Genomic DNA, 54999 nt, shown 5'->3' with positions numbered 1-54999 from the left:
GTCGTCCGGATCAGCGTGGGCGCGAGTTGAGCCGGGCGGCCTGGCGCGTGAGGTGGTCGCGTTCGGGGATGGTCGGCGCCGATCGGGCGGCCCGCGCGTAGAGCCGTGCCGCGGTGGCCGGATCGCCGTCGCGCTCGTGCAGGTAGGCCTCGACGGCGGTGTACCGCGGCAGTGACGGATCGAGCGCCGCCAGGGCGGCGAGACCCGCCCGCGGGCCGTCGGCCTCGCCCACCGCGACGGCACGGTTGAGGCGGGCCACCGGGCTGTCGCTGAGGCGCACCAGTTCGTCGTACCACTCGACGATCTGCACCCAGTCGGTCTCCTCGGCCGTCCGGGCGTCGGCGTGCAGCGCGGCGACGGCCGCCTGGGCCTGGAACTCACCGAGGCGGTCGCGGGCGAGCGCGGCCTGCAGGATGTCGACGCCCTCGGCGATCAGCCGGGTGTCCCAGAGTCCGCGGTCCTGTTCGGCGAGCGGTACGAGACTGCCGTCGCGGCCGGTCCGTGCCGGGCGCCGTGCGTGGTGGAGGAGCATGAGCGCGAGCAGGCCCGCGACTTCCTCGTGGCTGATCCCGGCCGCCAGTTGGCGGGTGAGCCGGATCGCCTCGGCGGCCAGGTCGACATCGCCGGAGTAGCCCTCGTTGAAGACCAGATAGAGCACGCGCAGCACCGTGGCGACGTCGCCGGGCTGCTCGAGGCGGACTCCGGAGACGATGCGCTTGGCCCTGCTGATCCGCTGCGCCATGGTCGGCTCCGGCACCAGGTAGGCCTGAGCGATCTGCCGTGTGGTCAGGCCGCCGACCGCGCGCAGCGTGAGCGCGACGGCCGAGGCCGGTGTCAGGGAGGGGTGGGCGCACAGGAAGTACAGCTGCAGGGTGTCGTCCGCGGCCTCGCCCGGCTCCGGCACCGGCTCGGCGTCCACCAGCTCCTCGCGCCGCCGCCGGGAGGCGTCGGCGCGGACGGCGTCGAGGTACTTGCGCCAGGCCACCGTGATCAGCCAGCCCTTGGGGTCCCGGAGGGCAGGCGCGCCGCTCGGCAAGGAGTCGTCCGGCCACTCGCGCACGGCCTGGACCAAGGCCTCCTGTACGGCGTCCTCGGCCGCCGCGAAGTCGGCTCCGCGGCGGACGAGGACCCCGATCACCGCGGGCACCAGCTCGCGGAGCAGCGCCTCGTTCACTCGGTGGCCGCGGGCTGCACGCCGTAGAACGGCCGCACCTCGAGCCACTCGTGGATGGGCTTGCCGCCCGCTCCCGGAGCGGCGGAGAGCTCGCCGGCCAACTCGAGCGCCCGCTGGTAGGTCTCGACGTCGATCACCATCCAGCCGGCGATGAGGTCCTTGGTCTCGGCGAACGGACCGTCGGTGACCGGCGGCCGCCCCTCGCCGTCGTAGCGGACGAACGTGCCCTCGGAGGACAGCGCCTGGCTGTCGACGTACTCGCCGGTGCCCTCGAGCCGGGCGGCGAAGTCGTTCATGTACTTCAGGTGAGCGGTGACCTCCTCCGGCGTCCACCGGTCCATCGGGACATCGTTGACCGCAGCCGGGGCGCCTCGGTAGTGCTTCAGCAGCAGGTACTTCGCCATGGTCTTCTCCTTGGTGAGATGCGGCCATTGTGGCCGCGTTCGCACCTGGGACGGAGCAGCGCGCCCGTTCTCGACATCGTGCGGCGACTTTCCTGCGGAGAACTCCGAAGAGGCCCGTCAGCGGCTCGCCGTCCGGCGCTCAGTCGAGGAGGCGGATCGTCGGGGCCTGCTCGCTGGTGACCACCTTGCCGCCGCACTGGCCGCAGGACTCGCTGGCCGGACGCACCATATTGGTCTGGATCGAGGCCGTGCCCGGTTCGTCGGCGTCCTCGGGGCACTCGTACCCGATGTGCAGACGGACCCAGGGGTGCAGGGTCGGGGCCGCGTTGCGGTGGCCGCTGCGGGAGTCGTGGAACGGCGCCCACCAGAAGCTCACCACGGCGCGCAGCGCGAGCCGGTCCTCGCCCGAGGTGACGTCGAAGGCGGCGATCCGGGCGGCCGTGTAGTGCCCGGGGATGCCGGACCGGCTGCCGGAGCACAGTGCCCGCTCGGCACCGACCTCGAGGACCGTTGTGCGGTTGGTGCGTTCGCAGACGAAGCAGTCGATGCTCAGCTCGAGCTTGGACCGCCAGTGCAGGTAGTGGAATCCCTTGCCGCCGCCCGTCCGGCCGGCGACTTCCGCGTTGATCTCGACGCTGCGTTGCATGACGCTCCGGTCAGTCCTTGGCCGTGGACAGGACGGTGCCCTGCGCCACCGCGCAGAGCGTCTCGTCGCCGGCGTCGTCGCCGCCCGTCATCACCAGATCGCAGCGGACGACGGCCTGCCGCCGGCCGGCGTGCACCACCTCGGCGCGGGCGGTCAGGGTGGTGCCGCGGGCCGGGCGCACGTACTGGATGGAGTACCCGGCGGTGAGGACCGCGGCGCCGATGGCGGCTCCGGCGGCGAAGGTCAGGGCGTTGTCGGCCGCGTAGGACAGGACCCCGCCGTGCACGAAGCCGTTCTGCTGGAGCAGCTCGTCCCGGATGTCGAGCTCGAGGACGGCGGCGCCGTCGCCGAATGCGGTGATCCTGGCCTTCAGCAGACGACTGAACGGCTGGGCGTCGAGGACCTGTTCGGCCACGGAGAGGTCGAATCCTGTCATGGTGCTGTGCTCCTCCTGGGGCAGGCGGCTGGCTCAAGGGTGGTCAGCGGCCGTACGCAGGTCAACACGGCGGGGCCGGAGGCGACGGGGATCACGTCGCGCCGACCAGGAACGGCGGCAGTCATTCCGGCAAGTGCTCGTTCCGACAGGTGCTCGTTCCGGCAAGTGCTCGTTCCGACAGGTGCTCGTCGCGGCCGGTGCTGATCGCGGCCGCCGGCCACGGGGACCGCGCGCACCGCGATCCGGTCCGCCGGGGTGCGCCACCGGGCACACCCCGGCAGGATCGCCCCATGCCGAACCAACCGCGCATCGAGGAGCGCGCCCCCGTGCCGTTCGTGGGTGCCCGGAGCCGCGTCACCTGGGACAGCTTCGGACTGCTCGCCGACCGGCTGCCCGAGATCGTCGGCCGGCTGAGCGAGCGCGGCGTCACGCCGTCGGGCGGGCCCTTCTTCCGGTACGAGGTGATCGATCCGTCGGATCTCTCGCGGGAGCTGCAGGTGGTGGCGGGTGTTCCGGTCGGCGAGCGGGTGCGGGTGCCCGGCGACGACCTGTTCGCCGGCACGCTGCCCGGCGGCAGGTATGTGACGGTCACTCACATCGGGCACCCGGACGAGCTGTTCGCGGTCGCGGACTCGCTCCAGAAGTGGGCACGCGCCAAGCGCCTCGACCTGGACCTGACCCGCACGGACGAGGGCGAGGCCTGGGGCTGCCGACTGGAGAGCTACCGCTCCGATCCCCGCATGGAGCCCGACCTGAACCGCTGGGAGGCGGAGCTGTCCCTGCGCCTGCGCGATTGACCGAACCGCCTTACGCACAAGGGGAGTCGACACCCTGCTCCCGGCGGTCAGGCTTCGCCCGGATCCGTCGGTTCGTCGTCGAGGAGCCCCGCGTCGTGGGCGAGCAGGGCGATCTGGACACGGTTGTTGAGGTCGAGCTTGGTCAGGATGCGGGAGACATGAGCCTTCGTCGTGGCCACGCTCATGTACAGGTCGCGGGCGATCGCCGCGTTCGGCAGACCGCGACCGACGGCCACCGCCACCTCCCGCTCACGGTCACCCAGGGCAGCGAGCCGCTCCAGGGCCGCGGCCTTGCGCGGGTCGGCCGCGCTGGCCGCGGTGTGGTCCATCAGGCGGCGGGTGACGGCGGGCGAGAGCACCGGGTCACCGGCGGCGACGCGTCGTACGGCGTCGACGATCTCGGCCGGTGCGGTGTCCTTGAGGACGAATCCGGCGGCACCGGCCCGCAGCGCGCGCAGCACCTGGGCGTCCGCGTGGAAGGTGGTGAGCACCACCACCTCGGGGGCGTCGGGCCTGGCGCGCAGCTGCTCGGTGGCCTCCAGGCCGTCGACGACCGGCATCCGGATGTCCATCAGGACGACGTCGGGGCGGGCACTGTCGACCAGGGCTGCGACCTCCTCGCCGTCGGCCGCCTCACCGACGATCTCGATGTCCTCGGCGCCGCCCAGCATCAGGGCGAGCCCTGCCCGTACGAGAGGGTCGTCGTCGACGAGGAGCAGCCGGATCGCAGTCATGCGGATCACGGTATCCACCGGCGCGGCCGCCCCGACAGGACGGTCCCCGGCCGGGGTGGTTCCGGATCCGGCGAACGGCCCGTGCGGTGCCGGTCCGGAGGTGCCATCGGCATCCAACGGGCCTCGATCGTCTGTGCGGTGGCATAATCCGCGTGTTCGCGGAGAGCCACCGCTGTGGCTCTCCGGTACCGGCCAGAAACGCACGGGAGCCAGGTATGACCGGCGAAGACGCCAAGCTCGTGATCGACACCACCAGGCCGCACCCCGCGCGCATCTACGACTGGCTCTTGGGCGGCAAGGACAATTACCTGGTCGATCAGGAGATGGCCCAGAAGCTGCCGCCGGAGGCCCGTGACAACGCCCGGCGCAACCGCGCGTTCATGCACCGCGCCGCCGCCTGGCTGGCCGACCGGGGCATCGACCAGTACCTGGACATCGGCACCGGAATCCCGACCCAGCCGAATCTGCACCAGATCGTCCAGCGGATCGCGCCGGCCTCCCGCGTGGTCTACGCGGACAACGACCCGATCGTGCTCCGGCACGCCGAGGCACTCCTGGTGAGCACGCCGGAGGGCGCCACGGACTACATCCAGGCGGACGTCCGGGAGCCGGAGGCGATCCTCGAACGGGCCCGGGAGTTCATGGACTTCGACCGTCCCGTCGCCCTGTCCCTGATCGCGCTGCTGCACTTCATCACCGACGACGAGGACCCGTACGGCCTCACGCGCACCCTGGTGGACGCTCTTCCGCCGGGCAGCTATCTGGTCCTCACGCACGGCACGACGGACGAGCACCCGGAGCTGGCGAAGGGCGTGCAGAACACCTACAAGGAGGGCCAGGTCCCCCTGCGGATGCGCAGCCGCGAGGAAGTGCTGCCGTTCTTCGAGGGTCTCGAGCTCGCCGATCCGGGACTGGTGACGGCCACCCACTGGTACCGCGACGAGCCCGCTCCCCAGGCCGAGTTGAGCGGGTTCTACGTGGGTGTGGCGCGCGTTCCGTAGTCCGCTCACCGGTCGCTCGCGGAGTTCCGCGGCTTCGACTGTTCCGCCCAGGGCAGCCAGGCCGTGACGGTGAACCCGCCGTCGGGTCCGCGGCCGTGAGTCAGGCGGCCGCCGGCCAGGCCGGCACGTTCGGTGAGGCCGATCAGGCCCTGTCCGGAGCCCGGCACGACCGGGACGTCACCGGGCGGCGGCGGATTGGACACCCGCACGCTGAGCCCGTGTCCCGCGGATCCCTCGACGGTGACGGTGACTGCGGCGCCGGGTGCGTGCTTGCGGGCGTTGGTCAGCCCCTCCTGCACGATGCGGTAGACGTTGCGGCCCGCGCCGGTCGGGGCGTCGCCGGGTGACTCCACGTGGTTGTCAAGGGTGACCTTCATACCGGCCGCGCGTGACTCGGCGACCAGGGTCGGCAGGCCGGAGAGCGTCGGCTGCGGGCGCCCCGATTCCTCGGAGCCGTCACCGGCCCGCAGGACGCCGATGATCTCGCGCAGGTCCTGCAGCGCGTCGTGCGAGCTGTCCCGGATCACGCCGGCCGCCCGCGCGATCTCGTCGGTCGGGGCGTCGGGGCGGAACTCCAGGGCGCCGGCGTGCACGCTGAGCAGCGTGAGCCGGTGGGCGAGGACGTCGTGCATCTCGCGGGCGATGGCCTCACGGGCCTGACGCTGTGCCTGTTCGGCGCGGAGGGCGGCCTCGGACTCCGCACGGCGGGCGCGGTCGCGGAGCGAGAGCAGCAGCTGGCGGCGGGAGCGGACGAGCAGTCCGGTGCAGATGATCGTCACGTTGACCATCACGCCGAACACGGTCGACACCAGGTAGGACGCCTCACCGTCGGGCCGCAGCCAGTAGAAGAACCCGGTGGTGACGGTCGAGAAGCCGCCGATCCACGCGACATAGCGGAACGGGCGGTGCACGGCCAGGGTGAACAGGGCGACCGCCCCGGCCCCTCCGGACGACTCGGAGACCAGACCGAGCAGCACGAGGCAGGCGGCGAGCTGCACCGGCCAGCGCCGGCGCAGCCAGAGGGAGGCGCAGGCGAGCGCCCCGAGGATCTCGTCGGCGTCGGCGAGGCCGGTCGAGACGTGCGGGTTCGTCCTCAGCGCGTCGGCGGTGATCATTCCGATGCCGACGGCGAGCAGGAAGCAGATGAAGTCGACGATCCAGTCCCGCACCGTGCGGCGGGTGCGGCCGCGCTGCCGGTCCGGGTCGAGATCGTCGGCGAGGGCCGAGGGCAGCAGCCACGGCCATCCGTGGCCGTGCGCGTACGCGGGGCCGCCGGGCTCGGTCGATGCGGCGGCCTGCTCACTGTCCCTCATGGTCGACAAATCTACGCAGCCGTGGCCGGGCCGGCGCAGTACTGCGCCGGATCATCGACCTTGGTGAGGCAGGCACCGACTTTCGGACCGGCTCCGCGGCGCAGGTCCGCTACTCCCGGCACCGCAGCGGTCATCCGGTGGCCGATGCGCCGACCGGTGCCCGGCCGGGACGATCGTCGCCATGAAGAAGCTTCTCGAGTTCCTCGGCGCCGTTCTGCTGTTCCAGGGCACCGGCGGTCTGACGTACGAGCTGTTCGGCTGGATCAAGTGGGGGTTCATCCAGCGCCTGTCGTTCTTCGACGGCTACGAGCTGTACGCGAGCATCGCCACGATCGTCCTCGCGATCGCCGTCTTCGTCGCGGCCGACAGCGCGAAGTCCTGACGCCCGGCTCGTACCGCCGTCGGGGAGTGGCGGTGCGAGCCGGGCGCCGGTGTGCGGGTGGGTGTCAGCAGGCGTAGTCGACCAGGTCGAAGGACTCGTAGTGGTCGGCCGTGTAGTAGTCCTCCTGCTCGGACTCGCCGGTCACGATGCGGCGGGCGCCGCGGTCCGGGGAGCCGGGGGTCTCGACGGTGAACTCGTGGTAGTAGTCGGAGCTCTGGTCGGGCAGCAGTCCCTCGCGGTTCTGGAAGACCGTGCCGTCCTGGGGGTACGGGTAGGGGCCGCCGGCCTCGATCAGCTCGAGGGTGTCGTGCGCTTCGGCGGGCAGCTCGGACTGGCAGATGTCACCGACCGCGGCGACGGCACCGGCCGACACCGTGGCCGACACGGGAGCGGCGGAGGTCGGGGCAGCCTGCGCGGCGACGGGGCCGCCGACGACGAGGGCTGCGGCGAGTGCGATACCTGTGGCGATTCGTGGGGGGATTCGCATGGCCCTAGCATGACGCGCGTAGAGCGGGGCGTGTCAACGCCAAGTGCCCGCCGTTCTACGGAAGTTCACCGTTGCGGACGGCGAGTGTGGAGGTCCGGCGACGTACGCGTGGAGGTGTGCCGGAGGCGGGTGTGAACGCGTTTCGGGCGTGCCCGGCCGCCACTCCGCCGCAGCCGGACCCGCCTCACCGGTCACCCGTGACCGGTCACGCGTCGGGGCCGAACGTCCCGTACTCGGGCTTGCCGGCGGTGTCGTAGGTGGAGATGACGACGCCGGTGCCGGTGGTCTCCGACCGGGTGAGGCGGAAGGCCGTGGGCAGTCCGCCCTCGGCGAAGAGGCGCCGGCCGGAGCCGAGGGCGACCGGGTAGGTGAGCAGGTGGACGGTGTCCACCAGGCCGTGCGCGAGGAGGGTCTGGGCGAGTCCGCCGCTGCCGTGCATCTGGAGCTCCCGGCCTGGGCGTTGCTTCAGATCCGTGACGTCCTTGAGCAGGTCGGTACCGCCGATGACCGTGGTGCCGGCCCACTCGGGGTCGGTCAGGGTGGCACTGGCGACGTACTTGGGCAGGGAGTTGAAGCGGGAGGCGACCGGGTCGCCGGGGTCGGTGACGGTCGGCCAGTACCCGGCGAAGATGTCGTACGTGCGGCGGCCGAAGAGGAAGGCGTCCGCCTGCTCGAAGACTCCCGAGATGAACCGGCCGAAGTCCTCGTCGTCGTACGGCACCGCCCAGCCGCCGTGCTCGAAGCCGCCGCTGGCGTCCTCGTCCACGCCACCGGGCGCCTGGTAGACGCTGTCCAGGGTGACGAACTGGGTGAGGGTGATCTTCATGGCGCTCTCCGCTCCGGAAGGTACTCGTCGCTTCACCCTTTACGACCGTCGCGCCGGCCCGAACTCATCGTTCCCGCGGGGCACGGACCGCTCGCAGGGGCCGGTGTGGGCGTCCGATCCCCGCCAGCGTCAGCGCCCGCCGACCGGTTCTCTGGTGTGCATGACGACAGCACACAGCGCGTCGACGGCAACGGACCCACACAGGACGGGAAACGCGATGAACGGCATGGACGGCAAGGTGGCCCTGGTGACCGGCGGCAGCCGCGGGATGGGAGCGGCGATCGCCCTCAGGCTCGCCGGCGAGGGCGCCGACGTGGCGATCACCTACGTCAGCAACCGGGCGGACGCCGAGGAGGTCGTGACGAAGGTGGAGGCGGCGGGGCGGCGCGGTGTCGCGATCCGCTCGGACGCGGCGGACGCCGAGGCCGCGGCCGGGGTGGTGGACCGGGTCGTGGAGCATTTCGGACGGCTCGACATCCTGGTCAACAACGCGGGCATCGCCATGCTCGGCCCGATGACCGGCCTGTCCGGCGGGGACGTGAACCGGGTACTCGACACCAATGTGCGCGGGGTCTTCCTCACCACGCAGGCCGCGGCGGGCCGCTTGGAGCACGGCGGCCGGATCATCTCCACGGGCACCGCGCTCGCACGCTACGCGGGCGGGCCGGGCGGCACGCTCTACGCGTTGAGCAAGTCGGCCCTGACGGGCATGACGAAGGCGCTGGCGCGGGAGCTGGGTGAGCGTGCCGTCACGGTGAATCTGATCCACCCCGGTCCGGTGGACACCGCGATGAACCCGGCCGACGGGCCCTTCGCGGAGTCTCAGCGCACGGCCACCGCGCTCGGCCGGTTCGGTACGGCGGACGAGGTGGCATCCCTGGTGGCCTATCTGGCCGGGGACGACGCCGCGTACATCACCGGCGCCGAACTCGTCGTGGACGGCGGGCACTCGGCGTAGTACGCAGGCGGCCCGGGCCCGCCTCTCGAGTGAGAGGCGGGCCCGGGGCGCGTGCCGTGTCAGGCAGCCGGTCCGGCGTCCCCGTTGCGGGACAGCAGCAGGCCGGACGGCTCGGCGAACTCGCCCTCGTGGTGGACCCGACGGCCGCGCAGCCAGGTCGACTTGACCACGCCGTGCAGGGTCTTGCCCGCGTAGGCGGTGACCCGGTTGCGGTGCTGCAGCTCGGCCGGGTCGACGGTGAAGGTCTCGTCCGGTGCGAGGACCGCGAAGTCGGCGTCGCGGCCGGGAGCGATCGCACCCTTGCGGTCGAGGCCGACGAGGGCGGAGGTGCGCTCGGACATCCAGCGGACGACGTCCTCGATGCCGTGGCCGCGCTTGCGGGCCTCGGTCCACACGGCGGGCAGGCTGAGCTGCAGACCGGAGATGCCGCCCCAGGCGGTGGCGAAGTCGTCGGTCTTGAGGTCCGCGGTGGACGGCGAGTGGTCGGTGACGATGCAGTCGACGGTGCCGTCGGCCAAGGCCTCCCAGAGTGCGTCCTGGTTGGCGCTCTCCCTGATCGGCGGGCAGCACTTGAACTCGCTCGCGCCGTCCGGGACTTCCTCGGCGGTGAGGGTGAGGTAGTGCGGGCAGGTCTCGACGGTCAGGCGTACGCCCTCGCGCTTGGCGGCGGCGATCAGCGGCAGCGCGTCGGACGAGGACAGGTGCAGGACGTGGATGCGGGCGCCGATGCGCTTGGCGGTGGCGATCAGGCCCTCGATCGCGGCGTTCTCCGAGATACGGGGACGGGTCTGCAGGTAGTCCGCGTAACTGGGGCCGCTCAGGTGCGGGGCGGAGTCGAGCTCGTGCGGGTCCTCGGCGTGCACGATGAGCAGGCCGTCGAAGCCGGCGATCTCAGCCATGGACGTGGCGAGTTGCTCCTGGTCGAGCTCCGGGAACTCGTCGACGCCGGACGGCGAGAGGAAGCACTTGAAGCCGTAGACGCCGGCCTCGTGCAGGGGCGCGAGGTCCTTGACGTTGTCCGGCAGGGCGCCGCCCCAGAAACCGATGTCGATGTGCGCCTTGGCCGCGGCGACCTCCTGCTTGATCCGCAGGTGGTCGACGGTGGTGGTGGGCGGCAGGGAGTTGAGCGGCATGTCGACCAGGGTGGTGATGCCACCGGCTGCCGCGGCGCGGGTGGCGGTCCAAAAGCCCTCCCAGTCGCTGCGGCCCGGGTCGTTCACATGCACATGGGTGTCGACGAGGCCGGGCAGCAGCACGTGGTCGCCCAGGTCCTCGAGCCGTGCACCGTCGGGCACCGGGGCGTCGTGCGGGAGCACGGAGACGATGCGGCCGTCGGCGACGGCGACCGATGCGGCCCGCGCGCCCTCGGGGGTGATGACTCGCGTCGAGCGCAGGACCAGTTCCACGTCGGACAACCCGTTCTCCTTCAGCTTCCGCAAAGTGAAATTCAACGTTCTGTTGAATGAGTTTTCATCCGGCGCCCGAGTCCGTCAAGACCCTGCGCCCCGACCCGGCCGAACCGTCGGAGCCGATTACGGCGGACATGCGCACCGCCGGACCACGACTTGGATGTTTCCATGAAGTGGAACTGGAATTTCGCACAACAGAACGGCGATCCCCACCATACTCAACCCACCGGAACCCGCCAGTCCGCCCCTGACACCGGGACAAAGGGGCCCTGACCGGCCACGACCGCCCCGCTCGGTCCTCGCCCTGCCCCGGGAAGCGCCGGGTAGGCTGCTGCCAGCCCGCACCAGCTCGCCCAGCCGACATGACCCGCATCCCGGGCCGCGCATCCGATCCGAAGCACCGAACCGAAGCACCGAAAGGACCGCTCCGTGCCGACGTCAAGGGACAGCTCCGCCGACGCCTCCAAGCCCGCCGCCAGCGGAGGGGTTCAGTCCCTGGAACGCGCCTTCGACCTGCTCGAGCGCATGGCGGACGCCGGCGGCGAGGTGGGGCTCAGCGAACTGTCGGCCAGCAGCGGCCTGCCGCTGCCGACCATCCACCGCCTGATGCGCACCCTGGTCTCCACCGGTTACGTCCGCCAGCAGCCCAACCGCCGCTACGCACTGGGCCCCCGCCTGATCCGGCTCGGCGAGTCCGCCTCCCGACTGCTCGGCACCTGGGCCCGCCCGTACTTGGCGCGTCTCGTCGAGGAGACCGGCGAGACCGCGAACATGGCACTGCTCGACGGCGACGAGATCGTGTACGTGGCGCAGGTGCCGTCCAAGCACTCGATGCGTATGTTCACCGAGGTCGGCCGCCGGGTCCTGCCGCACTCGACCGGCGTGGGCAAGGCCCTGCTCGCCGACACCCCGCCGGACGAGGTGCGGGCCCTGCTCGCCCGTACCGGCATGCCGGCGGCCACCGAGAAGACGATCACCACGCCCGAGGGCTTCCTCGACGCCCTGGAGCAGGTACGGGTCGCGGGCTACGCGGTGGACGACAACGAGCAGGAGATCGGGGTCCGCTGCCTCGCCGTGCCGGTGCCCAACTCACCCACCTCCGCGGCGATTTCGATCTCCGGCCCGGCGGGCCGGGTGACCGAGGCGGCCACCGACAAGATCGTCCCGATCCTGCGCGAGGTGGCCGAGGAGCTGTCGGAAGCGCTGGCCGAAAGCAACGGATCGTAGGCCGAGGCCTGCCGGCCGCCCGTCAGGCCTCACCACCCCGCCGCGAGCCGTCAGGCAGGCGCTCCGGCCGCGAGCCGACCGTCCGTCATCGTCGACACCGCGTCGGCCTCGGTGAGATGCGTTCGGTCGTGGGTCACCAGAACCGTCGCCGTGCCGCGTTCGCGGGTCAGCCGGGCGATCAGGTCGAGCACCGCGGCACCGCGTTCGTGATCGAGGGAGCTGGTCGGCTCGTCGACCAGCAGGACGGCCGGTTCGTTCATCAACGCCCGGGCGATATTGATGCGTTGACGCTGTCCGCCGGAGAGCTGGTGCGGCCGCCGGCCGGCCTGCGCGGCGAGGCCCACCGCGTCGAGCAGCTCCGACGCCCGCCGCCGCGCCGTACGCGGGCTGCGCCCGTCGAGGTGCGCCATGACCTGCAGTTGCTCGAGCGCGGTGAGCGACGGCAGCAGACTGGGCTGCTGGAACACGATGCCGACCCGTTCGCGCCGCAGCCGCGAACGCTCCGCCGCACTCAGCCCGTCGACGGCGGTCCCGGCCAGGACGACACTGCCGCTGTCCGGCGTCACCAGCGTCGCCGCGACGGCGAGCAGGCTGGACTTGCCCGATCCGGACGGACCGACGACGGCCGTGATCGTCCCGGCCGGCACGTCGAGGTGTACGTGGTCGAGTGCGGTGAGCCGCCCGTCGCCGTCCGGATAGGTCAGCGTGACGTCGTCGAGCCGGAGATTCGGGGCGTCCGACGTCGCGGCGGATGTGAGGACATGGTCGTTCGTGGTGGTCATCGGGCACTTCCCAGAGCGGTGAGGGGGTCTACGGAGGTCACGCGACGTACGGCCAGTGCCGCACCGATCACACCGAGGGCGATCAGAACTCCGGCCGGTACCAGGACAGTTGCCGGGTCGAGGACGAACGGCACGTCTCCCCCACCGATCAGACCGCCCGCACCGGCGGCGATCAGGGTGCCGAATCCGGTACCGGCGACCAGCAGCACCACGGCCTGACCGAGCGCGTCCTTCAGGAGGTACGGGGTGGCGGCGCCGAGCGCCTTGAGCACGGCGATGTCACCGCTGCGCTGGATCGTCCACACGGTGAAGAACGCCCCGATCACCAGCGCCGAGATGACGAACAGGAACCCGCGCATCAGCTGCAGCGACCCGTTCTCCGCCTGATAGGAGCCGATCGCCGAGAGCGCCTCGTCGGGGGTGGTGGTCGACGTACCGGCCGCCTTGTCCCCGGCGGCGAGATCGGCGTCGCCGTCGAGCCGCAGCGCGATCACGGTCGCCTGCTCCCCCGCGTCCGTACCGCTGTGTCCGATGCGCTGCCAGTCGTCGAGCGTCGTCCACACCACCGGCGTATGGCTGTACGAGGCGTCGCCGGAGACCGCGGCCACCTGCTGGTCGAGGCCGCTCAGGCGCACGGTGTCGCCCTCGGCGACGCCCAGGTCGTCGGCCGCTTGCTCGGAGAGCACGATCCGCCCGGGGGCGAGCCCCGCGGGTGCCGCCTCGGACTTCGGGTCCACACCGAAGGCCGAGGTGGCGGCGGTGCGCTCGCCCGCGGCGGCGTTCAGGGTGCGGATGCCGACCGGGTCCGCGGCGGCCACCCCGGGCTGCTCGGCCCAGTTGGTCCACGCCTTCTCCGGGACCGTGGAATCGGTGAACGAGACCGACTGGCCGTCCGGTGGCGCGGCAAAGGCGATGCGGTCGGCGGGCAGCGAGGTGATGGCCGAGACGTTCTCGCGGGCCAGCCCCGCGGTCAGTCCGGACAGCAGTCCCACGAGCAGGGTGATGAGCACGACGACCGTGCCCATCAGGGCGAAGCGGCCCTTGGCGAATCTGAGATCTCTCCATGCGACGAACATGCTCCCCACCCTGCGGAGAGCGGCACCACGGATGCATCGAGCTCCGGCACGCTTTCGCGGGACCGAAGGACGCAGCCGGGAATCAACCTTTCGATTGACCGTCCCGGCGCCTGACCTGCCTACTCTTGACAGGTCATGGATGTCCGATCCCTCACCCCCGTCCTGCGCGCCCTGCGCGGCTGTCTGCATCTGCTGATGGCCGGGCTGCTCGCACTCGTCGCCGTACGCGCGGCGGCCGACGGCGAGCCGCACGCCCCTGCCGTCATCGCCGTCAGCGCGGTGCTCGCCGCGGTCTACGCGGGCGGCCTGTGCGTCCCGGCCGCCCGGCGCTCACAGCGGGCCGCGCTCGGGTGGCTCGCACTGCTCTGCGTGCTGTGGGCGGTGCTCCTGGTCCTGACGGCGGACGCTCTGTGGATCGCGTTCCCGCTGTTCTTCCTGCAGTTGCACGTCCTGCCGCTGCGCTGGGGCCTGCTCCTGGTGGCCGTCAGTACGGCGGCGGCCACCGCGAGCTTCGTCGGGCACGGCGGGCCTGCGACGCCCGGAGCGGTGATCGGGCCGTTCCTCGGCGCGGCCGTCGCCGTCGGCACCGTCCTGGGGCACCGGGCCCTCTACCGCGAGAGCGAGCGCCGACGCGAACTCATCGAGGAACTGCTCGCCACCCGCGCGGAGCTGGCCGACGCCGAACGGGCGGCCGGCACGCTGGCCGAGCGTGAACGGCTGGCGCGCGAGATCCACGACACCCTGGCCCAGGGCCTGTCCAGCATTCAGCTGCTGCTGCGGGCCGCCGAACGCGCACTGCCCGCCGGAGCCCCGGCCCTCACCCATGTCCGCGAGGCGCGGGTGGCCGCGCAGGACAACCTGGCGGAGGCCCGCCGCTTCGTACGCGAACTGACCCCGCCGGACCTGGAGAACGGTTCGCTGACCGGTGCCCTCGAGCGGCTCTGCGCCGCGGCACCGGGGCCCGAGGTGCGCTTCGACATCAGCGGCGAGCCGGTCGAGCTGCCGACGCCGTACGAAGTGGCGCTGCTGCGGATCGCGCAGTCGGCGCTGGCGAACACGGTGCGCCACGCGCGCGCCGCCCGCGCCTCGATCACGCTGAGTTTCATGGACACCTCGGTCGCCCTGGACGTCGTGGACGACGGCGTGGGCTTCGACCCCGCCGCCCCACCGGCCGGGGACGGCCCGCGCGGTGCGGGTGCACGCGGTGCGGGACCCCGCACCGAGGGCGGCTTCGGGCTGCCGGCGATGCGCTCCCGTGCCCAGTCCCTCGGCGGCACCCTGACGATCGAGTCGGCACCCGGCGAGGGCACCGCCGTCGCCATCACCCTGCCCCTGCCGGGGGCCACCCGGCCCGGAGGCCCCCATGAGTGACCCGGTACGGCTGCTGCTCGCCGACGATCACCCGGTCGTACGGGCCGGACTGCGCGCCGTACTGGACACCGAGCCCGGCTTCCGGGTGGTCGCGGAGGCCGCGCGGGCCGAGGACGCCGTGCGGATCGCCGCCACCGAACCGCTCGACGTGGTCCTGATGGACCTGCAGTTCGGCCCCGGCCGTATGCACGGCGCCGAGGCGACGGCGGCGATCGCCGGCCGTGAGGGCGCCCCGCGCGTCCTGGTGCTCACCACCTACGACTCCGAGGCCGACATCCTCGCCGCCGTCGAGGCCGGAGCCAGCGGCTACCTCCTCAAGGACGCGCCGCCCGAGGAACTGGCGGCCGCGGTACGGACCGCGGCGGCGGGACGTTCCGCACTGGCACCGGCCGTGGCACACCGCCTGATGGGCCGGATGCGCGCTCCCGGAGAGGCACTCAGCCGCCGGGAACTCGAAGTACTGCGCCTGGTCGGCGACGGCCTGTCGAACCTGCAGATCAGCAAGGAGCTCTTCCTCAGCCAGGCCACGGTGAAGTCCCATCTGGTGCACATCTACGCCAAGTTGGGCGTCGACTCCCGCACGTCCGCGGTCGCGGCGGCGACGGCCCGCGGCATGCTCCGCCGCTGATTCCCGGCGCGGTCATTCCCCGCTCGGCAGGGCTTCGCCGGTTGCGTGGTCCGGGTCGGCTTCGCGGTCTGCGTCGGCTTCGCCGTAGACCACCAGCGTCAGCTCGGGCTGTTCCGCCAAGTGGAAGGCGGTGTAGGTGAAGTCGGCCGCTTCCCGCCCCGGCGGCCGCAGCCGTTTACGTCCACCGTGGCGGGCCTGCACGTCGTACTGCGGCCACCAGGTGCGCATGTGTGCGCTGCCCGCCTTGAGTTCGTCGATCAGGCGCTCGTACCGGAGGTCGCCCGGCCGGCGTCCGGCCAGCAGCCGGAGTCGGGCCAGCAGGCCGCGCGCCTCCGGCTCCCAGTCGACGATCACCTCTCGCGCCGCGGGTTCCAGGAACGTCCACCGAGCGAAGTTCGCGGGCCGGTCCGCGGTGGCGGTGAGGTGCGTGAACAGTTCGCGGGCCGCCCGATTGCAGCTCAACACGTCGTAGGTGCCGTCGATGATGTACGCCGGCTGCGGCTGGAGCAGGTGCGGGACCGCCGCCACCTCCGCGGCGAGCGGCTCGGCCTGCTCGCCGCGGACCGCAGGTGCGTGACCGGCGAGCCGGAAGAGGTGCTCACGCTCGAAGGGGTCGAGCCGCAGCGTCGAGGCGATGGCACCCAGTACCTGGTCCGAGGCGCGAATGTCCCGGCCCTGCTCGAGGTACGTGTACCAGGTGGCGCTGATCCCCGCGAGCAGCGCGAGCTCCTCCCGGCGCAGCCCCGGGGTACGGCGCCGGCCGGTGTGCGGCAGCCCCACCTGCTCGGGGGTGATCCGGCCTCTTCGACTCCGCAGGAAAGTGCCCAGCTCACGGCGTTGATCTTCATCGTTCTGCATGGTGGGTAACACCCTCAGTTCCAGAATAAACAGGCTCTGTATACCAGGCTAAATCCATTGCAGACTGAGGGCAGGCCCCGGGAGCTCAGCACTCCTCCCGACGCAGACGGGCACCTCGGCAGCCGGTAACCACCGCTGCGGCCCGGATCTTCTCAGCGACGACCGATCGGACCGTCGCCCACCACTGACCGGACGGCCCAGATCCGCCGAGGCCTCCCCTCGCTCGCCCCACGGCCGTCGACGGACAGCCTGCGACAGACAAGGAAGAGCCATGAACAAGACCGCACTCGTCACCGGCGCCACCTCCGGCATCGGCTACGCCATCGCCGAGGAACTGATCTCCCGCGGGCGGCAGGTGGTTATCACCGGCCGCGATCAGGAGCGTGTCGAGGAGGCAGCTGCCAAGCTCGGCGCGCAGGCCTTCGGCATCCGCGCCGACGTGGCCGGTTCCGCCGACATGGACGCACTGTACGACCGCATCGCCGAGCGTCACGGTCACCTCGACGCGGTGATCGCCAACGCGGCCAGCGGCCACCACTCCGTCCTGGGATCCATCACGGAGGAGGAGTTCGACCTGACCTTCTCGGTGAACGTCAAGGGCGTCCTGCACACCGTGCAGAAGGCACTGCCTCTGATGCGTCCCGGCGGCAGCATCACCGTGATCGGGTCGACCGCGTCGATCCACCCGCCCTATGGAATGGGCCTGTACGGCGGAGCGAAGGCCGCCATCCGGAACTTCCTGCGCTCCTGGATCCAGGACACCAAGGGGTCCGGTATCCGGATGAACGTACTCAGTCCCGGCGCGGTCGACACCGAGTCCCTGCGGGGAGCCCTGGCCAAGGCGTTCGGGGCCGACGGCGTCGCCGCACAACTGGAGGCCATGGGCGCAGGCAGCCCGATCGGCCGTATCGCCGACCCACGAGAGATCGCCACGGTCGCCGCGTTCCTCGCAGGCGACGACGCCGCCTTCGTCCACGGTGTCGAGCTGTTCGTCGACGGCGGAATGGCGCAGGTGTGACCTGCCCGCGCTGAACCCGCGGAGGCCCAGCCCTCCCCGTCCCCCCACCGAAGCCCCTGCCAGGCCGACCGCACCCCCGAGCGTGCGGGACCGGCGAAGTACCCAGACCGATGAAGGAGAAGAGAGAGATGACGATCACGGACAAGACACGGACCGACGGCAAGGTGATAGCTGTCACCGGCGCCAGCAGTGGCATCGGCAGGACGACAGCGCTCACCCTCGCGGAGGGCGGCGCAGCCGTCGTACTCGGCGCACGGCGCGGTGACCGGGTGGGACAACTGGCCGCCGAGATTCGGCAGAACGGTGGCCGCGCGGTCGGCGTCACCACCGATGTACGACGGCGCGAGGACCTCGTCCGACTCGTCGACACTGCGGTCACCGAATTCGGCCGGCTCGACGCGTTGGTCAACAACGCCGGGATCGGGCCGGTCTCCACGCTCGAGGAGCTGCGCGTCGACGAGTGGGACGACATGATCGACATCAATCTGCGCGGCGTTCTGTACGGCATCGCCGCCGCGTTGCCGGTCTTCCGCCGGCAGGGGTCGGGGCACCTCGTCGCGGTGGCGTCGACCGCGGCGTACCGCACCGTCCCCGGACAGGCGGTCTACTCAGCGACGAAGACGGCCGTCCGTACGGTCTGCGAGGGACTGCGCCAGGAGGTCGGCGACCTGCGCGTCACCGTCGTCTCCCCCGGTTTCGTCCACACGGATTTCGTCAACTCCGTCGCCGATCCCGACGCCCGCGCCGCGCTGCTGGCCAGTCGCGACGCCATGGCACTGGACCCCGCAGCGATCGCGGACGGCATCGCGTACGCCATCGCGCAGCCGGACTTGATCGACGTGAACGAGATCGTGGTGCGGCCCACCGCACAGCGGTGACGAACCCCGGGGGGGGACCCGGACGCGTCCATATCTGTGTTCGCCGACCGAGAATTTGAGGGGGCGCGTGGGAAGGGTTTTCCGTGCGGCGGATGCAGGGAAATCCACAACGTACAGGAAATTCTGATACGTGCTACTGTCAGTGGCAGTTGCAGTTGTGGTTCCCGAGACTTCAAGTGCCCTCGCCGGTTTTCCGGCGGGAGCACTTTTGTATTTCCGGTCATTTCCGGCGGGGTGATCATCGCAGCGACCCGGTCTCCGCACACTGCGGATTCCGAACTGCACCCGAAGGAGATAGACATGGCTACTGGCACCGTGAAGTGGTTCAACTCGGAAAAGGGCTTCGGCTTCATCGAGCAGGAGGGCGGCGGCGCGGACGTCTTCGCCCACTACTCGAACATCGCCGCCCAGGGCTTCCGTGAGCTGCTCGAAGGCCAGAAGGTGAACTTCGACATCGCGCAGGGCCAGAAGGGCCCGACGGCCGAGAACATCGTTCCTGCCTGACGCTGACGCACGCGCGTAGCCACGCACGTACAGCGCGTAGCCACGCACGTACAGCTGGGGCCCGCATCCTTCGGGGCGCGGGCCCCAGCTTTACGCATTTTCCGGGAGCATCTTTTCGCTCCTCGCGCTCGACCGCCGGCAAGCGACCGCACCGGCACCCGCGCTTCTTCTCCGCCGGCCGACAACGGCCCGCATTTCCACCTCGGTCCATGCCTGTAATTCCCTGCGCCGTACTTTTTCACAGTGGGAATTCCTTGATATGCGCCGTATCGAGGAAGGTTCCCCATGAACCGCACACGTATGAACGACCGGACACGGACGAACGCCCGCACGCGCTCGAACGACCGGACACGGATGAATGACCGCACCCTGGCGAACGGTGCGCGCAGCCGCTCCGGGGGCACCGACCGAGGAAAGGGCGGCCGCTCCCAGGGCGGCGGCCAGGGCCGTCGGCCCGCGGCGCTGCAGGGTGAGTTCGCACTCCCCGAGTCGGTCACTCCGCCGCTGCCTGCCGTCTCCGACTTCGCCGACCTCGACCTGGCCGCGCCGTTGACGGCGGAACTCGCCCGGCAGGGCATCGCCGTGCCGTTCCCGATCCAGGGCGCGACACTGCCGAACTCCCTCGCCGGCCGGGACGTCCTGGGCCGCGGCCGCACCGGCTCCGGCAAGACCCTCGCCTTCGGCCTGGCGCTGCTCGCCCGCACGGCAGGCCAACAAGCCGAGCCCCGGCGGCCGTTGGGGCTGATCCTGGTACCGACCCGTGAGCTGGCGCAGCAGGTCACCACTGCACTCGCGCCGTACGCCCGCTCGGTCAGGCTGCGTATCACCACCGTCGTCGGCGGTCTGTCGATCGGCAGGCAGTCGAGCGCGCTGCGCGGCGGCGCGGAAGTGGTGCTCGCGACTCCGGGCCGGCTCAAGGACCTGATCGACCGGGGTGACTGCCACCTCGACCGGGTGGGCATCACCGTGCTCGACGAGGCCGACCAGATGGCCGACATGGGCTTCATGCCGCAGGTGACCGCCCTCCTCGACCAGGTGCGGCCCGGCGGCCAGCGGATGTTGTTCTCGGCCACCCTGGACCGCAACGTCGACCGGCTGGTGCGCCGCTACCTGAGCGACCCCGTCGTGCACTCGGTCGACCCCTCGGCCGGCGCGGTCACGGCGATGGAGCACCACGTGCTGCACGTCCACGGCGCCGACAAGCACGCGGCCACCACCGAGATCGCCGCCCGCGACGGCCGCGTCCTCATGTTCCTGGACACCAAGCACGCGGTCGACCGGCTGACCCGCGACCTGCTCGCCAGCGGCGTACGCGCCGCGGCGCTGCACGGCGGCAAGTCGCAGGCGCAGCGCACCCGGACGTTGACCCAGTTCAAGTCCGGGCACGTCGGCGTACTCGTCGCCACGAATGTCGCCGCGCGCGGGATCCACGTCGACGACCTCGACCTCGTCGTCAACGTCGATCCGCCCACGGACCACAAGGACTACCTGCACCGCGGTGGCCGCACGGCGCGAGCCGGAGCGGCGGGCAGCGTCGTCACCCTGGTCACGCCGAGCCAGCGCCGCGGCATGGTCCGCCTCATGTCGGACGCCGGGATCCGCCCGCGTACCACCCAGGTGCGCTCCGGCGAGCAGGAACTGCACCGCATCACCGGCGCCCAGGCCCCGTCGGGCAGGCCGGTCGTGATCACCGCGCCGGTGGCCGAACGCCCGGCGCGTGCCACCCCGGCACGCCGTGGTCGCCGCCGCCCCGCGTCAGCGGTCCGGCGTTCACCCGGCCGGACGTCGTCCACCGGATCGGCAGCCGCCTGAACCTGCCTCCGCCCCATGTCCCGGCTCCCTTCTCCCTGTGAGGTCTCATGCGCTGTGTCATCGCCCGCTTCCCGTTCGACCTGACCAAGAGCGGCGTCCTGGACACGATGAAGGGCATCAAGCCCGAGTTGATCACCGGTGAGTCCGTGGTCATCGGGCGGCGCCACTATCCGGTGATGCAGGTGGGACAGGTCGTCACCCGTCAGGACCGCCGCGACTTCAGTGCGCGCGAGGTCGTCCGGGCGATGACCCGGCTCGGCTTCACCTGCCACGGTGCGCCCGCGGTCGCGCCGCCGAGCATCCTCGGGCCGGTCGGGCAGGCCTCCGCTCTGCTGGGCTCCGCGCCGCCCCGCTGACCGGCCGTACGAACAGCGGTGAGGGCCCGACCGGCGGAAAAGCCGGTCGGGCCCTCATTGGTGTTCCGGGCCGCGGCCCGGGAGAGGCAGCCGTCGGTCAGTGGTCGGAATAGCTGAAGTCGCCCACGGTCCAGGCGCCCACGTCCTCGATCGCCACGCGGTACATCCCGCCGGTCTCCGGGATGCCCAGCGTGCCCTGCAGGATTCGGGCGACGTGGAAATGCAGGTGGGTGGGCGGGTCGACCTTCTTCGCGGGTGCGGCGAAAGCGGCGGAGAAATCGCGCAGGCTCGCGGAGTCCGTCAGCACCTCCGACACCCGCTGCCGCCACAGGGCTTCGGGAGCAAGGCGTCCGGTGATGACGGCACCGCTGGTGACCACGGTCAGCGACATCTGATTGCTCTGCCCGGACTCGACCAGAGCGGCGACGTCCACGAGTAGCTCGTCAGGCTTCGACATGGGAGCAGATTCTATGCACCGGTGGGGCGCCCGGCCCCAGGACGCATCCCACCCGGGCGGGCGTCCTGGGCCGCGCCCCCGCGCCGCGGCCCCCGGACAGCGGCGTCCCGGAGCCGCGGTTGTCGTGGGGCGATGCGGCGGCATTAGGGTCGGCAGAGGGACGGCGCGGTTCTCTGTGGGCCGTCGTCCGCGGGCGCAGAAGCGCGCCACGGAGAGGTGAGCATGACGGCAGACGACTCGCTGGACCGTCTCGATGACGACGACTACCCCGCCTACACCATGGGCCGGGCCGCAGAGCTGCTCGGGACCACGCCCGGGTTCCTGCGCGCCATCGGCGAAGCGCGGCTGATCGCGCCGCTGCGTTCCGAAGGCGGCCATCGGCGCTTCTCCCGCTACCAGCTGCGGATCGCCGCCCGCGCGCGCGAACTCGTCGACCAGGGAACCCCGATCGAGGCGGCCTGCCGGATCGTCATCCTCGAGGATCAGCTCGAGGAGGCCCGGCGCATCAACGCCGAGTTCCGCAGCGCCGCCGATGACACGGGGAACGGCGCCACCGAGGCGAGCCCGAAGGGCGAGGAGACCTGACGCGATGCCCGCGCACGGAGCCGTCGGTTCGCGGCGCCGAAGGCCCCGTCAGCTCCGGAACTGCTCCACCGCCGTGTGGAGTTGGGCCAGCGCAGGCGCCAGGGCGCTGACCGAGCCGATCGAACCGGCGATCAGGAGCAGCGACAGCCGCAGACGACGTACCTCCGGCCGGCCGGCCGCAGTCATCGCATGCAGGTCCGCCAGCTCTTCCTCCGCTATCGCCCGATCCGTGAACTCGGCCTGGTAAGCGGCCAGTTCACGCCGGAGACGGCCCACGCAGGCCGCCAGCTCCGCAACCCGCGGGTCGTCCTCACCGCCGGCTCTCACACTGCTGTGCATACTCCGCAACACGGTTCTCCCCCTCGCACATCCCGATGTGCACGTCCTGCTCCCGGCGGACCCTCCCCGGTCCGCGGGCCCCCGCGCGGTGGTCAGTCGCAAAGGAGCCCGGGCCAGTAAACGCCACCGCATACGCCCGGCGCCAGTCGGCCCCCCGCATCGGCCGCGAGGGCCCGGAGGGTGGGGTATGCAGGGGGCATGACGACACGGAAGACCGAGGTGGCCGGAGTGCTGCTCGCCGCGGGCGGCGGACGGCGGCTCGGCGGGCGGCCGAAGGCGCTCCTCGAGCATCGTGGCCGGCCGCTGGTCGAGCACGCGGTGCGGGCGCTGCGGGAGGGCGGTTGCAGTCGCGTACACGTGGTACTCGGTGCTGCGTGCGAGACGGTGCGCGAGCAGGCGGATCTCACGGGCTGCGTCGTGATCGACAACACGGACTGGGCCTCGGGGATGGGCTCTTCGCTGCGCGCCGGACTCGACTCGCTGTCGGCGACGGGCGTGGCGGCGGCGCTCGTCACGCTCGTCGACCAGCCCGGCATCGGCGCCGAGGCGATCGCCCGCGTGCGCGCGGCGTGTGTGTCGTCGTCGAGCCTGGTCAGCGCGGAGTACGACGGGGAGCGGGCACATCCGGTGCTGTTCGGCGCCCGCCACTGGGCCGGGGCAGCGGCCGCGGCCACGGGCGACCAAGGGGCGCGGTCGTACCTGAAGGAGCACGCCGGCCACGTGCTGCGGGTTCCGTGTGCGGATGTGGCCGCGGCGTACGACATTGATACGACGGCCGATCTGGCGCACCTTGAGTAACGGCGATGGCACTGAGCGCCATGATTCCTCGATTCGGAGAATCTCGACGTCAACAGATCTTGAACTTCCACCATAAGGAAACTACTATCCACTGGTCAGAAGCGCTTCGTACATCGGCGTTCCCCGGGACGGCCCGGCGGACCCCGCGGCACTCGGTGCCGTCCGTCCGCACTCGGCCCGTCACCGCCTTCCGTCGCCACGAGGCCTTCGCGCCGCACTCCGTGTCCCCGCTGAAGGAAGTGACAGCTCATGTCCGCACCAGCGCCGTCCCCGCTGGCCATCGTCGACGCCGAGCCCCTGCCCCGGCAGGAGGAGGTCCTCACCGATGCGGCGCTCGCCTTTGTGGCCGAGCTGCACCGTCGGTTCACGCCCCGGCGTGACGAACTCCTTCACCGCCGCGGTGAGCGCCGCGCCGAGATCGCCCGCACCTCCACCCTGGACTTCCTGCCCGAGACGGCCTCCATCCGCGAGGACGACTCCTGGCGGGTCGCTCCCGCTCCGGCGGCCCTGAACGACCGCCGTGTCGAGATCACCGGTCCCACCGACCGGAAGATGACGATCAACGCGCTGAACTCGGGCGCGAAGATCTGGCTCGCCGACTTCGAGGACGCCTCCGCCCCCACCTGGGAGAACGTCGTCCTCGGCCAGGTCAACCTGAGCGACGCCTACCGCCGCCAGGTCGACTTCACCGACGAGCGCACCGGCAAGTCGTACGCCCTCAAGCCCGCGGACGAACTCGCCACCGTCGTGATGCGCCCGCGCGGCTGGCACCTCGACGAGCGCCACCTGCAGCTCGACGGCGACCCGGTGCCCGGCGCCCTGGTCGACTTCGGCCTGTACTTCTTCCACAACGCCAAGCGCCTCATCGAGCTCGGCAAGGGCCCGTACTTCTACCTGCCGAAGACCGAGTCGCACCTCGAGGCCCGGCTGTGGAACGAGATCTTCGTCTTCGCCCAGGACTACGTCGGCGTCCCGCAGGGCACCGTCCGCGCCACCGTCCTGATCGAGACGATCACCGCCGCGTACGAGATGGACGAGATCCTCTACGAACTGCGCGACCACGCCTCGGGGTTGAACGCGGGCCGCTGGGACTACCTCTTCTCGATCGTCAAGAACTTCCGTGACGGCGGACAGAAGTTCGTCCTGCCGGACCGCAACGCGGTGACGATGACGGCGCCGTTCATGCGTGCGTACACCGAACTCCTGGTGCGCACCTGCCACAAGCGCGGCGCGCACGCCATCGGCGGCATGGCGGCCTTCATCCCGTCGCGCCGGGACGCCGAGGTGAACAAGGTCGCCTTCGAGAAGGTGAAGAACGACAAGGACCGCGAGGCCGCCGACGGCTTCGACGGCTCCTGGGTCGCCCACCCCGACCTGGTCCCGATCGCCATGGCCTCCTTCGACGCGGTGCTCGGCGACAAGCCGAACCAGAAGGAGCGCCTGCGCGAGGACGTCTCGGTGGCGGCCGGCGACCTGATCGCCATCGACACCCTCGACGCCAAGCCCACCTACGACGGTCTGCGCAACGCGGTCCAGGTCGGCACCCGCTACATCGAGGCCTGGCTGCGCGGCCTCGGCGCCGTCGCGATCTTCAACCTCATGGAGGACGCGGCCACCGCCGAGATCTCCCGCTCGCAGATCTGGCAGTGGATCAACGCCGGTGTCGTCTTCGAGAACGGCGAGAAGGCCACTCCGGAACTCGCCCGCAAGGTCGCAGCCGAGGAACTCGCCGCGATCCGCGAGGAGATCGGCGAGGAGGCGTTCACCTCGGGCAACTGGCAGCAGGCGCACGACCTGCTCCTGCAGGTCTCCCTGGACACCGACTACGTCGACTTCCTGACCCTGCCGGCGTACGAGCAGCTGCCCTGACGGGGCTGTTCCCCGCATGGACCGTGCCCCCGGCGCCCGTTACGGCGCCGGGGGCACGGTCGTACGCGGACTGCAGCACCCGGACACGTACTGCGGTCGAGCCCGCTCAACCGGTGCGCTGGAACGGGGAGCCCATTCCGTAGAACTTGTTCTTCATGCGCAGGCTGCCGGCGTCCAGCAGCCAGTCGCTCGCGTCGAAGCCCGTGCACGAGCCCGACTGCAGGGAGGACGCGGTGACGGCGAGCTTCGAGCCGCCGTCCCGGACCGCGACCAGATTCGCCCTGGCCTCACAGGTGTTGCCGTAGGTCCGGGAGAGCGTCATGACCTTCTCGCCGGGTGACACCTGGTGCACCACGATCTTGGTGAACGAGTTGGCCGAGTTCTGCGCCGAACGGGTCCAGGTACCGAGGAACGCCTTCGGCACCGACCCGGCCGACGGGTCATCACCGTCGGCCGGAGGCTTCCCGCCACCGCCTCCGGAATCGCCGCCTCCCGACCCGGCACCGCTGCCGGACCCCTCGCCAGCTCCGGAGCCTTCCCCGGCGGGCGAGTCCTTGTTCCCGGAGCCGCCGTCGGGTGCCGAGGCGTCGTCGCCCTCGCCGGCCGCGTCCTTCTCGTCGTCCTTGCCCTTGTCCTTGTCCTTGCCTTTGCCCTCTCCCTTGTCCTTGCCGTCCCCCTTGTCATCCCCGCCCTTGCCGTCACCGGAGCCGGTTCCGGCCGACGACGCCGAGGCGCTGGGGGTGGATGCGGCGCCTCCGGGCTGCTCACCGGACGCGTCCGGGTTCTCGTCGTCCCGCTGGAGCAGAGTCACGCCGCCGCCGATGAGGAGCACGGCGACCGCGGCCGCGACGATCGCCCAGATCCGGCGCCTGGTGGAGTTTCGGGGGCCGGCGGCGGGCGGGGGCGAGGCGTCTGCGGGGGTGGCCGATTCGGCTGCGGCGACGGGTACTTGCCGGGAGTCCGAGGTGTCCTTGTCCGGGACTTCGGGGCGGTCGGGCGTCGCCTTCTCGGGGTCCCCGGTGGACGCTTCGGCATCGGGGGTGGACGGATCGCGCGTGTCGGCGGCGTCGTCCGATGCCGCGGACGCCGCGGCTACGGCGGCGGCATCCGGGCGCCCGGCCTGCGGCTTCCCTTCGGCGCGGAGCCCCACCGTACGGTCGTCCGGCCGTTCCGTATCCGGCGCATCCGCCGTGGCCGGCGTCTCCGGGTCGGACGGCTCGACCGCGGCGGGAGGCACCGATGACGGCTCGGGGGCCCGTACCGGCGGGACGTCCCGGTCGAGGATCATGGCGGTCTGCCGGGCGATACGGGCGACCAGCTCGGGCGGCAGCCATGCGGCGACCGCGCTCTCGGCGGCGCCGGCCCCGGCCGAGGCCACCCTGCCGTCCTCCGCAATCCGCTCCAACAGTGCGTCGAGGGACGGGCGTTCGGATGCGGACTTCGTCAGGCAGGCCTCGATGAACTCCCGCAGGATGGCGTCGTCCACCGCATCGAGATCCGGTTGCGCCTCGACGATCTGGTACATGACCGCGTGCTGGTTCGAGGCACCGCTGCCGAACGGCAGGCGCCCCGTGGCCGCATAGGTGAGCAGGCAGCCGAGCGCGAACACGTCGGCCTCCGGCCCGACCCGGTCACCGACGACCTGCTCCGGCGCCATGAACCCCGGGGAACCGATCACCATCCCGGTGCCGGTGAGCAGGGATTCCACGGACGTCTGAACGGCCCGCGCGATACCGAAGTCGATGATCTTCGGTCCGTGCACCGTCAGCATCACGTTCGACGGCTTCAGATCACGGTGCACGATGCGCGCGCCATGGATGCCGGACAGCGCCCGCAGCATTCCGTCGGCGAGGCCGAGCACCGCCTCCGCCGTCAAGTGGCCGGTCGAGCGCACCACTTGCTCCAGCGAGGGGCCCGCCACGTAGCCGGTGGCCACCCACGGGGTACGGCCGTCCGGCTCCGCGTCCAGCACCGGCGCCGTGAAGCGTTCACTGACCCGGCGGGCCGCCTCGATCTCCCGGCGGAATCGGGCCCGGAACGCGGCGTCCACGGCCAGCTGCTCGTGGACCACCTTGACGGCCACCGTGCGACCGCCCTCCGAGCGGGCCAGGAACACTCGGCCCATGCCTCCGGCTCCCAGCCGCCCCAGCAGCCGGTAGGCCCCGATGCGCTCGGGGTCCCCCGGCAGCAGCGACTCGATGCCGTAGTCGTCGTCCTGGTCGTTACGCACGCCGAGCCGATCCCCCGTAGTCGCTGCCACGGCCTTTGGACCGTCTCCGTCCAAGGCCAACCGGAGCCAGAATAAGGGCTGTTGATGATGAGTCCACACCCTCCACCCGATCACCCCGATGTTGACCGGCACGCCCGGTCGCCGCTGCCCGCCCGGCGCCCCGTAGGCTCCGGAGCATGCATGCTGGTGATCACGGCCCGACCCCCGACCGCATCCTGGGCCGATGGCGGATCGTCTGCTCGACCTTCCCGATGTGGCTGAGTGGACGGCGTGAGAATGCGGCCTTCACCTACGCCGCGCTGCCGCCCTCCTCGCGCGGCGAGGCACGGTTGGCCGACGAGGTCTCGTACGAGTCCGGCGGGCGGACCCGGCGGATCCTGGGCGTCGACACGCATCTGACGGCGCGGCCCGGTCTGGTCTTCCGCTGGCGTGGCCGTGGCGTACTGCGCCCGCTGAGCAGCGAGTGGCGGGTGACCGAACTGGCGCCGGACGGTTCCTGGGCGGTCATCGAGTTCTCCAAGTCGATGGTCACGCCGGCCGGTACGGATGTCGTGGTGCGCGCCGATTCCGAGGGTGATCCGGACGTACTGGCCGAGGCCCGTCGGGTCGGAGCCCGGCTCGAGGCGCCGGAGGTACCCGGGTGGGCCTGATGCACGGCGCAGGAGCGTGAGGCGGCCGCCTCACGGCCCGTGACACATGAACTTCACAGCGGCGTCATGGAGTTGACGGTACGGGTCGGTCGACGATGTGACCATGAGTGATCACATCGGCGAAGTGGCGCACGACCGGCTCAGACGAGAGCAGTTCCTGGCGGGCGAGGCGCGGGCGGAGGGCGTGGACCGGCGGCTGCTCCTGAGGATGCTGGCGGCCACCGGTGCGGTGGGCGCCACCGGTGCCTGGGCGGCGGCTCCCGCCGCGGCGGAGAGCCGTTCGGCGACCGCCGCCGCGACCGCCGGCACGGTGAAACCGCTGCCCGAGGAGTGGTTCACGGTGCGGGGCACCAATGCCGAGACCCGCTTCGAGGCGCTCCGCGACACCGGACGGCACACTCCCGTGGAGCGGTTCTTCGTCCGCAACCACACCTCGACTCCCGTGATCGACAAGGACAGTTGGAGCCTGCGGGTGTGGGGCAGCGGACTCGGCCGGCCGGACGGGACGGAGTTCTCCTACGCCGACCTGCGGCGGCTGCCCTCGGTGACCGTCAGCGCGCTCGTCGAGTGCGCGGGGAACGCACGCAGCTACTTCGACACCCAGCAGGGCCGGCCCGCCTCCGGCACCGCGTGGACGCTCGGTGCGGTCGGCAGCGCCCGCTGGCGCGGGGTGCGGCTCGCGGACGTACTGCGCCTCGCGGGAGTCCGCCGGGACGCTGTGGACGTACAGCCCCGAGGTCTGGACGCCGACTACGTGACCGACGACGGCGCGAACCTCGGACGGGTGCGGCGTCCACTGCCGGTGGAAAAGGCCCTGGACGACGTGGTGTTGGCGTACGAGATGAACGGTGGGCCGCTGCCCGCCGACCACGGGCATCCGGTGCGGGTACTCGTGCCGTCCTGGGTCGGCATCGCCTCGGTGAAGTGGGTCGGCGACATCGAGGTGTCCGCCGAGCCGCTGTACTCGCCCTGGAACACCGACTTCTACCGGCTGTTCGGCGATGCGTATCCCCCCGAGGGCAGTGCCCCGCTGACCCGGCAGACCGTGAAGAGCGCCTTCGAGGTGGCGCAGGGACAGGAGTTCGCCGCCGGCCGCACGCATGTCCTGACCGGCAGGTCGTGGTCGGGCCGCGGGCGGGTGACGTCCGTCGAGGTGAGTACGGACGGCGGCGCGAGCTGGCGGCCCGCGCGACTGCGGGACTCTCCGAGACAGGACAACTGGGTGCGCTGGTCGGCCCGTTGGCGTCCGGAGCGGGCCGGTGCGCGGCAGCTCCTGGCCCGGGCGACGGACTCGCGCGGGGTGCGGCAGCCGGAGCGTACGGTCGCCAACGAGCAGGGGTACCTCTTCGACGCCGTGGTGCGCCATCCGGTCAGTGTGGTGTGACGGGGCGCGGCGCGCAGGAGTGCGCCGCGCCCCGAGGTACCGCTGTCAGGCGTGGTGCTCGATGCGCAGTTGGGCCGGAGGCTGGCGGTAGAACGAGGTGGTGCCGACCGCCCAGTGGCCGCCCTGGGCGCCGGGGACGCGGGTCAGGGCGAAGGGCAGGAAGGTGTCCTCGGTCTCGGGCCCGCGCTCGCCGACCCAGTCCGTGCCGTCCCAGCGCAGGTAGTGGGCGCGCGGCTGGTCCCAGAAGTCCCAGCCGGGGATGAGTTCGGGGCGTCCCTGGTCGTCGGCGACGATGCCGCTCAGCATGCCGACACTGAACGGGGCGGCTACGTCGGTCCACTCCTCGCCGTTCCAGCGCTCGAAGTCGATCCCGGGCGGCTTGCCGGGCGGGCCGCCCGCGCCGTAGTCGTATCCGGTGAGCCAGATGTCGTCGTCCGCGACCGGGAGCAGGCCGCTGACCGTCGCGCGCAGACCGAGTCGGCGCGGGATCACGGTCCAGTCGCCGTCCCAGCGGGCGATGACGTCGCCGTACGCCCAGATGTCTCCGGAGGACGCGACGTGGACGTGGGCCGGGGCGGGGACGGCTTCGCCGGGGATCGCCGGGGTCCACTGCCAGGTGCCGCCGGCGGTGTGGTGGAGGAGTCCGGGTTTGTCGCCGTTCCGGCCGGAGGCCCAGGCGGTGCCGTCGGCGGCGAGCTCGATCCCGGTGAGTGTCGTCCCGGCTTCGCCCTGCCCGGGGAAGGTCTCGCGCTGCCAGGTGGTGCCGTCCCAGCCGAACAGCAGGGCGGTGTCGTCGACGTCCACTCCGAGGGCCCAGGCCTGCTCGGTGTTCCCCGCGACCGCGTGCAGGTGGACGAGTCCTTCGAGGTGGCCGAGGCCGGCCGGGGTCCAGGCGGTGCCGTTCCAGGTGTGGGCGACCGGACGGCCGGCGCCCACCTGCAGCTCCTGCGCTCCCACGGCCCAGGCGAGCGCGGGCCCGGCCGCGGCTACCGCGTAGAAGCGGGCGGCCGGTTCGGCGGGCGGTACGGCGACCTCCTGCCAGCCGTCGGCGGCGGAGGGGCGCGGTGCGGCGTGGGCGGCGGAGGCGGGGACGAGCGCGGCGGAGGCCGCCATCCCGGCCAGGCCCGACATGAAGTGACGTCTTCGCAACTCCGGTCCTCTCTGCGGTGGTTCGGGGGCGAAAGCACCACGATGACCTGCCCGGGCGGACGGGGCTACGCACGGAGGTGAGCATTTCCGGTGCGACGCACCGCTCGAGCGGCCGTTGTCAGTGGGCGCGGGCACCATGGATGACGGGATGCGGTTACGCCCCACAGGGTCCGGGGCGAGCCCTCGGAGCGAGGTCGCGAGGAGAGGGGGCCGGGCGATGAGCGGGCGGGCGAGCGCGGTGCAGCGGCGCATCATGGCGGACGCGGAGCCGGTGACGGGGCGGCTCTCCGGGACACCCGCGCAGCTGGAGGGTCTGGTCGCACGCGGTCTCGCGTTCCGGCACGCACGGCCGCCGCGGGCGTATTTCCTGACGCCTGCGGGTCACCGCTTCCGAGAGGAGCTGCGCAGTGCCGCCGCGCCGCCTGCGCCGGCCCACGAGGCGGGCTCCGGGGTGTTCGCCGCCCGTGCCGGTGAGCCGGGCGAGGCCCCGTCCGGTCCGGCCCGTGCCCGCGAAGTGCACAGCGCCTGGCAGGGATTGATCGAGCTGCGCCGTATGACCCATCGGGACGGGTCGACCGAGCGGCCCTGCGCCTGGGAGCGCAGCCATCTGGTGCAGGCCGCCGCACTCGCCCTCGAGGCTGCGGGATGCACCCCGGCGAGCTCCACCGCATCCGGGTACCGGGTCGGTGCCACGCCGCAGCCCGAGGCGGTCGCGGTCCGCTTCGTACCCGGCGGCACGGACGGGCGATCCACCGGGGACGACGGGACCCTGGACGCCTGCGCCCGCGCCCTCGATGCCGCGGGATGGCAGGTCGGCAGCCACACGGAGCGCGGCGGCGGCCGCTGCGTGCTGGCCTCGCCCCGTCGCGTATGACCGGCGGTTCCTGCCCGGAATGCCGTACGGTCCGGGGCTGTTGGACACGTCCGGACCGGGGCGGGCCGCGCGATCGTCCACCGGAGCCGTGCCGCACGCACGTCGCACACATGTCGAAGGGGAAGCATGTCCGAGCCATTCACCGTGCCCGTGACCGTCCGGGGATACGAGACCGACATCCAGGGCCACCTGAACCAGGCGGTGTACCTGCAGTACGCGGAGCACGCCCGCTGGTCGCTGCTGCGGGCCAGCGGCATCTCCCAGCAGGACCTGCACGGCAAGGGCGTGGGCCCGGTCGTCCTGGAGACCACCATCCGCTACCGGCGGGAACTGCTCGCCGGTGACGAGGTCGACGTCAGCTGCACGTTCGTCTGGGGCGAGGGGAAGACGTTCCGGGTCGAGCAGACGCTGCGCAGGGCGGACGGGCAGCTCGCCGCTGAACTGACCTCCGTCGGCGGAGTGTTGGACCTGTCGGCGCGCCGTCTCGTGGCCGACCCGACGGAGCCGTTCCGGTCCCTCGCCGCGACTCCGTCCCTGATGGGCCTGTAGCGCCCGCGGACGTGACCGACGGGGCGGACCCGGCACACCGATGCCGGATCCGCCCCGTCCGGGCGTACGTTCCTCAGGACCTCGAGTGGACCTTCCGGCCCGCTCAGTGGGCCGTCGCCGTCTCCTTCTCGGTGCGCGGCTCCGCGAGGTCCTCCCCCGCTTCCATCGGGTGCGTGACGTCCTCGGCGTCCTTGCCCTTGCCGATGTGGTTGAACACCAGGTTGAGCACGACGGCCGCGACACAGCCGGTGGAGATACCGGAGTCGAGGATGATCATCGCGGTCTCGGGGAACGCGTGGTAGAACTCCGGCGCGGCGATCGGGATCAGGCCGACCGCGAGCGCGACGGCGACGATGAGGACGTTGTTGTCCTTCTCCAGACCGGCCTTGGCGAGCGTCTGGATACCACTGGCCGCCACCGAGCCGAACAGCACGACGCCGGCGCCGCCGAGCACCGGCCGGGGCACCGTCGCGATGAGCGAGGCGGCGATCGGACACAGGCCCATCAGGACGAGGAAGCCACCACCGACGGCGACCACGAACCGGCTGCGGATCTTCGTCATCGCGACCAGGCCGATGTTCTGCGCGAATGCGCTGGCCATGAAGCCGTTGAAGAACGGGGACAGGGCCGAGCCCAGGGTGTCGGCACGCAGGCCGGCCGCGATCGTCTTCTCGTCGGCCGGGCGCTCGACGATCTCGCCGAGGGCCAGCATGTCAGCGGTCGACTCGGTCATCGAGACGATCATGACGACGCACATCGAGATGATCGCGGCGGCGGCGAACTGCGGTGCACCGAAGTGGAACGGGGTCGGGAAGCCGACGATGTCCGCCTCGCCGACGGCGCTGAAGTCGGTCACGCCGAACGGAACGGCGATCACGGTGCCGATGACAAGGCCGAGCAGTACGGCGATCTGCTTGACGAACCCGCTGGTGAAGCGCCGGATCAGCAGCACGATCACGAGCGTGATACCGGCCAGGCCCAGGTACTTCATCGACCCGTAGTCGTCGGCTTCGGGTACCGGTCCCTGCGCCCAGCCGAAGGCGACGGGCATCAGGGAGACACCGATCAGGGTGATCACCGAGCCGGTGACGACCGGCGGGAAGAAGCGGATCAGCTTCGAGAAGAACGGCGCGGCTATGAACCCGAGCAGACCCGCCACGATGATCGCGCCGAAGATGATCGGCAGCGCGTCGTCCTTGTTCTCGGTCTGGTCGATGATGGCGAGCATCGGGGCGACGCCTGCGAAGGTGACGCCGTTGACGAACGGCAGTCGGGCGCCGATCTTCCAGATGCCGAGCGTCTGCAGGAAGGTGGCGAGGCCCGCGGTGAGCAGGCTCGCGCCGGTGAGGAAGGTGAGTTCCTTCGCGGAGAGCCCGACGGCCGCTCCGACGATCAGGGGCGGGGCCACCACTCCTGCGTACATCGCGGCCACGTGCTGGAGGCCGCTGGTCATCATCTTCAGGGGCGGAAGTGTCTCGTCGACCGGGTGCTTGGTCGGCTTCTGGTCGCGGACGTTTTCGTCCTCTGGCACGGCGACTGCTTTTCGAACCCTGGGCGTTGCTGCCACGGCGGTTCCTCCGGTCGGTTGACGCGTCGCCAGCGACGCGGGTGTCATGGAGGTCGTTCGGACGGGCGCACTCGGTGAGGTGCGGGTGGTGCTGTCGCGGGTCGATGGTGTGAGGAGGGGTGAGGGTGCCGGCGAGTGCGGTCGCGCGGTGCTGCGGGTCGTGAGGTCCAACCGGCGGCGGGGGCCGGGCAGTTGAACGGTCGTGCGGCTCGTGCGGGTGGTACGTGGACGGTTCACCGGTCGGTGGACGCGGGCCGTGGCTCGCGTCCACCGATCGCGGCTGCCGTGGATCCCGCTCGGATCCACGGCTCCGGCTGAGGGCCGTCCCCCTCGGCCGGACATCCTGGTCAGGCTCCGGCGGCGATACGGGCGAGGCGCTGGGCCTCGTCGCGCGCGGACCTGGCGATGCGGTCCTCGTCGGCGGTCAGCAGGCGATCGTGTTCGACGATCTGCCGTCCGCCGACGAAGGAAGCGGTGACCGGCGCGGCTGCGCCGAAGACGAGTGCGGTGACCGGGTCGGCGATGGTGGAGTGGGCGAGGCCGTCCATCTTCCACAGGACGACGTCGGCGAGCTTGTCGGCCTCGACGGAGCCGGTCTGGTCGCCGCGGCCGAGCACGCGGGCGCCGCCGTGGGTCCCCAGGCGCAGTGCCTGGCGGGCGTTCAGGGCGGCTTCGCGGTGGGCGCCGAGGCGGTTGATGAGCAGGGCGTTGCGCAGTTCGGTGTGCAGTTCGCCGGACTCGTTGGAGGCGGTGCCGTCCACCCCGAGGCCGACGGGTACGCCGGCGGCGAGCATGTCGGGCACCCGGGCGATGCCGGCGGCGAGGCGCGCATTGGAGGAGGGGCAGTGCGCGACGCCGGTGCCGGTGCGGGCGAAGGCGGCGATGTCGGCGTCGTTCATGTGGACGCAGTGCGCCATCCACACGTCGTCACCGAGCCAGCCGGTCGACTCGAAGTACTCGGTCGGGCCCATGCCGAACAGCTCGTGGCAGAACTTCTCCTCCTCCACGGTCTCCGAGCCGTGGGTATGCAGCCGTACCCCCTTGGAGCGGGCCAACTCGGCGCCCTGCTTCATGAGTTCGGTGGAGACGGAGAAGGGTGAGCAGGGGGCGACGGCGATCTGGGTCATCGCGTCGAAGGAGGAGTCGTGGTGCTTGTCGACGGTGTCGGCGGTCGCGGCGAGCGCTCGGTCGAGGGACTCGACGGCGAAGTCCGGCGGCAGTCCGCCGTCCGTGACGCCCCGGTCCATGGAGCCGCGGGCGAGGGTGAATCGCACCCCCATGTCGCGGGCGGCGCCGATGATCGCGCCGGAGAGGTCGCCGGAGCCCTGCGGGAAGACGTAGTGGTGGTCCATGGCGGTGGTGACTCCACCGCGGGCCATCATCGCGAGGGATCCCTCGGCGGCGGCCCTGACCATCGGCTCGTCGATGCGCGCCCACGTGGGATAGAGGGCGACGAGCCAGTTGAAGAGGTTGTGATCGGTGGCGAGGCCGCGCGTGATCCACTGGTAGAAGTGGTGGTGCGTGTTGACCAGGCCCGGGGTCAGCAAGTGGCCGGTGCCGTCGATGCGGCGGACGACGTCCTGGAGGTCCTCGGGGGCCGGTCCCGCGCCCACCGACTCGATGCGGTCGTCCGCGACGACCACGTGTCCGTGGGCGTATTCGGTGTCCTGGGCGTCCACCGTCGCGATGGCACAGTTCTCGATGACGATGCGCGAAGCCGCCATGGCGGTTCCTCGTTCCTCTCACGGGTGGGGTGGCACCCGGATCGTTACGGACTCGGGGGTCGAGCGGGGTGACGACCGAGTCCGCGGTGCGCTGACGAACGCGTGAACTCCGTTCGCCTGCGCGGATGTTGCGCAGATGCCCCCGCTCCCCTCCTGTCCCCCGGAACTGCTGCCGGGGCAGACGCCGGCGCACGCGCGTCGGAGGTTTTCAGGCTGCCGGCCCTGCGGGGGCAGGGCCGGCACACTGACACCTGGTCAGTTCACCTGCAGGTGCTACAGGTTGGTCAGGTCGACCGGGATCTGCGGCTCGATGCCGTCCCGCAGGACGGTCGCCTCGATGAGGCCGTAGGGCCGGTCGGCGGCGTAGTACACCTCGTTGTCGTTCTTGAGGCCGAACGGCTCGAGGTCCACCAGGAAGTGGTGCTTGTTCGGGAGCGAGAAGCGGATCTCGTCGATCTCCGAACGGTGGTTGATGATGCGCGAACCCATTTGGTACAGGGTCTGCTGCAGCGACAGCGAGTAGGTCTCGGCGAAGGCCTGCAGCATGTGCTTCTTGACCTGCTCGTAGGACTTCTCCCAGTTGGGCATCCGCTGCTCGTCGTCGGTCCAGTTGAACCGCCAGCGGCTCGACACCTCGGTGGCCAGGATGCGGTCGTACGCCTCCTGCAGGGTCGTGTACTTGTCCTTGATGTAGCCCCAGAACTCCGAGTTGGTGGAGTTCATGACGACGAGGTCCTTGAGCCCGGAGATGACCTCCCAGTTCTCACCGTCGTAGGTGATCTGGGTGAGTCGCGTCTCCTGGCCCTTGCGGACGAAGGAGTGCTTGACCTCGTCGGCACCGATGAACTTGGAGTTGGCCTCCGAGGTCTCGATGCGGTCCCAGGAGTACTCCTCGATACGGATGCGCGCCCGGTGGATCGGCTCCTGGCTCGACACGAAGTGCCGGGCGAGGTGGATGCCGAACTGCTCGGCGGACTCGATGCCGTACTCCTTGGCGAACGCGTACACCGTGTTCTTGGTGGTGTCGGTCGGCAGGCAGTGGGCGTTGGAGCCGGAGTAGTGGACGTCGTCGAGGTCGCCGGAGAGGGCGACGGAGACGTTCAGGTCCTTGATGTGGTGGGTGTCGCCGTCCCGCGTGATCTTGACGACGCGGTTCTCTGCTTTGCCGTACTGGTTCTTGCCGAGAATCGTGGGCATGTCTGCTAGCTCCCTCGGTATACGGAGTAGCCGAACGGGTTGAGCAGCAGCGGTACGTGATAGTGCTCGCCCGGCACGACGGCGAACGTGATCGCCACCTCCGGGAAGAACGCACCGCTGTCCCGATTCGCGGGGGCGTCCTGCTGCGCCTCGGCTTTCTGTTCGTTCCTGGTCAGGAAGTACGTCTCGGTCGCGAAGTCGAGACGTACATGGGTGGTGCCCACCGGCAGCGCCGGCAGGTCCTTGCAACGCCCGTCGGCGTCCGTCTGCGAGCCACCGAGGTCCACGAACTCACCGGCGCCACTGCGCGCGGAGAGTTGCACCGGGACGGCTGCGGCCGGGCGGCCGAGGCTGGTGTCCAGGATGTGCGTGGACACGGAGGCGGTCGTGTCGGTGCTCATGCTTGTCCCCCTGACTTCGTGTGGGTGGTGTCCCCACCTTCTCCTGCGAGACGGGTGAGCCGGATGCGGTTGATCTTGCCCAGTTCGGTGCGGACGATCTCCCGCTCCGCTCCGGGCTCGTTCTCGATCCGGTTCTTGAGGCGGTCGAGCATGAACTCGGCCGTCGCGCCGGTCGCGCAGATCAGGAAGACGTGTCCGAACTTCTCCTGGTAGGCCAGGTTGAGTTCGAGCAGTTCTGCCTTGAGCTCCTCGGAGGCGCCTGCCATGCCGCGCTGTTCACGAGCCGATGTGGGGTCGCCCGGCTTGGGGCGGCCGATCGGGGGGTGTCCCGCCATCGCCTCCTCGAGATCCTCGACGGCGAGTTCGGCCATGGCGGCGTCGCTCGCGGCGAAGAGGGAATCGACGGTGGCGTAGGGGCGCTGGGCGAGCAGTTTGCTCCCCCAGACGGAACTGGCGCACACCTCGGTCAGTTCCGCAGCGAGTGCGGACTCTTCCAGGGTGTTGAACCGGGCGAGGCCCGGGGTGGTGCTCGACGTCACGGGAGCCTCCGTGGCTGTGCTGGACGGGCTGCGAATAGCTAAGACCTTCCACAACACTGCGTCAACAGTTTGTTGAAATCATTTGAACAAACGAGCCGCCGCCCGCGATCCGGGCGACGGCTCGTGTACTACGCGTGAGTACGCGCATGCTCAACGGGACGTAAGTCACTCACCCTTGGCAGCGTTTTCCCTGTTCAGGTAGTTGTAGACGGTGAACCGGGAGACGCCGAGCGCACCGGCGACGGTCTCCACGCCATGTCGCACGGAAAAGGCACCGCGGCCCTCGAGTATCCGGACGACCTCCTGCTTGGACTTTCGGTCGAGCTCGGCGAGCGGCACGCCGTGGCGGCGCTCGAGGGCGGCGAGGATCCGGTCGAGCGAGTCCGCGAGCTGCGGGAGCCGGACGGCGACCAGGTCCTCGCCCTCCCAGTTGAGGACCACGTCGTCGTCGGCGGCCTGAGCGGGCGGGATCAGTTCGCCGCCCATCGCGTCGACCAGGGGCTTGACCGCGGCGGTGAAGGGGTGGTCCCTCGGTTCGGTCACCGCTCCACCTCCGGGGCCTCGGCCGCCTCGTCCCCGATCACATTCACCTGCAGGGAGACCCGGGTCGCCCCTGCGGCGAGCGATCTGCGCAGCAGGGCGTCCACCGCGGTCAGCACCTCGTCGGCACGGCCCTCGGCCGTATTGCCGAACGGGCCGACGTCGACGGCGTCCAGGTCCGCGGTCTGCACGACGTCGCGGGCCACCACCGCATGGGATGGCGCCTCGTCGAGGTCGAAGGGCTCGGTCGTGAACTCCACTCGCAATCGCACGCCGTCAACCTACTGGGCGGACCGCGCCGGCACCTCCGCCGGAGCCGATTTCTGTCCGGTCCCTCTTGACAAGCAGGAACCTCGAACGGCAATCTTCCATCAAGTAGAAAGTAACTTCCGCGATGCGGAAGGCCGCTACACGGAAGGAGCGCCCACCCCTCATGGGCTTCACGGACCAGCGCTTCAATGTCAACCTGTCGATTCTCTACACCGAGCTCCCGCTCCTGGAGCGCCCCGCGGCCGCCGCGGCGGCCGGCTTCACCGCGGTGGAGCTGTGGTGGCCCTGGGTCGACTCCGCCACCCCCGAGCAGTCCGAACTCGACGCCCTGAAGTCGGCGATCGAGGACGCGGGCGTCCAGCTCACCGGCCTCAACTTCTACGCCGGGCAGCTGCCGGGCCCCGACCGCGGTGCCCTCAGCATCCCGGGCGAGGAGTCCGAGAAGTTCCGCGCCAACCTCAAGGTCGCCGCCGACTTCGCCGCCTCCCTCGGCTGCAAGGCGCTCAACGCGCTCTACGGCAACCGCGTCGACGGCGTGGACCCGGCCGAGCAGGACAAGCTCGCGCTCGAGAACCTGCAGCTCGCCGCCCGCGAGGCCGACCGCATCGGCGCGATCCTGCTGATCGAGGCGCTGAACGCGCCGGAGTCGCCGAAGTGCCCGATCGTGAGCGCCCCGAAGGCGATCGAGATCGTCGACGCGGTGAACGCCGCCACCGGGCTCGGCAACGCCAAGTTCCTCATGGACCTGTACCACCTGTCCATGAACGGCGAGACCGTCGAGGGCCTGGAGCAGATCATCGACACGTACGCCGCCAAGACCGGGCACGTGCAGATCGCCGACAACCCCGGCCGCGGCGCCCCCGGCACCGGCGACCTGCCCCTGGAGTCCCTCCTCGACCGCCTGTCGAAGGCCGGATACGAGGGCTACGTCGGCCTGGAGTACAAGCCCGGCGACAAGCCGAGCACGGAGGCGTTCGGCTGGCTCCCGGCCGAGGCCCGCGCGGCGCGCTGAGCGCGCCCCCGTTCCACTTCGTAGGACCGCAGTCAGGTCCCCGCGCGGTACCGCCGCCGGCTCCCGCGGGACCTCAGCAAGAAAGGCACCCTCATGAGCACCCTCCCGAAGATTGCCTGGATCGGCCTCGGCATCATGGGCTCCCCCATGTCCGAGAACCTGATCAAGGCGGGTTACGACGTCACCGGCTTCACCCTGGAGCAGGACAAGCTGGACCGCCTGGCCGCCGCCGGCGGCACCTCGGCGAAGTCGATCGCCGAGGCCGTCAAGGACGCCGACGTGATCGTCACGATGGTCCCCGCGTCCCCGCAGGTCGAGGCCATCGCGTACGGCCAGGACGGCATCCTGGAGAACGCGAAGTCCGGCGCTCTGGTGATCGACATGTCCTCGATCACGCCGCAGACCTCGGTCGACCTGGCGAAGAACGCCAAGGAGAAGGGCATCCGCGTCATCGACGCCCCTGTCTCCGGCGGCGAGGCCGGCGCCATCGAGGCCGTCCTGTCCATCATGGTCGGCGGCGAGCAGGCCGACTTCGACGAGGCCAAGCCCCTCCTCGACGCGCTCGGCAAGACGATCGTGCTCTGCGGCCCGCACGGCTCCGGTCAGACGGTGAAGGCCGCCAACCAGCTGATCGTCGCGGTCAACATCCAGGCCTGCGCCGAGGCCGTCGTCTTCCTGGAGAAGTCCGGCGTCGACCTGGCCGCCGCCCTTGACGTCCTCAACGGCGGCCTGGCCGGTTCCACGGTCCTGACCCGCAAGAAGGACAACTTCCTCAACCGGGACTTCAAGCCCGGTTTCCGGATCGACCTGCACCACAAGGACATGGGCATCGTCACCGACGCCGCCCGCAATGTCGGTGCCTCGCTGCCGGTCGGCGGCGTGGTCGCCCAGCTCGTCGCCTCGCTGCGCGCCCAGGGTGACGGCGGCCTCGACCACTCGGCGCTGCTGCGCTCGGTCGAGCGTCTGTCCGGCGAGAAGCCGGCCGCCTGACACCTCGGCAACCACACTTCCCGGGCCGGAGTTGGACCGCCAACTCCGGCCCGGTGAAACAGACTTCCGGTCGGCGGTGGCGCTGACACCTGTCCTGTCGCGCCCTGGCGCCGCCGCCGTCCGGATGCTTTGCCGTACCGCCGCACGCCCCGTACGCGGGGCCGAAAGCCGCGGTTCGCGTTTCTTCAACAAACTGTTGACGTTCGGTTCAGGCCGAACTTACGCTCCACGTGGCGGAAACAGTTTTCCGCTCAGCAGCTCCCGCATGGAAGGTCAACCCGACATCATGGCGCAGCGCGTGCTTACGACCGAGTCCGGTGCTCCGGTCGCCGACAATCAGAACTCCGCCACCGCCGGCGTCGGTGGCCCCATCCTGCTGCAGGACCAGCACCTCCTCGAGAAGCTCGCGCGCTTCAACCGCGAGCGCATCCCGGAGCGCGTCGTGCATGCCCGCGGCTCCGGCGCCTACGGCTACTTCGAGGTGACCGACGACGTCACCGGCTTCACCTCCGCGGACTTCCTCGGCGAGATCGGCAAGCGCACCGAGCTGTTCCTGCGCTTCTCCACCGTCGCCGACAACCTCGGCGGGGCGGACGCGGTCCGCGACCCGCGCGGCTTCGCGCTGAAGTTCTACACCGAAGAGGGCAACTACGACCTCGTCGGCAACAACACCCCGGTGTTCTTCATCAAGGACCCGCTGAAGTTCCCCGACTTCATCCACTCCCAGAAGCGCGACCCCTTCACGGGCAAGCAGGAGGCGGAGAACGTCTGGGACTTCTGGGCGCACGCCCCCGAGGCCACCCACCAGGTCACCTGGCTGATGGGCGACCGCGGTATCCCCGCCTCGTACCGCCACATGAACGGCTACGGATCCCACACCTACCAGTGGACCAACGCCCAGGGTGAGGCCTTCTTCGTCAAGTACCACTTCAAGACGAACCAGGGCATCCGCTCGCTCTCCGCCGAGCAGGGCGCCGAGCTGGCCGGCCAGGACCCGAACTCGCACCAGACGGACCTGCTGCAGGCCATCGAGCGCGGCGTGAACCCGTCCTGGACGCTCTACGTGCAGGTCATGCCGGCCGCCGAGGCCGCGGACTACCGCTTCAACCCGTTCGACCTCACCAAGGTGTGGCCGCACAGCGACTACCCGCTGCAGCGCGTGGGCCGTCTGGTCCTCGACCGCAATCCGGACAACGTGTTCGCCGAGGTCGAGCAGGCCGCGTTCTCGCCGAACAACTTCGTTCCCGGCATCGGCCCTTCGCCGGACAAGATGCTGCAGGGCCGCCTGTTCGCCTACGCGGACGCGCACCGCTACCGCCTGGGCGTCAACCACACCCAGCTCGCGGTGAACGCCCCGCGCGCCACCGAGGCGAACAACTACGGCCGCGACGGCCTGATGGCCTCCAACCCGCAGGCCCGCGGCGCCAAGAACTACGAGCCCAACTCGTACGACGGTCCGGCCGAGACCGGCCGGCCGCTGGCCGCACCGCTCGCGGTGACCGGGCACACCGGCGCACACGAGGCACCGGCGCACACGAAGGACGACGACTTCTTCCAGGCCGGCGAGCTCTACCGGCTGATGGGCGAGGACGAGAAGGGACGTCTGGTGGCGAACATCGCCGGCGGCCTCTCGCAGGTCTCGCGCGACGACGTCGTCGAGAAGAACCTGGCCCACTTCCACGCCGCCGACCCGGACTACGGCAAGCGCGTCGAAGACGCCGTCCGCGCCCTGCGCGAGGACTGAGTCACTCCCCGTCAGGGGAGCAACTCGCAGGCAGCGCCCGGGACCTGACGGGAGGTCGGGGATTCCGGGCGCCTGCCCGCACCGAGGGCCCGTATGAGGGGTGGCCTCCGGTGCGGGCAGTCCGCTCCGGCGGACGAGGGGGTGTCTGACACCTCCTGACATGGGACCGCGACGGCGTGCGAGCCAGTGCGGTGGTGAAGCCGACGTGTCTCTCCCGACCTGAGGGAGCGGCTCCGAAGGTCATCGCACCCGCCGCGGTCCCGGCATCAGCCACAGGTCTTTCGGAGCCGGCTCTCCGAAGACGAGGCGCGGAGTACGGACGGTCCCGTACTCCGCGCCTTCGGCGTTGCCCCGACGCGCGTTCAGCGGAACGGCTCGACCGACACCTCCTCCGCGTCCGGCACCCGCCCCCTGGTCTCCTGAGCGGCCAGCGCGTCCAGGGCCGCGGCGATCGCCGGGTGCTGCGCACTGCCCGCCCGTACGACCCGCACGAGCCGGCGTGAGGGCAGCTGATCCCCCGTCAACGACGTGCGTACGACGGGGAGATCGGCCGGGATGCGCACCAGGCGAGGGACGAGCGCGATGCCGAGACCCAGGCCCACCAGAGTCGCCCGCAGCGAGAAGTCCTGGGCCTGGTGGGCGACGGTGGGCGTGAATCCGGCTCCTTCGCACGCCGCCAGTTCGAGCCGCCGTGTCGAGGTGCCCGGCTGACCCACGACCCATGGCTCGCCCGCCAGTTCGCACAGCGCCACCGTCCGTTCTCCGGCGCGCGGATGGTCCCGGTGCGTCAGCAGGTCGTAGGGGTCGTCGAAGAGGGCCGCGTGGTCGAAGCGGGCGTCGTCGAGCGGCGGTCCGGTGGGCGTCGATTCGACGACGGCCAGATCGGCATCCCCCGAGAACAACAGGTCGTAGGCGTCGGGTGGTTCGGCCTCGCGCAGCTCGACGGTGAGTTCGGGCCACTCGGCCTGGAGGCGGGCGACGATCGGGGCGAGCAGCGTGCAGCACGCGGTGGGGAATCCGGCGACGCGCAGCACTCCGCTCGGCACCGAGGACTGAGCGGCGTGCAGCTGGCTCTCGGCCTCCTGCCAGTACTGCTCGATGTGGTCGGCGTGGCGCAGCAGTCCGCGTGCGGCGGGCGTGAGCCGGACCCGCCGCCCGTGCGGCTCGAGCAGATCGACGCCCAGCTCCCGGGAGAGGCGCCGGATCTGCTGCGAAGCCGCGGACGGGGTCATGTGGACGGCCTCGGCGGCCGCCGTGACGGTTCCGTAGCGGGCGACGGCCCGCAGGACGGCCAGACGTCGCAGATCAATCATGAAGCTTTTGTACACGACTTCACGCAGATATCGAACCTGGAAATACATGGTCGACGGAGTGAGGCTGGCATGGACGGACACCACCTCTTCCGGAAGGAACGCCGCTGCCATGCCTGCAACGCCGCCGCCCCACGGCCCCGCCCGCACCGCCTGCCCGTACTGCGGCTGGCCGGACGAGGAACCGGCCCAGACGGTCGTCTCGGAGCACCGCACCGGCTGCGGCGTCACCCGGTGGACCCGCTGCTGGTGCGGCTCGCTGCAGGTCCGCCAGATCACGGCGGACGGCACGCGGGTCTCCGCACGCGGCCGGCCCGCCGTGTCGACCCGACCGGAGCGGGCACAGGATGTCGGGTCGTGCAGGCTTGGTCCTTCCTAGCGTTGGTGAGGCAACGAAGAAGGACGGAAGGAGCCCGGGGTGCTGGACCGGCTCAATGCGGCGTTGGACCACATCGAGGACCATCTCGAGGACCGGATCGAGGCCGCGGAACTGGCCCGGATCGCCTGGACGTCGGAGTACCACCTGCGCCGGCTGTTCTCGGCGCTCGCCGGGATGCCGCTGTCCGAGTACATCCGGCGCAGGCGCCTCACGGTGGCCGGCGCGGAAGTGCTTGCCGGCGAGCGGACGCTCCTGGATATCGCGGTGCGCCACGGCTACACGTCGGCGGAGGCGTTCGCACGGGCGTTCCGCCAGGTGCACGGCGTCGGGCCCGGTGAGGCCCGGCGCACTGGTGCGAGCCTCAGATCCCAGGCCCGGATGTCCTTCCGTCTCACCATCGAAGGGAGCAGCAGTATGCGTTACCGCATCGTCGAGCGGGACGAGTTCCGGATGGCCGGCAGGGGGACCGTGGTGCCTCTCGTGTACGAGGGCATGAACCCCGCGATCGTCGACTTCATCCGGAGCATCGGCAGGGAGAACCTGCGGCGGCTGGAGGAGCTGTCGGACAGCGAACCGCGCGGCGTGCTCGCCGCGGTCGAGAACCCCTCCGGCGACCGGGCGTCGTGGGAGGAGGGGACCGAACTCGACTACTTCCACGGGGCGGTGACCACCCGGGCCGCGCCGGAGGACATGGAGACCCTGGTCGTCCCCGCGGGCACCTGGGCGGTCTTCGAGGCCTCCGGCGAGTTCCCGGCCGCCGTGCAGTACCTGTGGCGGGACATCTTCACCGAGTGGTTCCCGTCCAACCCGTACCGGCTCCGCCCCGGCCCCGAGCTGTCTCGTACGACCGTCTCGGAGGACGGCACGACGGCGGACGGGGAGATCTGGATCCCGGTGGAGCGCGAGTCGGGCTGAGGCCCGCCACCGGGCCGTCACACGGACGCCCGCGCACCGGATCCGGTGCGCGGGCGTCTTCAGGAGCGGCACCGGCCGGGCCGCGGAGGGTCCTCCGTGGACGTGCGTCCGTGGAAGCGCGGACCGGGCCGGTGACGTGCTGGGCGTCAGACCTTGAGCGGCCTGATCGCGGTCGGGGCGTGACCGGGCTCGGTGGCGAGCTCCTCGAACTCCTTCACCGCACTGATGTCCGCGGTCGGGCTCATCGAGATGTTGGTGATCCGCTCCAAGATCGCCTCGACGACGACCGGGACCCGGTGCTCCTGGGCGAGCTTCTTGGCCTGCTCGAAGGCGGTGGCGAGGTCCGCCGGGTCGGTGACCCGGATCGCCTTGCAGCCGAGGCCCTCGGCGACCTTGACGTGGTCGACGCCGTACACACCGAGCTCGGGGCTGTTCTGGTTCTCGAACTCCAGGTTGACCTCGAAGTTGATCTCCAGGCCGATCTGCGCCTGCCGGATCAGGCCCAAGTAGGCGTTGTTCACCAGGACATGGACGTACGGGATGCGGTGCTGGGCACCGACCGCCAGCTCCTCGATCATGAACTGGAAGTCGTAGTCGCCGGAGAGCGCGACGACCTGGGCGTCCGGGTCGGCCTTGGCGACACCGAGGGCGGCCGGGATGGTCCAGCCGAGCGGGCCCGCCTGGCCGCAGTTGATCCAGTGCCGCGGCTTGTAGACGTGCAGCATCTGGGCGCCGGCGATCTGCGAGAGACCGATCGTGGTGACGTAGCGGGTGTCGGGGCCGAAGGCCTTGTTCATCTCCTCGTACACGCGCTGCGGCTTCATCGGGACGTTGTCGAAGTGCGTGCGGCGCTGCAGCGTGGACTTGCGCTCCAGGTGGGAGGCGATCCACTCGGAGCGGTCGGGGAGCTTGCCCGCGGCCTTGAGTTCGCGCGCCACCTCGACGAAGAGCTCCAGGGCCGCCTTCGCGTCGGAGGCGATGCCGTAGTCCGGGGCGAAGATCTTGCCGATCTGGGTGGGCTCGATGTCGACGTGCACGAACTTGCGGCCCTCGGTGTAGACGCCGAGGTTGTAGCCGGTGTGCCGGTTCGCCCAGCGGTTGCCGATACCGAGGACGAAGTCGGACTCGAGGAACGTGGCGTTGCCGTAGCGGTGGCCGGTCTGCTGACCGACCATGCCGGCGTTCAGCTCGTGGTCGTCCGCGATGGTGCCCCAGCCCATCAGGGTGGGCACCACCGGCGTACCGGTGAGCTCGGCGAACTCGACGAGCAGGTCGCTGGCGTCGGCGTTGATGATGCCGCCGCCCGCGATGATCAGCGGCCGCTCCGACTCGAGCAGGAAGCCGATCGCCTTCTCGATCTGGGCGCGGGTCGCGGCCGGCTTGTAGACCGACAGCGGCTCGTACGTCTCCGGGTCGAAGTCGATCTCGGTCTGCTGCACGTCGATCGGCAGGTCGATGAGGACCGGGCCGGGACGGCCGGAGCGCATCAGGTGGAAGGCCTGCTGGAAGACACCCGGGACCTGGGCGGCCTCGAGGACGGTGGTCGCGGCCTTGGCGACCGGCTTGGCGATCGAGGCGATGTCGACGGCCTGGAAGTCCTCCTTGGCCAGGAGGTGGCTGGGCGCCTGGCCGGTGATGCACAGGATCGGGATGGAGTCACCGGTGGCCGAGTACAGACCGGTGATCATGTCGGTGCCGGCCGGGCCCGAAGTGCCGATGCAGACACCGATGTTGCCGGGGTTGGTGCGGGTGTAGCCCTCGGCCATGTGCGAGGCGCCCTCGACGTGCCGGGCGAGCGTGTGGTCGATGCCACCGCCCTCCTTCAGCGCCTTGTAGAACGGGTTGATCGCGGCGCCCGGCACTCCGAACGCGTTGGTCACGCCTTCCCGCTTGAGGATCTCCACTGCCGCGCGGGCGGCTGTCATTCGGGGCATCGGGCACTCCTGCGTCGGCCGTCGGACTGTCTGTCCCTGGATCTGAGATGTCTCCGGCGTCCCGTGCCGTCTCCGGTGCGGGACCGACTCACTCTCTTCACTTCCACTATGTGGAAGTCATGTTCTGCGATACGGAAGCAATGTATGAGCAGGTCGCGCGGGTCGTCAAGAGCGAACGGGCGGATCGTCCTCGACTTCGCATGCGAGCCCCCCTCGACGTCCCGAAGTCCCTCCCCAGAACTTCGCCAGTGGTGGACGATGGGGGGACGCCGTCGCACAGCAGGCACAGAGTCGTAAGGGGGGCCGACGCGCCATGACAGAGAGCGTTCCGGTGCGCTGCCCCGAATGCCGCCGCGAACATCTCTATGCGCCGCCGGCCTTCCCCTGCAGCTGCGGGACCCCTGTCACGCCGCCCCTGCTGCGCGGGGCCACCGCAGCCCCGGTCGTCCAGCGGACCTGGGCCGAGGAGTGGGTGACCGTGCGCTGTCCCGCCTGCGGCCGCCAGGACCAATGGCCCCAGCCCGAGCTCGGCTGCACCTGCGGTACGGCCCTGCGCATCCCGGTGAAGTCCGTGGCGACCGGCCCACCGCCCGCGGAGACCCTCCTCCCGCCGCACATTCCGCTGCCGCCGACCGCCCCGACCCCGCGCCCGGCCTTCCACCCGGTGACCATCCGTACCGCCCGCGACGCGGTGACGGCCGCGGCGCTCTACCTGAAGTGGCTCGGCTACCGCGAGGTGCACAGCACCGAACCGCGCGAGGACGCGACGACGGGCCTGCGCGCGCCCGGCCTCGTCGCCCAGGTCGAACCGACCACCCGGCCCGCGAACGTCCGGGACGTCGAATGCCTCTGGCTGAGCGGCCTGTCCGCCTCCGCGATCGGCGTGTACTTCACCCTGGCCGGCTACACCGACGAGGCCCGCCAGCGCGCCGACACCCTCGCCGTCCCCCTCTTCGTCCTCGACCTCACCGGCACCCCGCAACCGGTCAACAGCCCGGCGGACGAACTGGTGACGACCGGGGCCTGACCCCGCGCCACCCCGCCAGCCCTGCCACGGGACACACCGGGACACATCACGAGGCGGCCACGTCCGGGACACCGGCGGACCCCGCGATGTTCATCCCCAGGGGCACAACTGCGCCTTCGGACCTCAGGTCTAACCACTGACCACCCGCGCCACGGCGCACAGACAACCGAAGGGCACCTTCCGCATGCGCATCCATCGCGCCTTCGCCGCCACGGCAACCCTCGCACTGGGGTCGGCCGTACTCGCGGCACCGGCCGCCACAGCCGCCCCGGAGGCCGCCGCAGCCACCGTCGCCCACCAGGACGGAAAGCTCACGTACCAGGCCACCCCCGGCCAGCAGAACAGGCTCACGGTCGACGAGGAGATCGAGGACCGCGGCGAGTCCGGGTCGTACTACGTACTCACCTTCCAGGACCGCTACGACATCACCGTCGACCCGGCGGCGGCCGAATGGGACGAGTGCACGTACCCCGCGCAGGACGATCGCACCACGGTGCGCTGCGCGGTCGAGATCCCGCAGAACTCGGACGACTCCGACAGCTACGTCATCGACCTCGGCGACCAGGACGACACCGCGACCCTCGAGCCGGACAGCGACGCATGGGCCAGGGTGGACGGAGGCGAGGGTGACGACGTCCTCCAGGCGTCCGCGTCCGCCGTCCTGCACGGCGACGGGGGCGACGACCGACTCGTCGGCGGCGGCGGCCCGTTCGGCTTCGGCTCCTACGGCGGCGACGGCGACGACACCCTCACCGAGTGCGGACAGGACTGCTTCGGCGGACCCGGGAACGACTCCCTGACCGGCACCGGCGAGCAGAACAACCTGCACGGCGACGACGGCGACGACATCCTGCACGGCAACGGCGGCGACGACGTCCTGCACGGCGGCAGGGACAACGACACCCTGTACGGCGAGGACGGCGACGACACACTGTGGGGCAACACCGGTGACGACGTCCTGTGGGGCGGCCCGGGCACCGACGAGCTCTCCGGCGGCGCCGGCAACAACGAGCTGCACCAGGACTGATCTCGGCCCGAGTGCCCCGAGTCGCGCCCGCCGCCCTCCTCGGCCGCGGGCGCGACGCCCCGGGACTGCGCGGACGACCGCCCCGAAGGAACGGCCCCGAGCGCCGCATCGATACTGGTCCACGTGACGATTCGACTCGCTCTGGGGCATGAGCTGCCCGAACTCCAGGCCATCGAGCTGGCCGCCGGAGAACTGTTCCGCCCGCTCGGCATGGTCCGCATCGCCGACGACGAGCCGCCCGCCACCGAGACGCTGGAGGAGTTCCGGCAGGCGGGCCGCGCCTGGGTGCACACCGGCGACGGCGACCACCCACTGGCCTACCTGCTCGGCGAACCGCTCGACGGCGCTCTGCACATCGAACAGGTCACCGTGCTCCCCACCGCTTCCCGCCGCGGCCTCGGCCGCCAACTCATCGACCATGCCGAGGAGTTCGCGATCCGGTCCGGACTCACCGCGCTCACCCTGACGACGTTCACCGACGTCCCGTGGAACGCGCCGTACTACGAGCGCCTCGGCTTCCGCCCACTCCCCGAGGACGCGCTCACACCGGGACTGATCGCCGTACGCACCCACGAGACCGAACTCGGCCTCGACGCCTGGCCCAGGGTCTGCATGCACCGCCCGGCCGGACTCCGGCCGACTGCCGAGAGGCGCTGACTCGCCCTGATACGCGGCTACTTGGACGCGTCCCCCAGCTTCGATTCGATCCAGTCGACGCCGAAGTCGACCACCGTGCGCGCGTCGAGAAGATGACTGCGCGCGGCACCCACGGTCCCGGTGCTCCCCAGACCCGCCGCGAGCAGATCGCCCGCAATCGCGTCGAACGGATCACGCCCCTCGTCCACCACCGCCGCGTAGTCGAAGGCACCCAGCGAGGAGTCGATGTCGACGAAACGCCGCCAGACCCTCAACCCACCCTCGATCAGGGGCTGTTCGTACGTCACGAACTTCTTCCCCGGCGCCGTCGCCAGCGCCTCCGCGTGATGCAGCAGGGTCAGGGTCTCCAGGGGCGCACCGAGCATGAGCACCCGGCCTCCGACGTCGACCAGCTTCGCCAGCGGGCTGCCCGGTCCGTGCGGGTGGTCCCACGGATGGTCGGCCGTCAACTCCCGGGCCACGGCGCCGAGGGCGGCGCAGCTCGCGTCGGGGTGGCGGCTGCGCACGGCGCCCGGCGTGCGGCGCAGAGCGTCCGGGAGGCGCCCGTTGGCATGGTCGGGTTCGGCCGACTCCGGTTCGTAGGCGGGGTGTTCGGCCCGCACCGCGCGCTGCCACGGTTCGGGCCACTCGGTGAAGTCGTACGGCAGAGCGTCGTTCCAGCCACAGGTGACCATGAGCGTGCCGCGCTCCCCCACCACCGTGCGCAGCGCCTCCACGACCGTGCGCGGGCCGCCGGCCACGTAACCGATGGCCGACAGCCGGGTGTGGAACATGACGACGTCGCCCGAGCCCAGCCCCAGTGCCGCCAGGTCATCGACGAGTTGGCTGTGGGTGACCGGCCCGTCGGAGCGTCGCAGCAGTTCCGCTTCGTCCATGGGCCGACGGTATCGGTCAGTGCGTGTAGCGGCGCCGCAGTTCGACCTTGCGGACCTTGCCGGAGACGGTCATCGGGAAGTCCTCGACGATCTCGAGGCGGCTCGGGATCTTGTAGTGCGCGAGCCGTTCGGCGCAGAAGTCGCGGAGTTCGTCCACGGTGAGCGGGTCGTCGGCCTCGCGCGGGACGACACAGGCGAGCACCTCCTCGCCGTACCGCTCGTGCGGTACGCCCACCACTTGCACATCGGCGATCTTGGGGTGGGTGTACAGGAACTCCTCGACCTCGCGCGGATAGACGTTCTCACCGCCCCTGATGATCATGTCCTTGATGCGGCCGACGATCCGCACGTAGCCGTCGTCCTGCATCACCGCCTGGTCGCCGGTGTGCATCCAGCGGCCCTGGTCGATGGCCTCCGCGGTGCGCTCGGGCTCGTCCCAGTAGCCGAGCATCACGCTGTAGCCGCGGGTGCAGAGCTCGCCGGGCTCTCCGCGCGGGACGGTGAGGCCGGTGGCCGGGTCGACGACCTTCACCTCGAGGTCGGGGTGGACACGGCCGACCGTGCCGGTGCGGCGCTCGAGGTCGTCGTCCATCCGGGTCTGCAGCGAGACGGGCGAGGTCTCGGTCATGCCGTAGCAGATGGACACCTCGTCCATGTGCATCTCGGCGACGACGCGCTTCATGACCTCCACCGGACAGGGCGAGCCGGCCATGATGCCGGTACGCAGGGTGGAGAGGTCGTACGCGGCGAAGTCGGACAGGTTCAGTTCGGCGATGAACATGGTGGGCACGCCGTACAGGGAGGTGCAGCGCTCCTGCTGCACGGCGGTGAGGGTAGCTGCCGGGTCGAAGGACGGGGCGGGGATCACCATGCAGGCGCCGTGCGAGGTGGCCGCGAGATTGCCCATCACCATGCCGAAGCAGTGGTAGAAGGGCACGGGCAGGCAGATGCGGTCCGCCTCCGTGTAGCCGACGAGGGCTCCGACGCGGTTGCCGTTGTTGAGGATGTTGTGGTGCGAGAGCGTGGCTCCCTTCGGGAAGCCTGTGGTGCCCGAGGTGTACTGGATGTTGATGGGGTCGTCGCAGGTCAACTCGGCGCCCCGGGTGTCCAGTTCGCGTTGTTCGACGGTGGCGCCCGCGGTGGCCAGGTCCTGCCAGGTCGGGTCGCCGATGTACACGGCCTCACGCAGGTCGGGGCAGTTGCCGCGGACCTGGTCGACCAGGGCTCGGTAGTCGCTGGACTTGTGGCCGAGTGAGGCGACCAGGACGCCGATGCCCGACTGCTTGAGCACGTACTCGAGTTCATGCGCCCGGTAGGCGGGGTTGATGTTGACGAGGACCGCACCGATGCGGGCCGTCGCGTACTGGATGAGCACCCACTCCGGGCAGTTGATCGCCCAGATGCCCACCCGGTCACCCTTGGCGACACCCTTGGCGATCAGTCCGCGGGCGAGCACGTCGACGTCCGCACCGAACTCCGCGTACGTCCACCGCCGCCCGCCTGCCACGTCCACGAGGGCGTCGCGGTCACCGAACCGGGCGATGCTCCGGTCCAGGTTCGCCCCGATGGTGTCGCCGAGCAGCGGACGGTCCGAGACGCCGTGCGCGTACGAGAGTGTGTTCGCCGGTACTTCTCCTCGTGCGCTCACCTGTACTCCTCCTCACGTTCCCGCTCCGTGGCGATCAGCATGCCCCGACCCGCCACCGCCCGCCTACCCTCACGCGCGAACATCCGCGGATGCGGCCCCGCGGAGATCCCGCAGAGGTCCCTGCCGCGGCTGAATGCGGTGTCGCGCCCACCGTCCGGGAGCTACCCTCCGCGGCATGCACCTGCTCAGCGTCAACGTCGGCCGCCCCCGCCCGGAGGAGTACGCCGGCTCCCCCAGCGGCACCACCGGCATCCACAAGGAACCGGTCGACGGGCCTGTCCGTGTCACCGATCCGGGCCCGCGGGGCCAGGGCGGCAGCGGCCTGGACGGGGACGCGGTGTGCGATCTGCGCCATCACGGCGGCAGCGACCAGGCGGTGTACGCGTACGCCCGCGAGGACCTGGACGGTTGGGAGCACGACCTCGGACGTCCGCTTCCCTCCGGCTCCTTCGGTGAGAACTTGACCACCTCCGGCATCGACCTCAACGAGGCACTGATCGGCGAGCGTTGGCGGATCGGACCCGACGTGCTCCTGGAGATCACCAGTGGCCGGATCCCCTGCCGCACCTTCCAGGCACGGCTCGGTGAGCCCGGCTGGGTCAAGCGTTTCACCCGGCAGGCGACCACGGGCGTGTATCTGCGGGTGCTCGCCCCCGGCGAGATCCGTACCGGCGATCAGCTCTCCGTCGCACACCGCCCGGACCACGGCGTCACCGCCTCGCTGGCCTTCCGCGCGGTCACCCTCGAACGCGAACTGCTCCCGCGGATCCTGCCGGCCGCGGACGCCCTCCACGCAGAGGCCCTACGCCTGGCCCGGGAGTACGTTGCCCGGCTGAACGACCGTACGACACCGGGTAGTTGATCCATCCGCGGTGACTGCCCCGTACGGCGTTGCACCGAACGGGCCGCTCGGACCGTCCGCGCTCATGCCCCCCGCCCAGCTGGCTTGACGGGGACTCAACTCTCGTTGTCCACCACGGTGATGGCCCCACCAGCGTCCCGGTCCAGTGCCCGGCTGATGACCAGGCGCTGGATCTGATTGGTGCCCTCGAAGATCTGCATGACCTTGGCCTCGCGCATCAGGCGTTCCACCGGGAAGTCCCGGGTGTAGCCATAGCCGCCGAGTACCTGGACGGCGTCGGTGGTGACCTTCATGGCGTTGTCGGTGGAGACGAGTTTGGCGACCGACGCCTCGAGGGTGAACGGCAGTCCGAGGTCCCTGAGCCGGGCTGCGGACTGGGTGGTGGCGCGGGCGGAGACGATCGCGGCGTCCATGTCGGCGAGCATGAAGGCCAGCGCCTGGTGCTCGATGATCGGCTTGCCGAAGGTCTCGCGCTCCTGGGCGTAGCGCAGCGCCTGGTCAAGGGCCGACTGGGCGAGTCCGGTGGCCACGGCGGCGATACCGAGGCGGCCGCGGTCGAGTGAGGCGAGGGCGATGCGCAGACCTTGTCCCTCCTCGCCGATGCGGCGGTTCACGGGGATGCGGACGTCGTCGAAGCGCATGGTGGCGGTGGCCGAGCCGGTGAGGCCCATTTTCTTCTCCGGCGGGTCCGCGTTCAGGCCGGGGGTGTCCGCCGGGATCAGGAAGCAGCTGATGCCGTGCGAGCGGTCGTCGGACGTGCGGGCCATCACGGTGTAGAAGTCGGCGTGGCCGCCGTGCGTGGTCCAGGCTTTGGTGCCGCTGAGGACGTAATGGTCGCCGTCGCGGACGGCGCGGGTGCGCATCGCGGCCGGGTCCGATCCCGCGTGTGGCTCGGAAAGGCAGTAGGCGCCCAGGAGTTCGCCGCCGAGCAGGTCGGGCAGCCACTCGCGCTTCTGCTCCTCGGTGCCGTAGGCCGCCAGCCCGAAGCAGGCGAGGCCGTGCACCGAGACGCCGATGCCGACGCTGGACCAGACGGAGCCCAGCTCTTCGAGGACCTGGAGGTAGACCTCGTAGCTCTGGCCACCGCCGCCGTACTCCTCTTCGTACGGCAGGCCGAGCAGGCCGCTGCGGCCGAGCAGGCGGAAGACCTCGCGGGGGAAGGTGCCGTCGGCCTCGGCCTCGGTGGTCCTGGGCGCGAGCTCCTTGACCGCGAAGGTGCGGGTGAGCTCGATCAGGTCGGCGGCTTCCCTGGTGGGCAGGGTGCGAGTGGCCGGCATGGGGCACCTCCACGGGCTTCAATGATACGTCGAACAGTACGAAAGTATCAGTCGGCGTACCGTTCTGGAAGCGGGGACAGCGGGCCCCACCGTCAGGGCACGACCAGGGGTGACCACACCCGTGACGTGGAAGCCCCCGGTGCAGACAGCGAGGCCCGGACCGATGGTCACCCACCGGTCCGGGCCTCGCGCGCTCACGCGGTCCGGGCACGCCTGACGGCCTCAATCGTCTCCGGCCTGCGGCGGCCGGGCCGCCCCACCGATCAGGGAGGAGCGGCCGGCGCGATCGCCTGTCAGGCGTACAGACGGATGGAGTTGTAGGTCGTCAGGTCGTACGGCGGGTACCACCCGTTGCCACGCCCGAAGTCCGTGCAATTGACGCCGTCGGAAGTGCCGCAGGTCTCGGCGCCCGCGTTGTTGGTCTGGTTGTCGACCAGGTGGTACTTGCCCACCAGACCCGACAGCTTGTGGACACCGAGCGAGTAGAAGATGTCCTTCTTCGCGATCTGGCCGTTGAGGTCGGCGATGCACACCGCACCCCTGGGACAGCTGTCCGCCTTCACCTCGGCAGCGGCGGCCGGTGAGGCGGCGAAGCCGAGTACACCCGCGGCCACGGACAGTCCGACGGAGGCCCACATGGTCTTGCGCATTTCATCTCCCCGTTGCGGCACTCCGGTTGGAGTGCGTCGTCGGCAACTCCCGGTCCGGAGCGCCCTGGCCATGGAAAGGGGCTTCGCGGGCTTTCGTCAAGGACTCTCACGGTATTTCCTGACCATTCCCCCGTCTCCCGCCTTCCGTGACCCATGGAAAGCACCAGCGAAAGGGTTCGGTGAATTCCGCACTTCATCAAGAGCACATGGAGGCGCAGCTCCGTTCCGGAATCTTCACCACGGCGACGGAACCGGCCCGATGGCCTTGTGAACAGCGGATTTTCGCCCGTTCGATGCGTCGCACATTCTCCATATCCATCGGCGCGGGCGACAGAATCGCAATTCTTTCCGGGACAGTGCAACCATCACGGCGCATTTCGCGTCCAATCACGGCCCGAAATCCCCGTACACCCCCTCGACGCACCACGAGAACAGACCAGAAAAGCGCACATCATGATTCCGTCACGAATGCATCCACTGTGTTACGGCCTTT

At 70.7% G+C, this 54999-nt stretch carries 56 protein-coding genes; 27 read left to right on the top strand and 29 right to left on the bottom strand.

The window, feature by feature from the left end; all coding sequences use genetic code 11:
- Window positions 1-10 precede the first annotated feature (10 nt).
- The 4 genes from DSC45_RS33845 to DSC45_RS33830 form a co-directional block, all read right to left on the bottom strand.
- Complete coding sequence (locus DSC45_RS33845; RefSeq protein WP_119295867.1) at window positions 11-1174, bottom strand: RNA polymerase sigma factor; 1164 nt, start codon at window positions 1172-1174, stop codon at window positions 11-13.
- Window positions 1171-1578 (bottom strand): YciI family protein, encoded by a 408-nt coding sequence (locus DSC45_RS33840; RefSeq protein WP_119295866.1) that lies wholly within the window; start codon window positions 1576-1578, stop codon window positions 1171-1173. Before DSC45_RS33840 ends, DSC45_RS33845 begins: the two co-directional genes overlap by 4 nt.
- A gap of 139 nt (window positions 1579-1717) precedes the next feature.
- Window positions 1718-2224 (bottom strand): hypothetical protein, encoded by a 507-nt coding sequence (locus DSC45_RS33835; protein ID WP_119295865.1) that lies wholly within the window; start codon window positions 2222-2224, stop codon window positions 1718-1720.
- 10 nt (window positions 2225-2234) lie between these two features.
- Window positions 2235-2660, bottom strand: coding sequence for a PaaI family thioesterase (locus DSC45_RS33830; RefSeq protein ID WP_119295864.1), 426 nt, complete (start codon window positions 2658-2660; stop codon window positions 2235-2237).
- A gap of 290 nt (window positions 2661-2950) precedes the next feature.
- On the opposite strand from DSC45_RS33830, the gene DSC45_RS33825 reads away from it, so the two are divergent.
- Window positions 2951-3457, top strand: coding sequence for a GyrI-like domain-containing protein (locus DSC45_RS33825; protein WP_119295863.1), 507 nt, complete (start codon window positions 2951-2953; stop codon window positions 3455-3457).
- A gap of 47 nt (window positions 3458-3504) precedes the next feature.
- Here the strand turns inward: DSC45_RS33825 and DSC45_RS33820 are convergent, their stop codons facing one another.
- Window positions 3505-4191: a response regulator gene (locus DSC45_RS33820; RefSeq protein ID WP_119295871.1), complete on the bottom strand. Its 687-nt coding sequence runs from the start codon at window positions 4189-4191 to the stop codon at window positions 3505-3507.
- 215 nt (window positions 4192-4406) lie between these two features.
- On the opposite strand from DSC45_RS33820, the gene DSC45_RS33815 reads away from it, so the two are divergent.
- The gene (locus DSC45_RS33815; protein WP_119295862.1) at window positions 4407-5192 is read left to right on the top strand and encodes an SAM-dependent methyltransferase; all 786 of its coding nucleotides are present in this window, start codon (window positions 4407-4409) and stop codon (window positions 5190-5192) included.
- Between the two features lie 5 nt (window positions 5193-5197).
- Here the strand turns inward: DSC45_RS33815 and DSC45_RS33810 are convergent, their stop codons facing one another.
- Entirely contained in the window at window positions 5198-6505 is a 1308-nt protein-coding gene (locus tag DSC45_RS33810) for a sensor histidine kinase (RefSeq protein WP_119295861.1), read from the bottom strand.
- Window positions 6506-6686: 181 nt separating this feature from the next.
- On the opposite strand from DSC45_RS33810, the gene DSC45_RS33805 reads away from it, so the two are divergent.
- Window positions 6687-6887: a hypothetical protein gene (locus DSC45_RS33805; RefSeq protein WP_119295860.1), complete on the top strand. Its 201-nt coding sequence runs from the start codon at window positions 6687-6689 to the stop codon at window positions 6885-6887.
- 64 nt (window positions 6888-6951) lie between these two features.
- Here the strand turns inward: DSC45_RS33805 and DSC45_RS33800 are convergent, their stop codons facing one another.
- Entirely contained in the window at window positions 6952-7374 is a 423-nt protein-coding gene (locus DSC45_RS33800; protein WP_119295859.1) for a guanyl-specific ribonuclease, read from the bottom strand.
- 205 nt (window positions 7375-7579) lie between these two features.
- On the bottom strand, window positions 7580-8200 hold the full coding sequence (locus DSC45_RS33795; RefSeq protein WP_119295858.1) for a dihydrofolate reductase family protein: 621 nt from the start codon (window positions 8198-8200) through the stop codon (window positions 7580-7582).
- 217 nt (window positions 8201-8417) lie between these two features.
- Here DSC45_RS33795 and DSC45_RS33790 point away from each other — a divergent pair, with 217 nt between their 5' ends.
- Window positions 8418-9158, top strand: a complete 741-nt coding sequence (locus tag DSC45_RS33790) for an SDR family oxidoreductase (protein ID WP_240435001.1) — start codon at window positions 8418-8420, stop codon at window positions 9156-9158.
- Between the two features lie 59 nt (window positions 9159-9217).
- On the opposite strand, the gene allB is transcribed toward DSC45_RS33790, so the two are convergent.
- The gene (allB, locus tag DSC45_RS33785) at window positions 9218-10573 is read right to left on the bottom strand and encodes an allantoinase AllB (RefSeq protein WP_119295857.1); all 1356 of its coding nucleotides are present in this window, start codon (window positions 10571-10573) and stop codon (window positions 9218-9220) included.
- A gap of 423 nt (window positions 10574-10996) precedes the next feature.
- Here allB and DSC45_RS33780 point away from each other — a divergent pair, with 423 nt between their 5' ends.
- Window positions 10997-11794 (top strand): IclR family transcriptional regulator, encoded by a 798-nt coding sequence (locus DSC45_RS33780; RefSeq protein ID WP_119295856.1) that lies wholly within the window; start codon window positions 10997-10999, stop codon window positions 11792-11794.
- A 50-nt stretch (window positions 11795-11844) separates the two neighbouring features.
- Here the strand turns inward: DSC45_RS33780 and DSC45_RS33775 are convergent, their stop codons facing one another.
- Both DSC45_RS33775 and DSC45_RS33770 read right to left on the bottom strand, forming a co-directional pair.
- Window positions 11845-12576, bottom strand: coding sequence for an ABC transporter ATP-binding protein (locus DSC45_RS33775; protein WP_119295855.1), 732 nt, complete (start codon window positions 12574-12576; stop codon window positions 11845-11847).
- Complete coding sequence (locus DSC45_RS33770; protein ID WP_119295854.1) at window positions 12573-13652, bottom strand: ABC transporter permease; 1080 nt, start codon at window positions 13650-13652, stop codon at window positions 12573-12575. The genes DSC45_RS33775 and DSC45_RS33770 overlap by 4 nt, the downstream gene beginning before the upstream one ends.
- Before the next feature lie 135 nt (window positions 13653-13787).
- Between DSC45_RS33770 and DSC45_RS33765 the strand changes: the two genes are divergently transcribed.
- Both DSC45_RS33765 and DSC45_RS33760 read left to right on the top strand, forming a co-directional pair.
- Window positions 13788-15023, top strand: coding sequence for a sensor histidine kinase (locus tag DSC45_RS33765; RefSeq protein WP_119295853.1), 1236 nt, complete (start codon window positions 13788-13790; stop codon window positions 15021-15023).
- A complete protein-coding gene (locus tag DSC45_RS33760) occupies window positions 15016-15651 on the top strand; it encodes a response regulator (protein ID WP_119295852.1) in 636 nt (211 codons plus the stop codon). Before DSC45_RS33765 ends, DSC45_RS33760 begins: the two co-directional genes overlap by 8 nt.
- Window positions 15652-15663: 12 nt before the next feature.
- Here the strand turns inward: DSC45_RS33760 and DSC45_RS33755 are convergent, their stop codons facing one another.
- On the bottom strand, window positions 15664-16509 hold the full coding sequence (locus DSC45_RS33755) for a helix-turn-helix transcriptional regulator (RefSeq protein ID WP_119295851.1): 846 nt from the start codon (window positions 16507-16509) through the stop codon (window positions 15664-15666).
- A gap of 271 nt (window positions 16510-16780) precedes the next feature.
- On the opposite strand from DSC45_RS33755, the gene DSC45_RS33750 reads away from it, so the two are divergent.
- The 5 genes from DSC45_RS33750 (at window position 16781) to DSC45_RS33730 (ending at window position 21077) form a co-directional block, all read left to right on the top strand.
- On the top strand, window positions 16781-17527 hold the full coding sequence (locus DSC45_RS33750) for an SDR family NAD(P)-dependent oxidoreductase (RefSeq protein WP_119295850.1): 747 nt from the start codon (window positions 16781-16783) through the stop codon (window positions 17525-17527).
- A gap of 128 nt (window positions 17528-17655) precedes the next feature.
- Window positions 17656-18405, top strand: a complete 750-nt coding sequence (locus tag DSC45_RS33745) for an SDR family oxidoreductase (RefSeq protein ID WP_119295849.1) — start codon at window positions 17656-17658, stop codon at window positions 18403-18405.
- Between the two features lie 300 nt (window positions 18406-18705).
- Window positions 18706-18909, top strand: a complete 204-nt coding sequence (locus DSC45_RS33740) for a cold-shock protein (protein ID WP_119295848.1) — start codon at window positions 18706-18708, stop codon at window positions 18907-18909.
- 285 nt (window positions 18910-19194) lie between these two features.
- On the top strand, window positions 19195-20721 hold the full coding sequence (locus tag DSC45_RS33735; RefSeq protein ID WP_119295847.1) for a DEAD/DEAH box helicase: 1527 nt from the start codon (window positions 19195-19197) through the stop codon (window positions 20719-20721).
- Window positions 20722-20768: 47 nt separating this feature from the next.
- Complete coding sequence (locus tag DSC45_RS33730; RefSeq protein ID WP_119295846.1) at window positions 20769-21077, top strand: SCO5918 family protein; 309 nt, start codon at window positions 20769-20771, stop codon at window positions 21075-21077.
- 97 nt (window positions 21078-21174) lie between these two features.
- Here DSC45_RS33730 and DSC45_RS33725 read toward each other — a convergent pair whose 3' ends face one another.
- Window positions 21175-21534 carry a hypothetical protein gene (locus tag DSC45_RS33725; protein ID WP_119295845.1) on the bottom strand — a complete coding sequence of 120 codons (360 nt, stop codon included), beginning with the start codon at window positions 21532-21534 and terminating at the stop codon, window positions 21175-21177.
- 222 nt (window positions 21535-21756) lie between these two features.
- Between DSC45_RS33725 and DSC45_RS33720 the strand changes: the two genes are divergently transcribed.
- Window positions 21757-22119, top strand: a complete 363-nt coding sequence (locus DSC45_RS33720; protein ID WP_119295844.1) for a helix-turn-helix domain-containing protein — start codon at window positions 21757-21759, stop codon at window positions 22117-22119.
- 48 nt (window positions 22120-22167) lie between these two features.
- Here DSC45_RS33720 and DSC45_RS33715 read toward each other — a convergent pair whose 3' ends face one another.
- Complete coding sequence (locus DSC45_RS33715) at window positions 22168-22458, bottom strand: DUF5955 family protein (protein ID WP_119295843.1); 291 nt, start codon at window positions 22456-22458, stop codon at window positions 22168-22170.
- A gap of 198 nt (window positions 22459-22656) precedes the next feature.
- On the opposite strand from DSC45_RS33715, the gene DSC45_RS33710 reads away from it, so the two are divergent.
- Window positions 22657-23256, top strand: a complete 600-nt coding sequence (locus DSC45_RS33710) for a nucleotidyltransferase family protein (protein ID WP_119295842.1) — start codon at window positions 22657-22659, stop codon at window positions 23254-23256.
- Between the two features lie 249 nt (window positions 23257-23505).
- Window positions 23506-25125: a malate synthase A gene (aceB, locus tag DSC45_RS33705; RefSeq protein ID WP_119295841.1), complete on the top strand. Its 1620-nt coding sequence runs from the start codon at window positions 23506-23508 to the stop codon at window positions 25123-25125.
- Between the two features lie 106 nt (window positions 25126-25231).
- Here the strand turns inward: aceB and DSC45_RS36170 are convergent, their stop codons facing one another.
- Entirely contained in the window at window positions 25232-27355 is a 2124-nt protein-coding gene (locus DSC45_RS36170; protein ID WP_240435000.1) for a serine/threonine protein kinase, read from the bottom strand.
- Between the two features lie 176 nt (window positions 27356-27531).
- On the opposite strand from DSC45_RS36170, the gene DSC45_RS33695 reads away from it, so the two are divergent.
- Together DSC45_RS33695 and DSC45_RS33690 are read left to right on the top strand one after the other, a co-directional pair.
- Entirely contained in the window at window positions 27532-28005 is a 474-nt protein-coding gene (locus tag DSC45_RS33695; RefSeq protein WP_119295840.1) for a hypothetical protein, read from the top strand.
- A gap of 103 nt (window positions 28006-28108) precedes the next feature.
- The gene (locus tag DSC45_RS33690) at window positions 28109-29389 is read left to right on the top strand and encodes a sulfite oxidase (protein WP_119295839.1); all 1281 of its coding nucleotides are present in this window, start codon (window positions 28109-28111) and stop codon (window positions 29387-29389) included.
- Between the two features lie 45 nt (window positions 29390-29434).
- On the opposite strand, the gene DSC45_RS33685 is transcribed toward DSC45_RS33690, so the two are convergent.
- Window positions 29435-30538: a hypothetical protein gene (locus tag DSC45_RS33685; protein WP_162929421.1), complete on the bottom strand. Its 1104-nt coding sequence runs from the start codon at window positions 30536-30538 to the stop codon at window positions 29435-29437.
- Between the two features lie 217 nt (window positions 30539-30755).
- Here DSC45_RS33685 and DSC45_RS33680 point away from each other — a divergent pair, with 217 nt between their 5' ends.
- Together DSC45_RS33680 and DSC45_RS33675 are read left to right on the top strand one after the other, a co-directional pair.
- Window positions 30756-31412: a hypothetical protein gene (locus DSC45_RS33680; RefSeq protein WP_119295837.1), complete on the top strand. Its 657-nt coding sequence runs from the start codon at window positions 30756-30758 to the stop codon at window positions 31410-31412.
- Between the two features lie 126 nt (window positions 31413-31538).
- Entirely contained in the window at window positions 31539-31961 is a 423-nt protein-coding gene (locus DSC45_RS33675; protein WP_119295836.1) for an acyl-CoA thioesterase, read from the top strand.
- Window positions 31962-32064: 103 nt separating this feature from the next.
- Here the strand turns inward: DSC45_RS33675 and DSC45_RS33670 are convergent, their stop codons facing one another.
- The 7 genes from DSC45_RS33670 to DSC45_RS33640 all read right to left on the bottom strand — a co-directional run bounded on the left by DSC45_RS33670 (window position 32065) and on the right by DSC45_RS33640 (window position 38201).
- Window positions 32065-33417: a nucleobase:cation symporter-2 family protein gene (locus tag DSC45_RS33670; protein WP_240435002.1), complete on the bottom strand. Its 1353-nt coding sequence runs from the start codon at window positions 33415-33417 to the stop codon at window positions 32065-32067.
- A gap of 458 nt (window positions 33418-33875) precedes the next feature.
- Window positions 33876-35252, bottom strand: coding sequence for an 8-oxoguanine deaminase (locus DSC45_RS33665; protein WP_119295834.1), 1377 nt, complete (start codon window positions 35250-35252; stop codon window positions 33876-33878).
- A 273-nt stretch (window positions 35253-35525) separates the two neighbouring features.
- On the bottom strand, window positions 35526-36449 hold the full coding sequence (pucL, locus tag DSC45_RS33660; protein ID WP_119295833.1) for a factor-independent urate hydroxylase: 924 nt from the start codon (window positions 36447-36449) through the stop codon (window positions 35526-35528).
- A 5-nt stretch (window positions 36450-36454) separates the two neighbouring features.
- Window positions 36455-36850 carry a hydroxyisourate hydrolase gene (gene uraH / locus DSC45_RS33655; RefSeq protein WP_119295832.1) on the bottom strand — a complete coding sequence of 132 codons (396 nt, stop codon included), beginning with the start codon at window positions 36848-36850 and terminating at the stop codon, window positions 36455-36457.
- Entirely contained in the window at window positions 36847-37389 is a 543-nt protein-coding gene (gene uraD / locus DSC45_RS33650) for a 2-oxo-4-hydroxy-4-carboxy-5-ureidoimidazoline decarboxylase (RefSeq protein ID WP_119295831.1), read from the bottom strand. Before uraD ends, uraH begins: the two co-directional genes overlap by 4 nt.
- Window positions 37390-37554: 165 nt before the next feature.
- A complete protein-coding gene (locus DSC45_RS33645) occupies window positions 37555-37932 on the bottom strand; it encodes a helix-turn-helix domain-containing protein (protein ID WP_119295830.1) in 378 nt (125 codons plus the stop codon).
- On the bottom strand, window positions 37929-38201 hold the full coding sequence (locus DSC45_RS33640; protein ID WP_119295829.1) for a YkoF family thiamine-binding protein: 273 nt from the start codon (window positions 38199-38201) through the stop codon (window positions 37929-37931). Before DSC45_RS33640 ends, DSC45_RS33645 begins: the two co-directional genes overlap by 4 nt.
- A 161-nt stretch (window positions 38202-38362) precedes the next feature.
- Between DSC45_RS33640 and DSC45_RS33635 the strand changes: the two genes are divergently transcribed.
- The 3 genes from DSC45_RS33635 to DSC45_RS33625 all read left to right on the top strand — a co-directional run bounded on the left by DSC45_RS33635 (window position 38363) and on the right by DSC45_RS33625 (window position 41945).
- Window positions 38363-39211: a TIM barrel protein gene (locus DSC45_RS33635; RefSeq protein WP_119295828.1), complete on the top strand. Its 849-nt coding sequence runs from the start codon at window positions 38363-38365 to the stop codon at window positions 39209-39211.
- Window positions 39212-39304: 93 nt separating this feature from the next.
- Window positions 39305-40201, top strand: coding sequence for a 2-hydroxy-3-oxopropionate reductase (locus tag DSC45_RS33630; RefSeq protein WP_119295827.1), 897 nt, complete (start codon window positions 39305-39307; stop codon window positions 40199-40201).
- A 286-nt stretch (window positions 40202-40487) separates the two neighbouring features.
- On the top strand, window positions 40488-41945 hold the full coding sequence (locus DSC45_RS33625; protein WP_119295826.1) for a catalase: 1458 nt from the start codon (window positions 40488-40490) through the stop codon (window positions 41943-41945).
- Window positions 41946-42307: 362 nt separating this feature from the next.
- Here DSC45_RS33625 and DSC45_RS33620 read toward each other — a convergent pair whose 3' ends face one another.
- Window positions 42308-43546: a LysR family transcriptional regulator gene (locus DSC45_RS33620; protein WP_346426699.1), complete on the bottom strand. Its 1239-nt coding sequence runs from the start codon at window positions 43544-43546 to the stop codon at window positions 42308-42310.
- A gap of 127 nt (window positions 43547-43673) precedes the next feature.
- On the opposite strand from DSC45_RS33620, the gene DSC45_RS33610 reads away from it, so the two are divergent.
- Window positions 43674-44549, top strand: a complete 876-nt coding sequence (locus DSC45_RS33610; protein WP_119295824.1) for an AraC family transcriptional regulator — start codon at window positions 43674-43676, stop codon at window positions 44547-44549.
- A 146-nt stretch (window positions 44550-44695) separates the two neighbouring features.
- Here the strand turns inward: DSC45_RS33610 and gcl are convergent, their stop codons facing one another.
- Window positions 44696-46483, bottom strand: a complete 1788-nt coding sequence (gcl, locus tag DSC45_RS33605) for a glyoxylate carboligase (protein ID WP_119295823.1) — start codon at window positions 46481-46483, stop codon at window positions 44696-44698.
- Between the two features lie 313 nt (window positions 46484-46796).
- Here gcl and DSC45_RS33600 point away from each other — a divergent pair, with 313 nt between their 5' ends.
- The 3 genes from DSC45_RS33600 (at window position 46797) to DSC45_RS33590 (ending at window position 49194) form a co-directional block, all read left to right on the top strand.
- Window positions 46797-47510 (top strand): hypothetical protein, encoded by a 714-nt coding sequence (locus tag DSC45_RS33600; protein ID WP_119295822.1) that lies wholly within the window; start codon window positions 46797-46799, stop codon window positions 47508-47510.
- A 184-nt stretch (window positions 47511-47694) separates the two neighbouring features.
- A complete protein-coding gene (locus tag DSC45_RS33595; protein ID WP_119295821.1) occupies window positions 47695-48537 on the top strand; it encodes a calcium-binding protein in 843 nt (280 codons plus the stop codon).
- A gap of 123 nt (window positions 48538-48660) precedes the next feature.
- A complete protein-coding gene (locus DSC45_RS33590) occupies window positions 48661-49194 on the top strand; it encodes a GNAT family N-acetyltransferase (RefSeq protein ID WP_240434999.1) in 534 nt (177 codons plus the stop codon).
- Window positions 49195-49211: 17 nt separating this feature from the next.
- Here the strand turns inward: DSC45_RS33590 and aac(3) are convergent, their stop codons facing one another.
- Both aac(3) and DSC45_RS33580 read right to left on the bottom strand, forming a co-directional pair.
- Window positions 49212-50069 carry an aminoglycoside 3-N-acetyltransferase gene (gene aac(3), locus DSC45_RS33585; RefSeq protein WP_119295820.1) on the bottom strand — a complete coding sequence of 286 codons (858 nt, stop codon included), beginning with the start codon at window positions 50067-50069 and terminating at the stop codon, window positions 49212-49214.
- A gap of 16 nt (window positions 50070-50085) precedes the next feature.
- On the bottom strand, window positions 50086-51717 hold the full coding sequence (locus tag DSC45_RS33580) for an AMP-binding protein (protein ID WP_119295819.1): 1632 nt from the start codon (window positions 51715-51717) through the stop codon (window positions 50086-50088).
- A 175-nt stretch (window positions 51718-51892) separates the two neighbouring features.
- On the opposite strand from DSC45_RS33580, the gene DSC45_RS33575 reads away from it, so the two are divergent.
- Complete coding sequence (locus DSC45_RS33575) at window positions 51893-52579, top strand: MOSC domain-containing protein (RefSeq protein ID WP_119295818.1); 687 nt, start codon at window positions 51893-51895, stop codon at window positions 52577-52579.
- Window positions 52580-52674: 95 nt separating this feature from the next.
- Here DSC45_RS33575 and DSC45_RS33570 read toward each other — a convergent pair whose 3' ends face one another.
- Together DSC45_RS33570 and DSC45_RS33565 are read right to left on the bottom strand one after the other, a co-directional pair.
- Window positions 52675-53856 carry an acyl-CoA dehydrogenase family protein gene (locus DSC45_RS33570; RefSeq protein WP_119295817.1) on the bottom strand — a complete coding sequence of 394 codons (1182 nt, stop codon included), beginning with the start codon at window positions 53854-53856 and terminating at the stop codon, window positions 52675-52677.
- A 293-nt stretch (window positions 53857-54149) separates the two neighbouring features.
- Window positions 54150-54506 carry a hypothetical protein gene (locus DSC45_RS33565; RefSeq protein ID WP_119295816.1) on the bottom strand — a complete coding sequence of 119 codons (357 nt, stop codon included), beginning with the start codon at window positions 54504-54506 and terminating at the stop codon, window positions 54150-54152.
- Window positions 54507-54999: the final 493 nt, after the last annotated feature.

This window comes from Streptomyces sp. YIM 130001, assembly GCF_003574445.1.
Taxonomy (GTDB): domain Bacteria; phylum Actinomycetota; class Actinomycetes; order Streptomycetales; family Streptomycetaceae; genus Streptomyces.
This window is presented reverse-complemented; position numbering and strand designations above follow the sequence as displayed.

Bases quoted from the DNA above. Each gene is read 5' to 3' on its own strand.
- DSC45_RS33840 (WP_119295866.1), bottom strand. From the start codon at position 1,578: ATGGCGAAGTACCTGCTGCTGAAGCACTACCGAGGCGCCCCGGCTGCG.
- DSC45_RS33835 (WP_119295865.1), bottom strand. From the start codon at position 2,224: ATGCAACGCAGCGTCGAGATCAACGCGGAAGTCGCCGGCCGGACGGGC.
- DSC45_RS33830 (WP_119295864.1), bottom strand. From the start codon at position 2,660: ATGACAGGATTCGACCTCTCCGTGGCCGAACAGGTCCTCGACGCCCAG.
- DSC45_RS33825 (WP_119295863.1), top strand. From the start codon at position 2,951: ATGCCGAACCAACCGCGCATCGAGGAGCGCGCCCCCGTGCCGTTCGTG.
- DSC45_RS33820 (WP_119295871.1), bottom strand. From the start codon at position 4,191: ATGACTGCGATCCGGCTGCTCCTCGTCGACGACGACCCTCTCGTACGG.
- DSC45_RS33815 (WP_119295862.1), top strand. From the start codon at position 4,407: ATGACCGGCGAAGACGCCAAGCTCGTGATCGACACCACCAGGCCGCAC.
- DSC45_RS33810 (WP_119295861.1), bottom strand. From the start codon at position 6,505: ATGAGGGACAGTGAGCAGGCCGCCGCATCGACCGAGCCCGGCGGCCCC.
- DSC45_RS33805 (WP_119295860.1), top strand. From the start codon at position 6,687: ATGAAGAAGCTTCTCGAGTTCCTCGGCGCCGTTCTGCTGTTCCAGGGC.
- DSC45_RS33800 (WP_119295859.1), bottom strand. From the start codon at position 7,374: ATGCGAATCCCCCCACGAATCGCCACAGGTATCGCACTCGCCGCAGCC.
- DSC45_RS33795 (WP_119295858.1), bottom strand. From the start codon at position 8,200: ATGAAGATCACCCTCACCCAGTTCGTCACCCTGGACAGCGTCTACCAG.
- DSC45_RS33790 (WP_240435001.1), top strand. From the start codon at position 8,418: ATGAACGGCATGGACGGCAAGGTGGCCCTGGTGACCGGCGGCAGCCGC.
- DSC45_RS33775 (WP_119295855.1), bottom strand. From the start codon at position 12,576: ATGACCACCACGAACGACCATGTCCTCACATCCGCCGCGACGTCGGAC.
- DSC45_RS33770 (WP_119295854.1), bottom strand. From the start codon at position 13,652: ATGTTCGTCGCATGGAGAGATCTCAGATTCGCCAAGGGCCGCTTCGCC.
- DSC45_RS33765 (WP_119295853.1), top strand. From the start codon at position 13,788: ATGGATGTCCGATCCCTCACCCCCGTCCTGCGCGCCCTGCGCGGCTGT.
- DSC45_RS33760 (WP_119295852.1), top strand. From the start codon at position 15,016: ATGAGTGACCCGGTACGGCTGCTGCTCGCCGACGATCACCCGGTCGTA.
- DSC45_RS33755 (WP_119295851.1), bottom strand. From the start codon at position 16,509: ATGCAGAACGATGAAGATCAACGCCGTGAGCTGGGCACTTTCCTGCGG.
- DSC45_RS33750 (WP_119295850.1), top strand. From the start codon at position 16,781: ATGAACAAGACCGCACTCGTCACCGGCGCCACCTCCGGCATCGGCTAC.
- DSC45_RS33745 (WP_119295849.1), top strand. From the start codon at position 17,656: ATGACGATCACGGACAAGACACGGACCGACGGCAAGGTGATAGCTGTC.
- DSC45_RS33740 (WP_119295848.1), top strand. From the start codon at position 18,706: ATGGCTACTGGCACCGTGAAGTGGTTCAACTCGGAAAAGGGCTTCGGC.
- DSC45_RS33735 (WP_119295847.1), top strand. From the start codon at position 19,195: ATGAACCGCACACGTATGAACGACCGGACACGGACGAACGCCCGCACG.
- DSC45_RS33730 (WP_119295846.1), top strand. From the start codon at position 20,769: ATGCGCTGTGTCATCGCCCGCTTCCCGTTCGACCTGACCAAGAGCGGC.
- DSC45_RS33725 (WP_119295845.1), bottom strand. From the start codon at position 21,534: ATGTCGAAGCCTGACGAGCTACTCGTGGACGTCGCCGCTCTGGTCGAG.
- DSC45_RS33720 (WP_119295844.1), top strand. From the start codon at position 21,757: ATGACGGCAGACGACTCGCTGGACCGTCTCGATGACGACGACTACCCC.
- DSC45_RS33715 (WP_119295843.1), bottom strand. From the start codon at position 22,458: ATGCACAGCAGTGTGAGAGCCGGCGGTGAGGACGACCCGCGGGTTGCG.
- DSC45_RS33710 (WP_119295842.1), top strand. From the start codon at position 22,657: ATGACGACACGGAAGACCGAGGTGGCCGGAGTGCTGCTCGCCGCGGGC.
- aceB (WP_119295841.1), top strand. From the start codon at position 23,506: ATGTCCGCACCAGCGCCGTCCCCGCTGGCCATCGTCGACGCCGAGCCC.
- DSC45_RS33695 (WP_119295840.1), top strand. From the start codon at position 27,532: ATGCATGCTGGTGATCACGGCCCGACCCCCGACCGCATCCTGGGCCGA.
- DSC45_RS33690 (WP_119295839.1), top strand. From the start codon at position 28,109: ATGAGTGATCACATCGGCGAAGTGGCGCACGACCGGCTCAGACGAGAG.
- DSC45_RS33680 (WP_119295837.1), top strand. From the start codon at position 30,756: ATGAGCGGGCGGGCGAGCGCGGTGCAGCGGCGCATCATGGCGGACGCG.
- DSC45_RS33675 (WP_119295836.1), top strand. From the start codon at position 31,539: ATGTCCGAGCCATTCACCGTGCCCGTGACCGTCCGGGGATACGAGACC.
- DSC45_RS33670 (WP_240435002.1), bottom strand. From the start codon at position 33,417: ATGATGACCAGCGGCCTCCAGCACGTGGCCGCGATGTACGCAGGAGTG.
- DSC45_RS33665 (WP_119295834.1), bottom strand. From the start codon at position 35,252: ATGGCGGCTTCGCGCATCGTCATCGAGAACTGTGCCATCGCGACGGTG.
- pucL (WP_119295833.1), bottom strand. From the start codon at position 36,449: ATGCCCACGATTCTCGGCAAGAACCAGTACGGCAAAGCAGAGAACCGC.
- uraH (WP_119295832.1), bottom strand. From the start codon at position 36,850: ATGAGCACCGACACGACCGCCTCCGTGTCCACGCACATCCTGGACACC.
- DSC45_RS33635 (WP_119295828.1), top strand. From the start codon at position 38,363: ATGGGCTTCACGGACCAGCGCTTCAATGTCAACCTGTCGATTCTCTAC.
- DSC45_RS33630 (WP_119295827.1), top strand. From the start codon at position 39,305: ATGAGCACCCTCCCGAAGATTGCCTGGATCGGCCTCGGCATCATGGGC.
- DSC45_RS33625 (WP_119295826.1), top strand. From the start codon at position 40,488: ATGGCGCAGCGCGTGCTTACGACCGAGTCCGGTGCTCCGGTCGCCGAC.
- gcl (WP_119295823.1), bottom strand. From the start codon at position 46,483: ATGCCCCGAATGACAGCCGCCCGCGCGGCAGTGGAGATCCTCAAGCGG.
- DSC45_RS33600 (WP_119295822.1), top strand. From the start codon at position 46,797: ATGACAGAGAGCGTTCCGGTGCGCTGCCCCGAATGCCGCCGCGAACAT.
- DSC45_RS33595 (WP_119295821.1), top strand. From the start codon at position 47,695: ATGCGCATCCATCGCGCCTTCGCCGCCACGGCAACCCTCGCACTGGGG.
- DSC45_RS33575 (WP_119295818.1), top strand. From the start codon at position 51,893: ATGCACCTGCTCAGCGTCAACGTCGGCCGCCCCCGCCCGGAGGAGTAC.
- DSC45_RS33570 (WP_119295817.1), bottom strand. From the start codon at position 53,856: ATGCCGGCCACTCGCACCCTGCCCACCAGGGAAGCCGCCGACCTGATC.
- DSC45_RS33565 (WP_119295816.1), bottom strand. From the start codon at position 54,506: ATGCGCAAGACCATGTGGGCCTCCGTCGGACTGTCCGTGGCCGCGGGT.